The organism is Janthinobacterium rivuli, from assembly GCF_009208735.1.
GTDB lineage: Bacteria > Pseudomonadota > Gammaproteobacteria > Burkholderiales > Burkholderiaceae_D > Janthinobacterium.
On the sequence record NZ_WFLJ01000013.1, the window covers coordinates 115344 to 172366 of the forward strand.

The following is a 57023-nucleotide window of genomic DNA, read 5'->3' on the forward strand; positions in this document are numbered from 1 at the left end:
CGCGCCCGCCGCCAGCGCCTTTTGCCGCGCGGCCAGCGCCGCGCCGATGAAGAGGGCGATGGCCGAGGCGATCAAGCCACGTTCCAGTCCGGCGGGGCCGTCGGCGATCCAGCCGACGACGATGGGGCCGACGATCTGGCCCAGCGCGAATACCGTCGTGTAGGCGCTGATGCCGGCCGTCCAGGATTGCTGCGGCAGGTTATGCCGCACCAGGGCCGTGGTCGATGCCACGACCGACAGGAACACGGCGCCGAAGACCAGGCCGGAGAAGAACACGACGGGGACAAAGCTCGTCAGCGCGGGCAGGATGGTCGCCGCGCCCAGCACGCCATTCAATATCGCCAGCGATTCGCCGCCCTTGTAGCGGTCCAGCATGCGCGCCCAGATGCGCGACGACGCCACCACCGCCAGGCCCAATACCGCGTAGAACACCGTGATCAAGGCGGGCGGCATGCCTTGCTGCTTGAGCAGGGCGATGACGAAGGTCATGTAGCCGATGTAGCCGACGCCGAACATGAAGTAGCCGGCCAGGCTGGGCAAAAAGTCGCGCCAGGCGAAGCGCCGCGGCGTGTCGACGGCGCGCGGCGCTTCGCCGATCGCTTTTGCCGGCAAGGCCATGATGGCGGTGGCGAGCAGGCAGGCGATGCCCAGTGCCAGCCAGGGCCACTGCCAGGCATGCGCGGCGCCGTGCGCCTGGGCGGACGCCAGCGCGGTCGGCACCAGCAGGGCCGACAGCGCGATGCCGAATCCCGTACCGCCGTAATACAGACCGATGTAGAAGCCGGCGCGCTGGCTGTGCATGGAACCGAGCCGCGCCGCCAGCACGCCGCCGGCGATGAAGATGAAGGCGCTGGCCACGCCCGCGCACACGCGCTGCAGGAACAGGGTGGCCGTGTCGCTGACCAGGCCCGACATCAGCATGAAGATGCTGGCAAGCACGGAACCGATGATCAGCAGGCGCCACACGCCCAGGCGGCGCATCAGGGCCGGCGTGGCCAGGGCGCCGAGAAAATAGCCGAGTGCATTGAAGGTGTTCATGGCCCCGGCCAGCAGATAGGACCAGCCCAGGTCGGCGCGCATGGGCGGCAGCAGCAAGCCATAGGAAAAGCGCGACAGGCCAAGGGCGATGGCCGCGCCCAGCGAGAGCGCCAGCGCCGTGGTCAGCGGATGGGGCGGGGATTGATCGTGTGTCGGCATGGCCTTGAGGTCCATCCAGGTGAGGGGGGCAGTGGCGGACAAGGTTCTGTGGCCGGCAGTGGCATGCGGCGCTGACGGCGCACCGTTGCTTTTTTACTGCTAAGTTAATGAATCGGACCTGGGAAGTCAAGCAGGGCCGCGCCTGGACATGGTGCGTAACAATGCAATCTTCGCCATCGTTACTTTTGGAGAGAATTGTGAGACATGCAATCTCATATAATTGCATTTGGGAAATTAACTTGCCAAAATTCAATTTGGCAGCTTGCTCCTGATCCTCCATATCTTAAGGGCACTATGAACAAGAATACACCCGGCGCGTTGTTGATGGCAGCGCTGATTGGCGCGGCGTTGGCTGGCTGCGCTTCCGAATCCTCGCAAGCTTTGGCCGTCCCCACGGTTGCCAGCGCGGCCCGTCCCTACGTTGGACCACGCACCCTGATCGCTGTCGGCAAGTTCGACAACCGCTCCAACTTCATGCGCGGCATCTTTTCCGACGGCGTCGACCGCCTGGGCAGCCAGTCGAAGACGATCCTGATCGCGCACCTGCAGACCTCCAACCGTTTCAATGTGCTCGACCGCGACAACATGGCGGAACTCAAGCAGGAAGCCGACTTCAAGAAACAGGGCCAGAATATCAAGGGCGCCGATTTCGTCGTCACGGGCGACGTGACTGAATTTGGCCGCAAGGAAGTGGGCGACAAGCAACTGTTCGGCATCATGGGCCGTGGCAAGACGCAAGTGGCCTACGCCAAGGTCACCTTGAACGTCGTCAATATCGCCACCTCGGAAGTCGTGTATTCGGCTGGCGGCGCCGGCGAATACAGCCTGTCGAACCGCGAAGTGCTGGGCTTTGGCGGCACCGCCAGCTATGACGCCACCCTCAACGGCAAGGTGCTGGACCTGGCCATGCGCGAAGCGGTCGAGCGCCTGGTGGCTGGCGTCGAAGCGGGCGCATTGCGCAAACAATAAGGTATCCCATGAAACAGACAATGATGAACAAGGGCGCAGCCCTGCTGGCGCTGCTCGCCTGTGCCGCCCTGACCGGTTGCGCCACGCAATCGAAGACCCTGTACCAATGGGAAGGCTATCAGCCGCAAGTGTACGAATACCTGAAGGGTGAAAGCCCGGAACAGCAGATGGCTGCCATGGAAAAAGACTTGCAAGTGATCGCTGCGAAAGGCAATCACGCGCCGCCGGGCTTCCACGCCCACCTGGGCATGCTGTACTCGATCGCCGGCAAGCCGGAGCAGGTCGCCGCACAGTTCGAGGACGAGAAAAAACTGTTCCCGGAATCGACGCCGTACATGGACTTCCTGTTGGGTAAATTGAAAAAAGGCGAGAAATTATGATGTCGCGCATGTTGAAAATGGCCCTGTGCCTGGGTCCCGCCATCTTCATGGTCGGTTGCGCCACCAAGCAGGCGGGCTACGATTACACGGCCTTCAAGGCCGCCAAGCCCCGTTCCATCGTGGTCTTGCCGCCGCTGAACAACTCGCCGGAAGTCAATGCCGGCAACAGCGTCTACGCGCAAGTGACGTATCCGCTGGCCGAGGCGGGCTACTATGTGCTGCCGGTGGCCGTGGTCGGTGAAACCTTCAAGCAGAACGGCTTGACGAACGCGGCCGATATCCACGGCGTCGAGGCGAAAAAGCTCAACGAGATCTTCGGCGCCGATGCGGGCCTGTACGTGACGATTTCCAAGTACGGCACGACCTACGCCGTGATCGACAGCGTGACGGTGGTCTCGGTCGATGCCAAACTGGTCGACCTGAAGACGGGCGCCTTGCTGTGGCAGGGCGCGGCCAGCGCGTCCAGCAACGAAGGCAATAACAGCGGTGGCGGCGGCCTGGTCGGCATGCTGGTGACGGCGGCGGTCAAGCAGATCATCAACACCAGCACCGATGCCAGCCACCCGCTGGCTGGCACGGCGAATGCGCGCATGCTGTCGGCCGGTGTGCCGAATGGCTTGCTGTACGGTCCCCGTTCGGAACGCTACCTGGCGCAGTAAACGTTTGATGACGCCATGTCCGAGCCCTGCGCATTGCAGGGCTTGTCGCATGGCTGGCTGCGCCGGCGCCAGAACGGCGCCGCTGGCCAGCGCGTTTCCTGGCCATAGCAGTACGCCCGGTGGCGCTCGTACGCCGCGCCGATGGACGCCAGTTCCCCCCGGTAGTGTTGATAGGCCAGCAATTCTCCCCGCAGCGTGCGGTCGGCGGCCTCGGCGGCGGCCAGGCCCGTGTACAGGGCGTTGAAAATGCCTTGCGACGACAGCGGATCGAAGCTCAGGGCCGCATCGCCGACGGCGAACCAGCCTGGGCCGGCGCCGGCGTCCAGGCTGGCCGTATGGGCGGGCGTGGCCAGGGCGGGTGTATCGGCCGCGTAGCCTTGCTGTTCCAGCAATTCCCGCGTGGCCGGCAAGCGCCGCGCCGCCGCTTCCAGCCAGCCGGCATCGCGCAAGGCGTTGCTGTCGAGTAAGTCCGCATCCGTATGCAGGGCCAGCACGCGGCGCTGGCCGGGCAGGGGCGCGCTGTACCACCAGCCGTCTTCGCACGCCTCGATGTGGGCAAAGCCCCGCGCGGAGGACGCGCGATCCTGCCCGTATTGCCATACTGATACCAGCCGGTCGCCGCGCTGGCGCCGCGCTCCGATGCTGCGGGCCAGCCGGGCATTGCGTCCTGTGGCGTCGATGACGATGCGCGCCGCCGCGTCGCACGGACCGTGCTGCGTTGCCAGACGTACTTTCCAGCCGCCATCGTCCTGTGCGATGCCCACGATCTTGGCCGAGGCCAGCAGGGCGGCGCCGCGCCGGCGCGCTTCGTCGCGCAGCCACCGGTCGAAGGTGCCGCGCGCCAGGTGCCAGCCGTGCCCATCGGGATCGCTGAGGAAGTGGTGTTCCGTCCAGGCGCCATTCCACCAGGCGCGGTTGCCGTGGTAGGGCGCATGGCCCTGCCGCAGGAAGGCGTCCAGCAAGCCCATGTCCCGCAGCAGGCGCGCGGCGGCGGGCGGCAGCGATTCGCCGATGCGCGCCAGCGGCGTGGCCAGCCGGTCGACCAGCAAGACCCGGTGCCGCCCCGCCAGGTTCAAGGCGGCCGTGGCGCCGGCCGGACCGGCGCCGACGATCAGCACGTCGGCCTGCAGCACGGTCACAAGCGGTGCCGCTGCAGATGGCGCGCCTTCTCCGTGCCTTCCAGGTCGACGTCGACGAACTCGTCCGGTATGCCTGCGGCGGCGCGCAGCAGGTGCTTGCCGGCAGTGGGCGGCGGCAGGTTTTCCACCTGCAGGAACGCGGGGAAACCGGCCACGTCCGTGGGGCCGGGGCGCACCTCGACCACGCCCACTTGCGCCAGGTCGGCGATCATATTGTTGATCTGTTCTTCATAGCTGATGTTGCCCAGTGGCCGTATCCACGCGGCGCGCCGGGCGAAGGCGGCCAGGCGGTCGTCGACGGGAACTTCCCGGTTCATCACCGTGTCGTAGGCGAGCTTGCTCATCACCTGGTTCGGCACACGCGCGGGCCAGAAGGTGGGCACGTAGGGATCGTAGTCGGACTGGTAGCCGGAGCGGCAGCTGGCCGTGTCCGTTTGCCATGGCACGGCCATCCAGCGCGTCACGCCGCCGGCGATCTGCGCCGAGCAGGGGCTGGAGATATTGTCCGGCGTCAAGACGGCGCCGTAGTCCGGCTCCACCCAGCCGGGCGGCCGGTGCGCCAGACGGAACGGTGCGCTGTACATGCTGGCCTGGCGCATGGGCCAGGTCATTTCGCAGCCGGGGTGGAAGGCGTCGGCCAGGCAGAATTCCATGGCTGCGCGCAGCAGGGTGTCCGGTTGCAGGGCCACGTCCACGTCGGCCAGGCTTTGCGGCGGCGTCTTGCCGGGCGCATAGTCGGCCGTGAACTCGCCGGCCGCCCATTGCTTGAGGAAGCGCAACTGCAAATTGCTCAGCGCGCAATTCTGGCGCGGCGTGTCCGCCGGCGGGATGGCCATCGCATCGCCATACAGCCATGGCCATGGTGACGGCGCCCAGGCGTCGCGCTCGAACTGGCGGAACTGGTTGTAGATGACGTTGCGCCATTCCTTGCGCTTGTCGGACGGGCTGGCCAGGCGCGCCATCCATTCGTCGCGGCTGAACGGCGTGCTGCCATCCCAGCCAAAGGCTGCCGCGAAGCCGGCATTGACCCATTGCAGGTTGGACAGGCGCTCGAAAATGGGACGGATGTCGTCCTGGAACGAGGGAATGGCCGGCGCGGCAAGTTTCCCTTCCGAAACAAACAAGTCGCGCATCAAGTCCCACATGGTGCGCACGGACTTTTGCTGCGGCGCGTAGTCGGGCGGAGCGACGACGACCCAGGCCATGTCGACGGGCAAGGCCTCGCCCTGGTAGTGCACGGTGGCGCAGACGGGGCCGTCGGCCGTGTCGTCATACCAGCCCTCGTTGTTGGCGAAGGTGATGGCGCGCGCGCCATTCCACGAAGCCGACTTGCCATGTCCGCCCAGCACGATTAGCCGTCCCATGGCGTCCGTGCGCAATTCGCCCAGGTAGACGGGCGTGCCCATGAAGCTGCCGCTGTCGAAGGCGACGGCCGGCTGTTCGCTGCCGCTGATCTTGCGCTCGCCCGGCGTGATGGACAGTTGCGCGCGGTCGGTGACGGCCATGTTCCGCAGGAACGAGGGCTGGGTGACATTCGCCTCGGGAATGTCGAGCGCGATCTGGAACTGGTACCACGCCGCCTTGGTGTTGGCCAGCGTGACGGACCATGCGATGTCGGCATTGCTGGCGTTCAATTCGGCCACCGCCACGCCGGCGGCATTCAGGCCGAAGATGCGAAAGCCCGCCGCCTGGCGCTTGATGGCGCCTGAGGCATCGCGGTAATAGCCGGCCGGGCGCGGCGCCGGTTCCGGCACCTCCGGTCCCAGAAAGTATTCGCTGGGGCTGTTGCCCACGCGGGCGATGCCGATGGGCGGATAAATCGCCGCCTTGACGATGACGGTATCTTGGGTGGAATTGGACATGGCATGCCTTTCCAGATGCATGGAGGGAAGGAAAATATACCGCATAAAGAACGCGCCAAATGCGCACATAGTCACCGCATCGTGAATTCGCGCGCCGGGCGCCGGACACACGCCGCGGCGGCGGCCAAACCCGCTTTCCCCAGCCACGTTAAGATAGCGGTATTTTCAAGACTGCGAGGGGCCCGGGTGCGCGTATTGCTGGTGGAAGACGATCCGATGATCGGGGAAAGCCTGGTCGAGGGCTTGCGCGGCGAGTGCTATGCCGTGGACTGGGTGCGCGATGGCCACGATGCGGAGCTGGCGCTGGCCGGTTTCGCCTACGATTTGATGCTGCTGGACCTGGGCTTGCCCGGCAAGGAGGGCATGGAGGTGCTGCGCGCCATGCGCGCGCGGGGCGCCGAGCTGCCCGTGCTGATCATCACGGCGCGCGACGGCACGCCGGCCCGCGTGGAAGGGCTCGACAGCGGCGCCGACGATTACCTGGTCAAGCCGTTCGACCTCGACGAGCTGCTGGCGCGCATCCGCGCGCTGCTGCGCCGTCGCGTCAGCCGTTCGCGCTCCGTCATCGAACATGGCGCGCTGATCCTCGACCTGGCCAGCCACGACGTCACGTTCGAGGGGGAGCTGATCAAGCTGCCGCCGCGCGAGTTTTCCGTGCTGCGCGCCTTGCTCGACCATCCGGGCAAGGTGGTGTCGAAACGCCAGCTGAGCGAGAAGCTGTATGGCTGGGATTGCGAAGTGGAAAGCAATACCGTCGACGTGTACGTGTACCAGTTGCGCAAGAAGCTCGGTGCGGATTGCATCCAGACCGTGCGCGGCGTGGGCTACAAGATGCGGGTGGCATCTTGCTGACCATTCGCCGCCAGTTGCTGCTCGGTTTGCTGGTCGCCACCTTGCTGTGCGTGCTCGGCGCCGGCATTTCGCTGTTCCGCTCGCTGCTGGAAGAAACCAATGAACTGGCCGACTTGCAGTTGCGCCAGCTGGCCGTGGCCTTGCCCGACGAGTTCGAGCCGCAGACGGGCCTGGCCGCCGCGCAAGAGCCGGAAGAAGCGTTCGTGCTGCAGGCGTGGGACGAGGACGGTCAGCCCTTGCCCGTCCTGCAGGGCCAGCCGGCATTGCCGCGCTATGCGCTGGCCGGCTTCGCCGATGTCAGCTTGCACGGCGAGGACTGGCGCCTGTACGGCGAGACGCGGCGCGGCCGCTACGTGCAGGTGGCGCAGGCGCAGGCCGTGCGCGACCAGCTGGCCTGGCGGATGACCATGCGGGCCGGCGCGCCCCTGCTGGTGTTCGCGCTGATCCTGGCGCTGCTGATCGTCGCCGTGGTAGGGCGCGCGCTGGCGCCGCTGCACCGGCTGGCCGAATCGGTGGCGGGGCGTTCGCCGGACGCCCTGACGCCGCTGGCGGCCGACGACATGCCGCCCGAGCTGCGGCCCGTGGCGCTGGCCTTGAATGGTTTGATGGGGCAGTTCGAGGCGGCGCTGACGGCGCAGCGCACCTTTGTCGCCGATGCCGCGCATGAATTGCGCTCGCCGCTGACGGCGCTGAAACTGCAGCTGCAGGTGGCCGAGCGGGCCGGCAGCGAGGAAGAACGCCGCGTGGCGCTGGCGCGGCTGCACGAACGGCTGGACCGCAGCACGCACCTCGTGCGGCAACTGCTCAGCCTGGCGCGCCACGAAACGGCCTTGACTTCCAGCCAGCTGCGCACGGTGGATCTGGGTCAATTGCTGGAAGCGGCCGTGGCCGATCACAGCGCGCTGGCCGACAGCCGCGCGATCGACCTGGGCGTGGTGGATGCGCCGCCGGCCAAGGTATTGGTACAGGCCGATCCCGATGGCTTGCAAGTGTTGCTGAATAACCTGATCGACAACGCCTTGCGCTACACGCAGCAGGGCGGCAGGGTCGATTTGCAGGCGGCGCTGGAAGAGGGCCGGCCCCTGCTGCGCGTGTCCGACAACGGTCCCGGCGTGCCGCGCCAGCACCATGCGCGCCTGTTCGACCGCTTCTTCCGGCCCGACGGCAACGACGCCTGGGGCTGCGGCCTGGGCCTGTCCATCGTGCGCCACGTCGCCGAGCACCACCAGGCCGATATCGCGCTGGGCGAAGGGGGAGAGGGACGGGGTCTGCAGGTGACGGTGCGTTTTCCGCAGGCGGCTTGAATGGTCAAAAAAACGGATGTCGATCAGTATGACATCACTTCTCAACACGCTAAAAATGAAGTACCTGCTCTAGCCCCTAGCATTGTCCAGTGCGGTCTCTAGCCTTTTGCGGCTACTGGCTCGAACGTGATGCATACCAAGTCGTTTAGCCATCGCCATCACAGCATTGTCGCCAGAGCAACCTTCGCCGGCAATTAGTTGGGCGAGGGAGATCAATTCCGCCATGCAAATTTCGTCCACGCTGCGTCCGCCGTTCCCATTGTGGCTGAATATAATAGGACGCTCAGGTTCTCGGTCCCGTGCCCAGAAGAACATGCCGACGTCTTCCTCTGTGAATTTCAGACACGAAAGCGCTATCGAGGAGACGCGCTCCTGAATGCGTGCCCCGGTACGCTGCCAACCGTGCGCCCGTGCGATCCTGCGTGCCAGTACGGTGTCGCGTGATGGCCCATCGAGATCAACGATCTGCTCAATCATCTCTCGAAGATGGCCATCGTAGGATGCTTCAAAAAAGGCGTCGGCGTTCACGCCGCCTACCACTGCAGGGTCAGTCATTTCAAATTGCTGGCTGATCGGTGAGTCAATATTCTGACCGGCGACAGAGCGTGAGGCGTATTGGATATCAAGAGCGGGTCTTGTTAATTCGATCAGTTCTGTAGGCGCCATCGTTTCTGCTTGTGTCTTGGTTAGGATTTCCTTTGCTTCAGCCTCGGCTGCCTCGCGCTCCGCCACCTTGCTGCGCCTTTGCCGGCTGAACTCCAGCAAGCGCTCCAATGCAGCATGCGTCTTTTCAAGTGTACCTGCCCGATCTATCCACCAGTCAGTAGACCAGATACGCACGATTTCCCATCCTAAACCGCGCAATACCTGCTCACGTAACATGTCCCGGTCGCGCGCCGTTGCCGAGCGGTGGTAGGTGGCGCCGTCGCACTCGACTCCGCACAGGTAGATGCCAGGTGCATCGGGATGCACCACGCCCAAGTCCAGCCGGAAAGACGAAGCACCGATTTGGGTATGCACCTGCCAGCCGCGAGAGGCAAGTGCTGCGGCGACTGCTTCTTCAAATGGACTGTCGAAGCCACCCAAGCTACCTTTTGTCACCTCGGCCAGTGCGCGGGGGCCACGTTCGGCAAACTCCAGAAAGTGTTTGAGGTCTCGCACTCCAGCGGCCTGCGTGCGAGACAGGTCGAACTGCTCCGGCTTCAGACTAGAAAATACTCTCAACTCCTGGCGCGCGCGCGTGATCGCGACATTCAGCCGACGCTCGCCGCCATCGCGGTTCATCGGACCAAAGTTCATCGAAACAGCGCCCGCCAGGTCTGGACCATAGGTAATCGAGAAATAAATGATATCGCGCTCGTCACCCTGCACAGATTCCAGGTTTTTGATAAACAGCGGTTCGAGTTCCGTCTCCGAAAAATATGGTTCCAGAGATGGGTCCTTGCGGCGTTCTTCGTCAAGCAAGTCTTCGATCAGGTTCATCTGTTCGGTATTGAAGGTGACAACGCCGATTGTCAGTTTCGATTCCTGGAAGTTTGGCGTGCGCAGTTTTGCAACGATATCGGCCACCAGCTCCTTCGCTTCGCGTTTGTTGATCCGCGCGCCACCTTTCTCGTACACGCCATCTACGTGATGGAAGCTTACGGCACGGTCGTCGGCGACCGGCGATGGGAATGTTACCAGGCCACCGCCATAGTAATGATGGTTGGAAAATGCGATCAGGGATTCGTGGCGGCTGCGATAGTGCCAGGCCAGATTCATTGTCGGTAGGTTCGCCCCCATGCATTCGTCGAGAATACTCTCCAGGTCGCCTTCGACATCCGCGTCATCGTCCGACGATTCGGCGCGATCAAAAAACGCGGTCGGTGGCAACTGTTTGGGATCACCCACCATCACTACTTGCTTGCCGCGCGCCATGGCGCCTATCGCATCCCATACTGGAATCTGCGATGCTTCGTCGAACACCACCAGATCAAATGCACTGGCATCGGTTGCCAGATACTGGGCAATCGATAGCGGACTCATTAACAGACATGGCGCCAGCTTGCCCAGTACCGAGGGAATTTTTTGTATCAGCTCGCGCAACGGCATGTGCTGCTTCTTTTTGTTGATTTCATGACGTAAATCGCCCCATTCCGATTGGCGCGTAACTTCCTCGGAGCGCGGCATGCCGGCGCACAGCGAGGCGCGCACCCATGCGCGCGTGACGTCCGTAAATTGTCGGTCAAGTGCGCGGAAGTCACCGATCCGCTTTTCATGTTCGACAGAAACGAAGTTGCGGATGACGGTTTCGTTGTCGACAGCCTGATTGAGCCACCAGCGGCTGTAATTGGTTTCAAATGCGCGCAGTGCTTCTGCCGGTTGCACCGTGCCGGTCTCCATTGCGTCGACAAGCGATGCCAGCGACAATGACAGCGCTTCTGTGCGCACCTTGCGCCACGCGCACCATGCTTTCAGGCGTGGTTCTCCGGCAACGATCTGTTTGCAGCAGGTGATCAGCTCGTTTAATGGCAACTCGTTGAACTGCATGGCTACACCTTCGCTGAATGTGCCGACGGTGGCAAGATTGGCGAGTATGGGCTGCAGGGCGTCATGCGCTGCGCGATACTGAGCGCCAGCACTGGCTAGTACACTGGACGGTGCAAGGACTGCGTTGCCTTCAACCACCAATTGTTCAAATGCCTGACGTAGCACGCCAGCGTCTTCGATTGTCTCGGCCAGGTTGGCAATTGCTACTGTAAGTACCGAATAAAAGTTTGCTACGCTGTCGATGTCGTCTGCGCGTGTTTGCAGGCCAGCCCAAGTGCCGCCAGTTGAGGCGCGCAGATAATCAAAGGCGCGCAGCTTTTCTTCAAGGATGGCGCGCTGGCGCACATGTTGGTAATCGGTCGCCAGCGCCGGGCCACAGTCTGACGTCGCGACCTCCGCGTGCTCGCCTTGCAGTGCGCCAGCGTCCTGCACAGCGCGCAAGGCAAGCGCGAAGCGCATGGCTGCTGCCAGCAGATGTGGGCGTGTCACCTGGCCATTCCACAGTCCACCTGTCTCTGCGTTCAGCGGCTGCATGTCGGCGATCTCGGTATTGAGCGCGCGCAGTTGCCGCAAGCGCTCCAACTCCAGAGCAAGCAACTTGCCACATCGCCCGTTCTCGATGAGGTCAAATCCCTGGTCATCCCAAGCTTCCTGTCGGCGCGCCTGCCCCAGCACATGCTGCAAGCGCAGCGCTGCCTGAACAAATTCAGGGCGCGTCTTCAAGCCCGCCCAGACCCCTTCGCTTAACGGCCCCATTTCCACCTTGTCGATTGCGGACCGCAATTCGCGGATACGTACCAGCAAAGGCAGGTCGCGTGTGACATCGGCATTGCCGTCGCCGGTCACGCAGTCGGTCAGTACTTTGTAGATCCGGCGCTTGCGCATCCACGACAAGGGCCATGTACTGCGTTCTGCTTCGACCCAGCCACGTTGAAGCTGGTGCACGTTTAGTGCGTCCACCTGTTCGCCATACTGCACGGAAAGGCTGCTTGTACTCGCGGCCAGATCGTCGAGCAGTTTCAATCCTTTCTCTAACTCGGTCAGAATATCGTCAGACCAAGGTTGGCCCAGTAGTGACATCACGCGGTCACGCTCGTCGAGCAGCGCCAGCGCTTTTTTGCATCGTGCGACGACGGATTCGTTCCATGCAGGACGGATGCGCGCATTTAGTTCACGATGCTGGAGCAGCAGTTGGTGCCCTTCACGTAGATCAGCCAGAAGCTCGCGCGCCTCAGGCCGAAACACGAAGCCCCATTGACGGCCAAAGGCATCAGGCAGCGCCTGCGACAGATCTGCTACTGCCAGGCGCGCGCGACGGCCAGTCGGCAAGCCCGCAAGACTAGTTGCATTTTCAAAATTCGTGATGGCCAATTGTAGTTCTTCAGCTGCTGGCACCACCGCTCTGGTTGCGCTGATGAATGCCTGTTGCCAGGAAGGTGTCCACTCCGCTTGCCCGACTGCCATCAGCGGTCCCTTGAGTAATTCGCTGGCGCCAACCGCCTCGGCATTGACCTCCAGGCGGACGCTTAAATCGCGCATCGCCTCAAGCTGGGTATGGTCATGCGCATTGGGATTTGCCCAGGAAAGATCGAGTTTAGGTACATCTTCGCCATCGACCACTATGCCGATCGCCTTGTAAATTGTCAGGTCATTAGGATGTCGATGGTGCAGTCGAGCGACATATTGGTTCAATTCGTCGCGCAGTCGCTTCAACTTGACCGCCTGAGCGTTCCATTCTTCGGGATTGACTTCGCCTTGAGCCTCCCAAGCCTTTTGCAGCTGGGTGATCACATCGAGCTTGCGTGCCTTGTTCGAGTGCAGTTCTAGACAAAACTCACCCAAACCCACTTCGCGCAAGCGCCGGTACACAACGTCAAGCGCTGCGATCTTCTCCGATACAAACAACACTCGCTTTCCCTCGGCCAGACACTGGGCGATCAGGTTGGCAATGGTCTGGCTCTTGCCCGTACCAGGTGGTCCGATCAGTACAAAATTTTTGCCCTTGGCCCCAGCCATGACTGCAGAGAGTTGTGACGAGTCGGCAGGAAGCGGACAGAATGTCTTGTCAGGAGAGAATTGCGCATCGAGTTCTTTCGGCGGCGGAAACGCTACCGTGGACAGATAGGGTTCGCGCGGACTGTCGATCAAGTGGCGTACGACCGGGTTCTGGCGTAATTGATCCGTTCGCTGGGTTAGGTCAACCCACATCAGATATTTTGCGAACGAGAAAGACGCTAGTACCACTTCGTCTGATACTTCCCAGCCCTTGATGTCTCGCACGGCATGAGAAACGGTACGCCAGATCAGCGCGACATCAAGTCCAGCGGCATCCTGCGGCAACTTGCCATCCATGATACCGAGGTTGAGATGGAAGTCTTGCCGCAGCATCTCGATCAGCGTCGGATTAAAGCGCGGTTCGTCTTCATGCAGGCACAAGGTAAAGCCGGAGCGCGCGCTCTTGCGCTGCAGAGACACTGGAATAAGAATCAACGGCGCCTTGCACTTCTGTGCCGCTTTGTCATCGCGCGTCCAGTTCAAAAAGCCCAGTGCCAGGAACAGCGTGTTCGCTCCCCCCTCTTGCAATACCGTGCGGGCACTACGATAGAGATCGACGAGTCGGGTCTCCAGCTCCGGCTCGTTCACGTTGACGAATACCTCGCGCCGTTTCAGCGCATCGAGGGCGTGCTCGCGACGTACATCTTCACGTGCGCGCTGTTCGTGTACTGCTTGGTTACGTGGATCTTGCCCATCCATAAGGTCCGGTCTGGGTAGCAAGCGTATCGGCGCACCGTTGGACAGCACATCCTCCAGCACGCCTGGTTCCGGTGCGTCAATCCTGAGGGATTTTTTGCCGCTTTTGAAATTGAGAAGATTGTTCCGCAGCGATAGGTCAAGCAATTTGCGTTGCCATCGGGCCAGCCTGTCGTTCGGATCGAATCCTGGAGGCTCGGTCGTCACCCCGTAGTCCGGCAAATCAGGTGCACCATCGTCAAACGTGGTGGCGGTTGCTTTCATCGCACTATCGGTGGGTGGAAGGATGAGCTGGCTTGCACCGCTGGCAAGCGGTTTGATCCGTTGCATGCGGGCACGTCGGATATCAACCACCAGCTCGAATAGTTCTTCGACCTGTTCGGCGATCTGATTGGCTGCCAGATCGGTTGCATACGTAAAGGATGGCGCCGGCCGCGAGGTAATCAGTGTTGTTTCGAACAGGATCAGTTCTTTCAACCGGATGCGTTTGCGGATGGCCGTCACGTCATCGACAACTACTGTGGAAAATTCTTCCTGGCGTAGCCATACGCCAGCGAACGCGTGACCCTTCGTGAATACCACAATAGGATTCAAGCCCGCCTGCTCCAGCGCAGAGCAAAACATCAGCGTCAGGTCGAGGCAGGTGGCAATGCGGGCGTCCATCACCTGCGCCGCGCTGCGTACCTTCTGGCCTCGGTGCTCGAAACTGGCTGGCGGCAGTGCGTAGTCCAATCCCAGCCCTGCCACGGCTGTCCACAGAGCCGAGGTCAGCTCCCATGCCCGTTTTGCGCCCCCCTGATAGCCATCCAGCGCCGGGCTTTTTCCCGCCTGTCGCAATACCTCGGCGACTTGCTTGAGCAACCGGTCAATTGCCGGCTCATTTGGTTGCACGAATGCGGCTACGAGGTCGGGGAGGTGGGATAGTCCTCCCCACTGGTTACGCGGCAACAGCTCAACTTTGCGCTCTTCTGTCGCTAGCACCCGCTCCGGGGACGAGCCGGCCTTGCCAACCAGTGTCAATGTAATTGTCGAGGTCTCAGCTTCGGTCAATTTACCCAGTATGATGCCATCCAGCTGAACATCGCAGTCCCTGATGTCGTAGTTGGACTTCGCCTGACAGGCATCTATCAACCAGGTCTTCGATTTCAAAAACGGAGGAAATGATTCTAGGCGCAACCGCAAGTCGGTGATCTCTCCATTACCTTCATTGATAATGGCCAGTTCACGTAGCAGAGGAACGGAGTTCTGGAAGTCTGCTAGGTTCAGCTTGCTGGCATTTGAGATGCGAATTGCGTGCTCAGGTGCTGCTTTGACGGGCTGTTCCGCCAGGTCTTCTACTTGTTTCACTTACTTCCCCGTTAATGAATTCAATGAATTTTGTGTCTATTTTTGCAAATTAATTTGCTATAGAGATATTCATCGAACGACATTAACACATGGAAAGAGACAATTACTCACCAAATCTCACTTCAATGAGATTCGGATACGTTAGAGTATTCTTACAGCGACTTGTCCGCGCTGCGTGGCCAAGTTAATCAAGGGAGCGGGTGAGTCGCCATGAAAAAAGCGGATGCCGGTCAGGGCATCCGCTTTTCAGTCACGGGCGTGGCGCTTACGCCAGCTCGGTGATGAATTGCTCGCGCGCGGGGCGCACTTTTTTCAAGTCCACCAGCCAGTCGCCTTCGTCGGCGCGGTAGCCCAGCGGCAGCATGACGACGGAACGCAAGCCTTTTTCGCGCAGATTCAGGATCTCGTCGACCTTGGCCGGATCAAACCCTTCCATCGGCGTCGAATCGACCTGTTCCTGCGCCGCGGCGATCAGGGCCGTGCCCACGCCGATGTAGGCCTGGCGCGCCGCGTGCTGGTAGTTGGTTTCCGCGTCGCGCTGCGGATACGTGGCCAGGATCTGCTGGCGATACGCTTCCCAGCCTTCATTCTTGAAGCCGCGCACTTCGTTGACCAGGTCGAAGCGCTGGTTGATGCGTTCCACCGTGTAATTGTCCCAGGCGGCAAATACCAGCAGGTGCGAGGCATCCGTCACTTGCGACTGGTTCCATGCATGCGGCTTGATCTGCTCGCGCAGGGCCGGATTCGTCACGACGAAGACTTCATAAGGATGCAGCCCGCTGGAGCTGGCCGTCAGGCGTACGGCTTCCAGGATGCGCTCGACCTTGTCTTGCGGCACCACTTTACTTGGGTCCATCTTCTTGGTGGCGTAGCGCCATTGCAATGTTTCGAGCAGTGCGGACATGTAAATCCCTTTCATAATGAATAGTTCAGATTGGAAATGATAGCGGATTCAGCCATTTCAAGTGCAAAGGGCAAAAGAAGCTGTATTGCGTACGCAAGTTAGCGCACTCAAGCACGGCTGTCTACAGGCCAACCATGGCAAGTTCCACGTCCGGATAGCGCGCCCCTTGCACGGCGGCTGGCGCGATGGCGGCGCCGATGGCGGCCAGCTCGCTTGCGCTCAAGGCGATTTGCGCCGCGGCCACGTTCTCTTCCAGGTGCGCCAGGCTGCGGGCGCCGGGTATCGGTACGAGGTCGTCGCCTTGCGCCAGCAGCCAGGCCAGGGCCAGCTGGGCCGCCGTGACGCCGCGCGCCGCCGCCAGGCGCTGCAGTTCTGCCACCAGGTGCGCGTTGGCCGCCATCGCCTGCGGCTGGAAGCGGGGCAGGCTGTGGCGGTAGTCGTCGGGCGCCAGTGCCGCGCCGGACGTGAGCTGGCCCGTCAGGAAACCGCGGCCCAGTGGGCTGTAGGGGACGAAGCCGATGCCCAGTTCACGGCAGACGGGCAGCACTTCCGCTTCCACGTCGCGGCTCCACAGCGAGTATTCGGACTGCACGGCCGCGATCGGATGCACGGCATGGGCGCGGCGCACGGTGGCGGCCGACACTTCCGACAACCCCAGGTGGCGCACCTTGCCCGCGCGCACCAACTCGGCCATGACGCCCACCACCTCTTCGACGGGGACGGCGGGGTCCACGCGGTGCTGGTACAGCAAGTCGATGCAGTCGATACCGAGCCGTGACAGCGAGCCGTCCACCGCCTGGACGATATGTTCGGGGCGGCTGTCGACGCCCGCCATGCGCGCCACGCCCTGGCCATGGGGCAAGATATTGAAGCCGAACTTGGTGGCGATGTTGACCTTGCTGCGCAGCTGCTTCAGGGCGCGGCCCACCAATTCCTCGTTGGCGTAGGGGCCGTAGACTTCCGCCGTATCGATCAGGGTCACGCCCAGTTCCACGGCGCGCTGCAGCACGCGCAGCGAGGTGGCCTCGTCCGCGCCGCCGTAGGCAAAGCTCATGCCCATACAGCCCAGGCCGATGGGGGCGACGCGCAAGCCGGCGTTGCCCAGTGTTCTGTGTTCCATTCTCATTCCTTTTCAAAAAAAGATGCAAGGAGTATGGGCGAAGCGACTGCATGCGATAAGATGCCTAATCCTGCATGCATTACTGAAGATTTCTCATGAATGATGACTGAGCTGAATGAATTGACGGCCTTTGCCGCCGTCGCCCGCCTGCGCAGCTTCCGCAAGGCGGCGCTGGAACGGGGCGTGTCCGCTTCCGCCCTCAGCCATGCGTTGCGCGCGCTGGAGGAGCGCCTGGGCGTGCGCCTGCTGAACCGCACCACGCGCAGCGTCACGCCGACCGAGGCGGGGCAGCTGCTGCTGGCGCGCCTGGCGCCGGCCATGCGCGAAATCGACGATGCCCTGCAGGACTTGAGCGCCTTGCAGGATGTACCCGCAGGCAGGCTGCGCCTGAACGTGCCCCGTCCGGCCGCGCGGCTGCTGCTGGCGCCCATGCTGGCGCGTTTTGTCGCGCGCTATCCGCGCGTGCAGGTGGAACTGGTCACCGATGACGGCATGATCGATATCGTGCGCGACGGTTTTGACGCGGGCATCCGCTTCGGCGAGCAGGTGGCGGCCGACATGATCGCCGTGCCCGTGGGCGCGCCGCAACCGTTCGTCGTGGTGGCGTCGCCCGCCTACCTGGCGGCGCATGGGGCGCCAGGCACGCCGCGCGCGCTGCTGGCGCATGCCTGCATAGGCCGGCGTTTTCCCAGCGGACGCCAGTACGCGTGGGAGTTCGAGCTGGAAGGCGAAGCCGTCAGCATCGCCGTCGGCGGGCCGCTGGTGTTTGACGACGATGAACTGATGCTGCGCGCGGCCCGCGATGGCGCGGGGCTGGCGTATGTGTACGAGGCCGATGCGCGCGCCGATATCGCGGCGGGACGCCTGGCGTGCGTGCTGGATCGCTGCCTGCCGCCGCCGCCCCGTTACTACCTGTACTACCCGAGCCGGCGGCAGATGCCGGCCGTCCTGCGCGCCTTTGTCGACATGCTGCGCGCGCCGGCGGCATAGTCAGCCGGCGGGCGGCGGGGCCGTATGCTCGACCGGCCACTTGATGGTGAACAGGCTGCCGCCCGCCTTGGCGCGGGTGCAGGCGGCGCTGCCGCCGTGCGCGCGCGCGATGGCTTCGACCACGGCCAGGCCCAGGCCGCTGCCCGCGTTCAGGTCGGCCCTGGCGCAGTCGCCGCGGCGGAACGCCTCGAACACATGCGGCGCCAGTTCCTCCGCAATGCCGGGCCCCGCATCCTCGACGCTCAGGTAGTACTGGCCGGCCTGCACGCGCGTGCGCACGCGCAGCAGGCCCGGATGGGCATAGCGGCGCGCGTTGTCGAGCAGGGCCAGCACGATTTGCCGGATGCGCGCCGCGTCGCAGCAGACGGGATGGTCGGACAGGTGCAAGCGCAGGGTAAAACCGGCCGCTTCCATTTCCTGCGCCAGCAGGCGGCCCACTTCCTCGATTTCCAGAGTCAGGTCCGTCCAGGCCATGCGCAGTTGCATGTGGCCGCTGTCGGCCAGGCTCAGGGTGCGCAAGTCCTCGATCAGGCGGCCCAGGTCCTCGACTTGCGCCAGCAGGCTGGAAAACGGCACCTCCTCGGGCTTGAACACGCCATCGACGACGCCTTGCAAGGTGCCGCGCAGGATGGTCACGGGCGTGCGCAGTTCGTGCGCGATGGCCGCATTCCACGTCTCGCTTTCCTTGGCCCCCCGCTGCAGGCGCTCGGCCATGCTGTTGAAGTCGTCGACCAGCATGGCCGTCTCGCCCAGGCTGCGGTCGCCCGCGAAAGCGCGCGCGGACAGGTCGCCATGGGCCACGCGGCGCACGCTGTCCATCACGGAATTGATCGGTTTCAAGATGCGCGCGGCCAGTTTGATGGCGAAAAAGGCGGCCAGGCCCAGGCCGCAGATGGTGATGGCGAAGATCCACAGCCACTCGACGGTGCTGGGCGACCAGTCGTCCGGCTCGGACAGCATGCCGGGATCGATCTTGAAGGCGATGGCGAAGAATGCCCAGGAACCAACCCAGATGATCAGGATGCTGCACACCATCAGCACGGACATCGACAGCCCGATCTGCCGGTTCAAACCCGTGAGGCGCATCAGGCGTCGCTTTCCAGGCGATAGCCCACGCCGCGCAGGCTGGCCGGCATGTTCGTCACGCCCGCTTCCTCGAGCTTCTTGCGCAGCTTGCTGACGTGGCTGTCCACCGTGCGTTCCAGCGAATTGCTCTCGGGCATGCACGACTCCAGCAATTCCAGGCGGCTGCAGACGCGGCGCGGCGTGCGCGCCAGGTGGGCCAGCAGACGGAACTCCGTCAACGTCAGGCTCAAGGGCACGGGCGCACCGTCGCGCAGCACGCTGGCCATATACGTTTCCTGGTCGATCTCGATGGGGCCGCAGCGCAGGCGCTGGCCTCCCACCGGGTGGTGGCGCACGCGCGAGCGCCGCAGCACGGCGGCCACGCGCGCCACCACTTCGGCCGGATTAAAGGGTTTGATGATGTAGTCGTCGGCGCCAACGCGCAAGGCGGCAAGCTTGTCGGCATCCTGGTCGCGCGCCGTCAGCATGATGACGGGCGTCTCGCCGCGCCGCCGCACTTCGGCCAGCACGCCCCAGCCATCGACCCTGGGCATTTGCACGTCGAGCAGCAGCAGGTCCGGCGCCAGCGCCAGGTGCTGTTGCAGCGCCTCCTGGCCATCGTGGGCGAAGGCCGTGCGGTAGCCGTCGCGCTCCAGGTAACCGGCGAGGATGCGGGCGATTTGCGGTTCATCTTCGGCGATCAGGACGAGGGCGGAAGGGGGCGTGGTGGCAAGAAACGAGGGCTGGCTGGCGCTGTGATGATAGTTCATGCAAATAGTCTAGCATTCTTCGCGCTCTCCATCGAATCTCCACATTTCTTTGACGGAACATCCACGCAAGGCTTTTATCCTGCGTTTATCTGTCGACCGGACCGCCGGTTGGGATCCGCCATAGAGAAAAGTCATGCCAGTCAAGTACCTCACCAGGAAAAACATGTTGATCGCCGCGGCACTGCTCAGCCTTGCCGCCTGTTCCAAACCCGCGCCGGAAGAGGGCGCCGCGCCGCCCGCCGCCGTGACTGTGCTCAAGCTGCACGCGGCCCCCGTCGTCCTCAGCGACGAATTGCCGGGCAGGGTGGCCGCCTTCCGCACGGCCGACATCCGCCCGCAGGTGGGCGGCATCGTGCTGCGCCGCCAGTTCGAGCAGGGCGCCGACGTGAAGGCGGGGCAGAAGCTGTTCCAGCTGAACCCTGCGCCGTTTCAGGCGGAAGTCGATTCAGCCGCCGCCGCGCTGCAGCATGCGGTGGCCACGGCCAAGCGCGCCAGCAGCCAGGCCGACCGGTTGCAACCGCTGGTGGAGGCGGACGCCATCAGCCGCCAGGCGTATGACGACGCCGTGGCCCAGCGCGAGCAAGCCGTGGCCACCGTGGCGCAGGCGCGTGCCGCCCTGGCGCGCCGCCGCCTGGACCTGGCCTTCGCCAGCATCGAGGCGCCGATTGCCGGGCGTATCGGCTCCGAACTGGTGACGGAAGGCGCGCTCGTGGGCATGGCCGATGCAACGCCGATGGCGCGCATCCAGCAGATCGACAAGGTGTATGTCGACGTGCGCCAGCCGGCGGCCGCGCTGGCGGCGCTGCAGGCGGCGGGCGCGGATGGCAAAGGCGGCGCCGACAAGCTGCCCGTCACCATTTTGGGCGCCGACGGCCAGCCGCATCCCGTCACGGGCCGCATCCTGTTTTCCGGGATCAGCGTCGATGCGGGCACGGGCGACGCCGTCATCCGCGTGCTGGTCGACAATCCGCAGCGCCAGTTGCTGCCGGGCATGTTCGTGCGCGCCCGCATCGCCCGCGCCGTGCAGAAGCATGGCGTGCTGGTGCCGCAGCAAGCCGTGCTGCGCGCCAGCGATGGCCAGGCCCAGGCCTGGGTGCTCGATGCCAAGCACAAGGCCAGCCTGAAACCCGTCAGCGTGGGCGACGTGGTCGAGCACCAGTACGTGGTCAACGGCGGCTTGAAGGCCGGCGACACGGTCGTCGTCGAGGGCCAGGAACGTCTGCAGCCGGGCGTCACCGCCGCGCCGCAACCGTGGAAGCGCGCCGCCGCCGTGGCCGCCGCCCCTCCCGTCAGCGCCGTGCGCTGATCCGTATCTATTGAAAGTGGTTTAACTACATGCCTCAATTTTTCATCAACCGCCCCGTCTTTGCGTGGGTGGTGGCGGTCTTCATCGTCCTGTTCGGACTGATCGCCATACCGCAATTGCCGATTGCGCGCTTCCCTTCGGTGGCGCCGCCCAGCGTCAGCATCAGCGCCAACTATCCTGGCGCCACGCCGCAAACCATGAACGATTCCGTGGTGGGCCTGATCGAGCGCGAACTGTCGGGCGTCAAGCACCTGCTGTATTTCGAGTCGTCCACCGACACGTCGGGTTCGGCCTCGATCACCGTCACCTTCCAGCCCGGTACGAATCCGGAGCTGGCGCAGGTGGACGTGCAGAACCGCCTGAAAGCCATCGAGCCGCGCCTGCCGCAAGCCGTGCGGCAAAACGGCTTGACGGTGGAGTCGGCGTCGTCCGGCTTCCTGATGATCGTCAGCCTGATTTCCGAGAATGGCCAGCACGACGAAGTGGCGCTGGGCGACTACCTGGCGCGCAACGTGACGGAAGAGCTGCGCCGCATTCCCGGCGTGGGCAAGGTGCAGCTGTTCGGCTCCGAGCGGGCCATGCGCATCTGGGTCGATCCGGCCAAGCTGGTGTCGTACAACATCGCCATGGGCGAGCTGACGGCCGCCATCGCGCAGCAAAATGCGCAGATCGCGCCGGGCCGCCTGGGCGATTCGCCCGCCGTGCACGGCCAGCGCGTGACCATCCCGCTGACGGTGCAGGGCCAGCTGCAAACGCCGGCCGAATTTGCCGCCATTGTGCTGCGCGCGAATGCCGACGGCTCGAAAGTGACCATCGGCGACGTGGCGAAAGTGGCGCTGGGCGCGCAAAGCTTCAATTTCAGCATCCGCGAAAACGGCCAGGCCGCGTCGGGCGCCGCCATCATGCTGTCGCCGGGCGCCAATGCCGTGCAGACGGCGGCCGCCGTGCGCGCGCGCATGGCCGAACTGGCGCACACCATGCCGGCCGGGATCAAGTATTCGGTGCCGTTCGACACGGCGCCGTTCGTGAAGATCTCGATCGAGAAGGTCATCGTCACCTTGCTGGAAGCGATGGTGCTGGTGTTCCTCGTCATGTATCTGTTCCTGCAAAAGATACGCTACACCCTGATTCCCGCCATCGTCGCGCCGATCGCCCTGATGGGGACGTTTACGGTGATGCTGCTGGCCGGCTATTCCGTCAACGTGCTGACCATGTTCGGCATGGTGCTGGCCATCGGCATCATCGTCGATGACGCCATCGTGGTGGTCGAAGCCGTCGAGCGCCTGATGGCCACCGAGGGCCTGTCGCCGAAGGAGGCGACCTCGAAAGCCATGCGCGAAATCACTGGCGCCGTCGTCGGCATCACCTTGGTGCTGACGGCCGTGTTCATTCCGATGGCGCTGGCCAGCGGTTCCGTGGGCGCCATCTACCGCCAGTTCACCCTGGCCATGGCCGTGTCGATCCTGTTCTCGGCCTTCCTGGCCTTGAGCCTGACGCCGGCCCTGTGCGCCACGATGTTGAAACCGATCGGCCCGCACGACCACGACAAGAAGGGCTTTTTCCTGTGGTTCGACCGCCAGTTTGACCGTATGACGGCGCGCTACGAGCAGGGCGTGGTGGCGATGCTGAAACGCGCCGGCCGTTCGATGGTGCTGTACGGCGCCATCGTCGCGGCGCTGGGCGTGGCCTTCATGCAGCTGCCGTCGGCCTTCCTGCCCGAGGAAGACCAAGGCTATTTCATCACCTCGATCCAGCTGCCGTCCGACGCCACCATGGAGCGCACGCTCGACGTCGTCAAATTGTACGAGCAGCACGTGGCCACGCGGCCCGGCATCGAAGTGAATCAATCGATCCTCGGCTTCAGTTTTTCCGGCGCGGGGCCGAATGCGGGCCTGGCGTTCACCATGCTGAAGGACTGGAAGGAGCGCAACGGCGCCACGGCGCAGGAAGAAGTGGCGCTGGCGCAGGCGGCCATGGCGCAGGCGAAGGAGGGCGTCATCATGAGCCTGATGCCGCCCGCCATCGATGAACTGGGCAACTCGTCCGGTTTTTCGCTGCGCCTGCAAGACCGCGCCAATCAGGGTGTCGCTGCCCTGCAGGCGGCGCAGAACCAGTTGCTGGGCCTGGCCGCGCAAAGCGCCAAGGTGGCGGGCGTGTATCCGGACGGCTTGCCGCCCGGCGCCAGCGTGCGCCTCGATATCGACCGCACCAAGGCCGAGGCGCTCGGCGTGTCATTTGGCGCCATCGCCGATATGCTGACGGCGGCCATGGGGTCGACCTATGTCAACGATTTCCCGAATGCGGGCCGCATGCAGCAAGTGATCATCCAGGCCGATGCGCCGTCGCGCATGCAGTTGAACAATGTACTGGCCTTGCGCATCCGCAACAACGCGGGCGGCATGGTCGCCTTGGGCGAGCTGGTGCGACCCGTGTGGAGCGAGTCGCCGCTGCAACTGGTGCGCTACCAGGGTTATCCGGCGGCGCGCATTTCGGGCAGCGCGGCGCCCGGCGTGTCCAGCGGCGACGCCATGCTGGAAATGGAACGCCTGGTGAAACAGCTGCCGCCCGGCTTCGCGCTGGCGTGGACGGGGCAGTCGCTGCAAGAGAAGGAATCGGCCTCGCAGGCGCCCATGCTGATGGCGCTGTCGATGCTCGTGGTGTTCCTCGTGCTGGCGGCCCTGTATGAAAGCTGGTCGATTCCCGTCGCGGTGATGCTGGTGGTGCCGCTGGGCTTGCTGGGCGCCGTGCTGGCCGTGATGTTGCGCGGCATGCCGAACGACGTGTTCTTCAAGGTGGGCATGATCACGATCATTGGTCTTTCCGCGAAGAACGCCATCCTGATCGTCGAATATGCGCGCCAGCTGCAGGCGCAGGGCAAGGGATTGGTCGAGGCGACGGTGGAAGCGGCCAGGTTGCGCTTGCGCCCGATTTTGATGACGTCGCTGGCGTTCGCGCTGGGCGTGGTGCCGCTGATGCTGGCCACGGGCGCCAGCGCCGAGACGCAGCACGCGATCGGCACGGGCGTGTTCGGCGGCATGATCACCGCCACCGTGCTGGCCGTGTTTTTCGTGCCCGTGTTCTTTGTCGTGGTGCTGGGCGCCGTCGACAGGATGGACCGCTACTTCAATCAACGCGGTCATCGCATCGCCGTCAAGACGGCGGAAGGAGAGTTGTAATGCGTTTGATTTTTATCACGCCCCTGGCCGCGCTGGCCTTGTCGGCCTGTTCCCTGACGCCGCCGCTGGTGAAGCCGGCGCCGCCGATTCCCGCCGCCTATGCCGAGGTCGCCGCGGCAGGCGTTGGCGATACTGCCGCCGGCCTGGGCTGGCGCCAGATGCTGCTCGACGCGCGCCTGCAGCGCCTGGTCGACATCGCGCTGGAAAACAACCGCGACTTGCGCGTGGCGTCGCTCAACGTGGAAGCCGTGCGGGCCCAGTACCAGATCCAGGATGCGGGCCGCTACCCGGCCATAGCCGCGAATGGGGGCGGCGTGCGCCAGCGCGGCGCCGATGCCAAGGTTCAAAACACGTTCACGGCCGGCATCGCCATGAGCGCCTTCGAGGTCGACCTGTTCGGCCGTTTGCGCTCGCTGTCGGACGCGGCCTTTGCCCGCTATCTGGCCACGCAGCAGGGCCAGCGCGCCGCGCACATGGCCCTGATCGGGGCCGTGGCCGACGCGTATCTGGAGCAGCGCCTGGCCGAGGAGCAGCTGGCGCTGGCGCGGCAAACCTTGCTCGATTGGCGCCAGGCCCTGATCCTGACGCAGCGCCTGCACGGCGCGCAGCAGGGCAGCGGCCTGGACGTGGCACAAGCGCAAGGGCAGGCGGCCACGGCCGAAGCGGACGTGCAGGCGCGCGAGCGGGCCAGCGCCTTGGCGCGCAACAATCTGGAATTGCTGCTGGGCGCGCCGCTGCCCGCCGATTTGCCGGCGGGCCGGCCGCTCGACGGCCAGCCCGTGCTGACGCGGCTGCCGCCCGGCCTGCCGTCGGACTTGCTGGCGCGCCGTCCCGACATCCTGCAGGCGGAATACGCGCTGGTGGCGGCGAACGCGGAAATCGGCGCCGCCCGCGCCGCCTTCTTCCCGCGCCTGTCGCTGACGGCGCAGCTGGGCCTGGCCAGCCCGGAGCTCGGTGACCTGTTCCGCGGCAGCGCGCGCAGCTGGTCGTTCGCGCCGCAAGTGACGCAGCCGCTGTTCCAGGGCGGCCAGCTGCGCGCGGAATTGCAACTGTCGCGCCTGCGCAAGGACGTGGCCGTGCTGCAATATGAGCAAGCCATCCAGGCAGCCTTCCGCGACGTGCGCGATGGCCTGGCGGGCAGCGCCACGTATGCGCAGCAGATCGACGCCCAGCAGCGCGTGGCGGCGGCCGCCGAACAGCGGCGCAAGCTGTCGGCCTTGCGCTATGGCGCGGGCCAGGACAGCCGCCTGGAATTGCTCGACGCGCAGCGCCAGTCGTATGCGGCGCAGCAAACCCTGCTCGACTTGCGGCGCGACCAGTTCAAGTCGGCCGTGGCCCTGTACAAGGCGCTGGGGGGAGGGTTGGCGGAGTAGGGGGAAAGCTCAGGCGCCGCCGTGCGCCAGGCAGTCCTTGAGCCGGTGTGGCCGGGGCCAGCCCGCCTCACTGGCGTGCTCGACAAAACAGATGGTCAGCTGCGCAAAGCCTGGCCAAATTGCTTAAAGACAATCAAAAACGGCAGAGGCAACACTTTTTTTGCGTGGCTGCATCCAAATGCGCGCATGGCGGGTAGTACAGGGGTGCGCTCGCCGCGACAGCGGCCTGGGCGTCACTTCCCTACACTCACTTACCGGAGTCACGCTCATGTCCACGCTGCCATCCCTGCCATTTGCCAAGCTGCTGCTCGTTTCCGCCGTCGCCATGTCGCTCTCCGCCTGCGGGGGAGGCGGCGGCCATGATGACGTCGTCGTTACGCCACCGCCGCCGACCGTCGTCACGGGCGATGTCTTCGTGCTGACGGCCAGCAACAAACTGCTGTCGTTCGACCGCGCCACACCCGGCACCATCCGCAGCACGGCCACCATCACCGGCTTGCAGGCGGGGGAAAACCTGCTGGGCATCGATTTCCGGCCCGCCGACGGGCAGTTGTACGGCATTGGCAGCACGGGGCGCCTCTATACCCTGAACGGCGGCACGGGCGCGGCCACCGTCAAGGCCAGCCTGGCGGCCGACGCGGCCGACACCACGGCGCCATTCACGGCGCTGGCCGGCACGCAGTTCGGCGTCGATTTCAACCCCGTCGCCGACCGCCTGCGCATCGTCAGCAACACGGGGCAAAGCTTGCGTATCAATGTCGATACGGGCGCCACCACGACGGATGGCGACATCAACGGCGGCGCGGCGGGCGCCGCCATCACGGCCGCCGCCTATACCAACGGTTTTGCCGGCACGGCCAGCACCACCTTGTTTGTCATCGACGGGGCCAACGCCACGCTGTACACGCAAAATCCGCCCAACAACGGCAACCTGGCCGGCGCCGTGCCGCTGGGCGTGGCCGCGACCAGCGTGGCCGGCTTCGACATCGATGCGCGCACGAACACGGGTTACGCCGTCATGACGGTGGCCGGCGCGCGCAATCTGTACAGCGTCAACCTGGCGGCGGCCAGCGCCCCGGCGACCCTGGTGGCGGCCATCGGCGTGACGGAAGAGTTGCGCGGCATCGCCTTGAAAACGCCGGCGGCGCCCGTCGCCTATGGCTTGACGGACGATGGCCGCATCGTCACCTTCAAGACGGCCACGCCAAACATGCTCGATGCCAACGTGGCCGTCACGGGCCTGGCGGCGGGCGAGCGCCTGCTGGGCTTTGACATCCGTCCCAAGGATGGCTTGCTGTACGGCATTTCCTCGGCGGCGCGCATCGTCACCATCGACCCGGCCACGGGCGCGGCCACCCTCAAGGCGACGCTGGCGGCCGACGCGGCGGACGTCAGCGCGCCGTACACGGCCATCGTCGGCACGGCCTTCGGCGTGGATTTCAACCCCGTCGCCGATCGGCTGCGCGTGATCGGCAACACGGGGCAAAGCCTGCGCATCAATGTCGACACGGGCGCCACCACCACCGACGGCGCCATCAACCGTGCCGGCGCCTCACCCGTCGTCACGGCGGCGGCCTATACCAACAGCTTTGCGGGCACGGCGGCGACCATGCTGTTCGATATCGACACGGCCAGCGCCAGTCTCGCCCTGCAAAATCCACCGAATGACGGCACCCTGGCCAATGTGGGCCTGCTGGGCGTGGCGGTGGCGGGCGACGCGGGCTTCGATATCGCGGGCGGCGCCAACGGGCTGGTGCTGGCTGCGCTGCGCACGGCGGCCGGCGGCCCCAGCTCCCTGTACCGCATCGACCTGGCGACGGGCGCGGCGGTGCCGAGCGGCGGCGCGGCCACGCTGGCCGCCTCCGCCATCGGCAATGGCACGGTGGGATTGAGCGATATCGCCATCGTCCTGAAATAAGGCAGTTGCGGCGCGGCCTTTGCATTCATTCAATCATTTCACTATTATGGAATGATTGTTGACATGCACAGGCTGCGGCGCATGGTGCCCGCGAGCCGCACCGCACGGGACATTCGCCGCATGGTGACCGCTTTCCCCATCTTTCTCGCCACCTTAATCCGCGTCACCAGCCTGCTGCTGGACACTGCATGGCAAGACGGGTGTATTGGTGTTCAAAAAATAATTTCAAAATAATAAGATTGCCGCGTTTTGGTGTTATTATTAAAATAACATCACTATTCCTCATTTCACGATGCTGGTCTAGTGTCTTTCCTGGTTCACATTTCAAGAGGAGCATGCATGCGTCAGTCCCACGTCGCGCTGTTGTTATCGGTTTGTATGGGGGGAGCGCACGCCGCGCCCGCAATCCTGGCATTCGATGCCGACCACCTGAAGGTGGTTGAGGGCCAGCCGGTGCGCCTGCACTGGGAGGTGAGCGGGGCCGCCACGGTCATGCTGAATGGCGTGCCGGTCAGCGGCAACAGCCAGATTGTCAGGTATGTGGCCGGCGACGCCGCCACCTTGCGCCATACCTTGACGGCCAGCACGCCTGGCGAGGGGGAAACCGCCACGCGCACCATCGAACTGTCTGCCGGGGTCGTGCTGGACAAGGACTATATTCCCGAAGCGTACGCGGCCGGCTGCAAACCCGTGCAGGAGCGCGATTTTGTCCTCAGCCATGAGTATGCGCGCATCGAGCCGCGCGACTGCACCTCCGTGAAGGTGCGCAACCCCGTGTTTGTCTGGCCGGAGATTTATAACGTCACGCAGATGGTCTTGACGGTCAATTTCCCCAGCGGAAAGAGTCCATTGCAGATACCCACGACGCGCACGTCGCTGATCCTGCCGGAACTGTTGAGTGAAACCGGGCTGTACACGTGGCAGGTGCAGTATCGCCTGCCGAACGGCCAGAGCAGGTCCGGCGAGGTCCGGCGCTTTCATTTCGACGGCAATGCCGTCGACAATCTGCCCGACCTGCCCACCGCCGCCGAAGTCATGGCCAGGATAGGACCGCGCTTGCATCCGCGTATCGTTCCGCTGGCCGCCGATGGCCAGGTCATGCAAGCCTCGGCCATCCACGCCGCCGTGCAGGCCAGCCCCCTGGCCGCGTCCTACAAAACGTATCTGGACGAGGCGGAGCAGGTACTGGCCAATGCACTGTACCCCATGCCCGCGGAGCCCATCGGCCTGGCGGCAGCCACTATCGCCGATGCAGCGTTCAGGGCGGCCCAGGGGATAGAGCGGCTGTCCGTGGCGGCGCTGCTCAAGGGCGACCAGCGCTATCACGCACTGGCCATCGCCCGCCTGCTGCAACTGGCCAGCTGGGCACCCGACGGCGATACCGGCGAATGCCGGCAGGACCAGGCCAACAGGCAGATCATGGTCACCCTGGCCCAGGGGCTGGACATGTTTTACAACAACATGACCAGGGAGGACCGCTATGTGCTGATGAATGTGATCAACCAACGGCTCAACCCGCTGATGTACAAGATGGAGGCGGGCTTGCGCGCCAATCCGTATGACTCCCATGTGCTGGCCGCCGCCTACTATGCGGTGCAAACCCTGATGCTGTCGGCCGGTGCCGTCGGCCAGGGACCGGCCGGCGACGTGACGTTTGAACAGGGAGCCCAATTTGGTATGGCCTGCAATGCAAAAGACAAGCCGCTGGCGCCGGTTGACCGTTTCTCCGTGGCCTGGGAAACGCTGATCACGAGTTCCGGCACCTGGGGCGGCGGCACGGACAGCGCGTTTGGCAATGGTGTAAGTTACGCGTGGAACACGCTCAATGCCTATGCGCCGGCCTTGGCCTCGTATCTGCTGATGGCCAACGTGGATCTCAGCCGTATCCCCGCGCTGCGGCAGTTCGGCGACAATTTCCACGCGCAGACGGTGCGGGGCCGCTGGAGCAAGGTGCGCGGCGCCTTCGGCGACGGCAGCAACCTGACGGGAAACTATGAATCCTATGCCTGGAACTCCTACCGCCTGTTCGCCCAGATATCGCAAGATCCTGTCGACGAATGGTATTACAGGGACAATATTGCGCAGACCCAGAAGCTGGCCTTGCCTTTCCATCATTATTTTCTGACGGCAGTCAGGCCACCCGTTGAACCCGCCGTGCTCCCCGCATTGAAACGGACGTATCTGTTCGAGGATGCGGGTGTGGTCGCCATGCATTCCAATACGGCCGATCCGCAGCGTTCCAGCCTGTTTTTCCGTTCCAGCCGTCTCGGCTCCATCAACCACAGCCATGCGGATAACAATGCGTTTACCTTTGTGTCAAAAGGGAAGAGTATTTTCATTTCGGGCGGCACCTATAATGAATTCGGCAGTCTGCCGGAGCAGCGGATCAGACGCGCCACGCGCTACAAGAATGCGCTGACGTTCGACGCGGGCGAGGGATATGAGGACGCCGGCCTGGGCCAGGCGGAGCCGGCGGCCAGCCCCGTCGCGCCGGGAGCGCCGCTGTTTTATATGCAGCCACATGGCAGGCTGATCAATTTTCATGCGGCCGAGGCGAGCGACTGGTCGGTCGCCACCGGGGATGCCACGCACGCCTACCGCAGCCGCGACATAAAAACGTCGGTCTGGAATCCCTTGCTGCAAGGGGCGGTGCGCACCGTCGCCTATAACCCGAAGGCAGGCGTGGCCCTGATCTACGATTGGGCGCAGAGTGCGACCAAGCGCCGCTGGCAGATGAATTACCAGACGCTGGTGGCGCCGGTGGACATCGGCGCGCGTGACTTCAAGGTCGACGCGGGCGACGGCGTCAGCGTCTGCGTCAGCTATCACGGCTATGACGGAACGTATGCGGCGCCGGAAAAGATGTCCGAGGCGGCCCTGCATGCGGGTCTGGCATGGCCGACAGGTGAGCCGGAGCAATATCACACCGCGTACAAGACCAATATACGCAGCAATTCCATGGCCAGCCTGATCGTCCTGAAGGAAGACTGCAATGCCGTTCCCGTGACGGCCGAGTATTTGTCGGCGACCAAGCTGCTCGTGAAGGTCGATACGAGCTGGTTCATCTTCGACAAGAAGGCGGTGCAGCTGTCCGAGTAACTGGAGGGAATGCCTGGCCGGTGAATCATTGCTTTGATTCCATTTGATATTTCCAGTATTATGGAATCATTGCATTCATTCACCGGCCTCGGCGCGATTGCGCGCCTTGCCGCCTTCTCCGGAACCTCGCCGCATGCTGACCGCTTTCCTGATCTTTCTCGCCACCTTAATTCTCGTCATCTGGCAGCCGCGCGGCCTGGGCATCGGCTGGAGCGCCGTCATCGGCGCCGGCGTCGCCTTGCTGGCCGGCGTGATCCACTGGGGCGACATCCCCGTCGTCTGGCATATTGTGTGGAACGCCACCGGCACTTTCGTTGCCGTGATCATCATCAGCCTGCTGCTGGACGCGGCCGGCTTCTTCGAATGGGCCGCGCTGCACGTGGCGCGCTGGGGCGGGGGCAGCGGCAGAAAACTGTTCGTGCTGCTGATCTTGCTGGGCGCCCTGGTTTCCGCCGTGTTCGCCAATGACGGCGCCGCGCTGATCCTGACGCCCATCGTCATCGCCATGCTGCGCGCGCTGAAGTTTTCCACCAGGGCCACGCTGGCCTACGTGATGGCGGCCGGCTTCATCGCCGACACGGCCAGCCTGCCGCTGGTGGTGTCGAACCTGGTGAATATCGTCTCGGCCGATTTCTTCAAGATCGGTTTTGCCGAGTACGCTTCCGTGATGGTGCCCGTCAACGTCGTCGCCGTGCTGGCAACGTTGGGCGCCTTGCTGCTCTTTTTCCGCGATGATATCCCGCGCGACTACGATGCCTCGCAGCTGAAACGCCCGGACGCCGCCATCCGCGACTTGCCTACCTTCCGCGCCGGCTGGCTGGTGCTGGCGCTGCTGCTCGTAGGTTTTTTCTCGCAAGAAAGCCTGGGCGTGCCCATCAGTTTGATCGCCGCCGTGGGCGCCGCGCTGCTGCTGGGCGTGGCGGGCAAGGGCCACGTGATTTCCACGCGCCACGTGCTGCGCCATGCGCCATGGCAGATCGTCGTCTTTTCGCTGGGCATGTACCTCGTCGTGTACGGCTTGCGCAATGCGGGCTTGACGGCTTACCTGACGGGCATGCTGAACCACTTTGCGCAGTACGGCGTGTGGGGCGCGGCCATGGGCACGGGCGTGCTGACGGCCTTATTGTCGTCCGTGATGAACAACCTGCCGACCGTGCTGGTGGGCGCGCTGGCCATCGACCCGACGACGGCGCAGGGCGCCGTGCGCGAAGCGATGATCTATGCGAACGTCATCGGCAGCGACCTGGGGCCGAAGATCACGCCCATCGGCAGCCTGGCCACCTTGCTGTGGTTGCACGTGCTCGACAGCAAGAATATCCACATTTCCTGGGGATACTATTTCCGCGTCGGCATCGTGCTGACCTTGCCCGTGCTGTTGCTGACCCTGGCCGCGCTGGCGCTGCGCCTGTCCTGAGTTCCGTGTATGGTGGTGGCTGTGAGCAACTTTATACTGGGAAACGATGAAACTATTGCTCGTTGGCGCTACCGGTCTCGTCGGCAGCGAAGTGCTGCGCCTGGCGTTGATGGATGCGCGCGTCAGCCGGGTCGTCGCGCCCGTGCGCAAGGCCTTGCCGGCGCACCCGAAGCTGGATGCGCCCCTCGTCGATTTCGACCGCTTGCCGTCCGGCGCGCCCTGGTGGCAGGCGGACGCCGTCATCTGCACCCTGGGCACGACCATGAAGCTGGCGGGCACGCGTCAGATATTTTCGCGCGTGGACCATGACTATCCGCTGGCCGTGGCGCGCCTGGCGCTGGCGGCCGGCACGCGCACGTATGCGCTCAATTCCGCCGCCAGCGCCAACGCCGCTTCGCGCTTCTTCTACAACCGCGTCAAGGGCGAACTGGAGCGCGACCTGGAAGCGCTGGGTTTCAGATCGCTCACGCTCGTGCGACCGGGCCTGATCGGCGGCCGGCGCGCCGTGGCGCGGGCGGGCGAGGGCGCCGCCTTGCGCATCCTGCGCGTGCTGGCTCCCGTGCTGCCGCGCCGCTGGCGCATCAATCCCGCGCCGCGCATCGCCAGCGCCTTGCTGGAAGCGGCGCTGGCCGGCGCGCCGGGCGTGCACGTGGTCAGCCCGGAGCAGCTGGTCTGAAGACGCACCCCTTATAATTACCTGTCATGTTTTTTTGAGCACGCAAAATGCAAACAGTACGCCCTTACCAGGCCGGCGACCGCGACGCCTGCCTGGCGCTGTTCGACGGCAATACGCCGCGCTTTTTCGACCCGTCCGAGCGCGCCGACTTCGCCGCCTGGCTCGATACCTCGACGCATCCGTACCTGGTCATTCTGCGCGACGGCCGCATCGTCGCCTGCGGCGGCCACGCCATCGAGGCGGATGGCACTGCGGCCAGCCTGTGCTGGGGCATGGTGGCGCAGGATGCGCACGGCCAGGGACTGGGCCGCGCACTGACGCAGGCGCGACTGGACGCCATCCGTGCCGTGCCGGGAGTCGCCCGCGTGAGGATGAATACCAGCCAGCACACGCAGGGCTTTTATGCGGGCTACGGTTTTGAGGCCGTCAAGGTGACGCCGCACGGTTTCGGGCCGGGCATCGAGCAGTGGGACATGGTGTTGCAGCTAGGGGCGTTTCAGCCTTGATCAGTCGAGCGCGATGACCCGGTCGTTTGCGCCGGGCACGCAGCCGTCGGCGATCGGCTCCCAGCCCCGGTGCACCACCACCTGCTTGCCGTCGTGGCAGATTTCCACGCGTTCGCTGGCGGGCAGGCGCTGGCGCGCGAACGCTTCCAGGCTGGCCGGCAGGCTCACCGCCAGCCGCATCGTGCCGATGGCTTCCGGCGGATGGTCGTCCATATGCACGAGGGGCACGAAGATCGAACCGAGCATCAGCCAGCGCGCGCCCACGTCGACGGGGGCGGGTGCATATGAGGCGGCGCGCAGCCAGTCCTGGGCGCGGGCGCGCAAGTCGCCGCCTGCGGCCAGCTCGCCCCAGGCGGCGGCCAGCATTTCCGCCACCCACTGATTGCAATTCTGGTATTTCAGGCTGAACGCATACGCGTTGGCGCTGTAGCGGCCCGCCAGCAACTGCTGCACGCGCACGGGGTCGAGCAGGGCGCGGCGCAGGGGCGGCACGGTTTCCGCCGGCAGTTTCACGACAGAGATGTAGCCGAGCGACGGATTGTCCGTGCCCATGGCGAAACCGGCCGTGCCCTGGTCGAAGATGCGCGGACGGCCTTCGTCGCAGGCGTAGTACAGCTGGCGCGCGGACCAGCCATTGTCATTGTCGTGGCGCCAGGCCAGCGCCGCGTGCGAATAGCGGATGCCGAAGCGCGCCAGGTCCAGGCCCGAGCGGCTGATCAGGGCCACGCTGCCTACACTGGCGGCCAGTTCCTCGCGCACGACGGCGGCAAAGCGCAACAGACGGTCCTGTTCCGTGGCCGTGAGTTCCTGCGCGCGGTCGCAAAAGCGCGCGGAGGCGAGCGAGGTGCCTGCCTGGGCCGCGCCGACACTGAAGAGGGCGCAAATGGCCAGCAGCAGCGCCGGGCGGCGCGGGAGAAAACGAATCAAAGGCTGACGGGACGCGTGGCCAGTTCGCCGTACCAGTCGTCGGCCAGCACGAGGAAGAAGGCGGCGCGCGTGTCGTTGCGCGAGAATTCAATGCCGTAGGCGCGGTTTTGCGCATGCACCACGTCGCCTTGCGCCAGCTGCTGCTTGTCGAGCGCCGCCTGCGGCAAGTCCAGCACCAGCGGCGTTGCCGTGGCGTCGGCCTGCATGGTCAAACGCGTCATGCCGTCGCGGCCCGGCACGGCGGCCACGTCGATGATGCGGTAAGGGCCATTGGCCACCTTGTTGTCGCGCGAGGAGCTGTTGCTCGAACCGTTGAGCGAATCGGAAATGCTGCCGCTCGACTGGGAACCGGCGCTGGAGGCCGAGGAAACGAAGCTGTCGGCGTTGGCGTTGCACGCCATGGTCAGAGCTGCGGCCAGGCCGAGCATGCGTAAGGAGGTAGTCAAGGCAGTTTTCCAGTGGGCGTCAATGAAAGCGGACCGGGTCCATCCCGGCCCGCGCCATCATAGCAGATCGGCCATCAGCTGAGCAGTACCTCGATCAGGCCCTGCGCCTCGGCCGACGGCTGCGTGCGCAGCGCCTGCAGCACGGGATCGTGTTCCAGATAGGCTTGCAGCGGCGCGCTGACGGTGACGCTGGCCTGCGGCAGCGGCGAAGGGACGGGCGAGAGCGCCTTGGCCAGCAGCAGGGTGTCGCGCAAGCCTTCGGGCGGCAGCATGATGGTCGAGCCGGGCAAGGCGTTGACGGCGTCGGCCACCGCCTGCGGCACGCCCAGCTGGCGCATCAGCGCGCGGCCGATCACTTCCAGCGTGGACGCCATCTGCGTTTCCAGCTGGGCGTACAGGCCCGGGGTCTTGTCGGCCTGGGCCAGCATATAAAAGCCGGCCACTTCATGCACGATGCCGGCGAACAGGGCCGTATCGGCATCCGTCTGCGTGACGGCGCCGGCTAGCGCATGCGCCAGCGCCGCCACATGCACGGTGTGCGCCCACAGCTGGGTAGCGCGGGCGCGCAAGGCTTCGTCGCGGATGCCCGCGTTCAGCTGGCGGATCACGGCCGCCGTCGCCAGCGCATACAGGTTGCGGTGGCCCAGCCGCTCGACGGCGGCGCGCACGCTGGTGATGGCGGGCGCCTGGCCCGGCGCGAACAGGGCCGAATTGGCCAGCGCCACGGCGCGTGCCGACAAGGTCGGTTCGCACAGCAGCAGCCGGCTGATGTCGGCCGAGTGGCAATCCGGATTGGCCAGTTCCTTTTGCAGGAGCAGGGCTGTATTGATGCTGGTGGGAAAGGCCAGGGTTTCCGTTTCGGCGCTGGCCAGGAGTTGCGCCAGGCTGCTGAGCGTGTTGACGTGCATGGATAGGGGAGCGAGAAGTAGCAATGCCCCCATATTATCAGGCAATCCGGCCCGCATGGCGTCCGCCAGCCTTTCCTGTGAGTCACGCCGCGCATCGGCCGCGCATCGGCCTGATTCATCAGCCCAGCTTATAGGCCCTAGCGGGTTTGCGCCGCTAATCAGCGCGGGCCAGCGCTGTTAAGCTCGGATTTCGGGACAGGCGCCGCCGGCTGCCCGTGGAATTTGTCATACCGGCAAGAAAGGAAGTCAGCCATGCATCGATACGCCGCGGCACTCTTGCCGCTTTGCCTGCCCGCCGGGGCCGGCGCCATCGTCACGTTTGCGCCCGGCGCGCGCACGGCCTGGCATACGCATCCCCTGGGCCAGACCCTGATCGTCACGCAAGGCCAGGGCTGGGTGCAGCACTGGCAGGGGCCGCTGCAAGCGCTGGCCGTGGGCGACGTGGCGTGGATACCGCCCGGCGTCAAGCACTGGCATGGCGCCACGGCCACGTCCGCCATGCAGCATGTCGTCATTGCAGAGGCGCAAGATGGCACGGCCGTCAGCTGGCTGGAACAGGTGACGGACGACAGTTATCCGCGCTAAGGCGCTGGTCGGGCAGCTTAGGGTAGCAGCAGCGCATGCTGGCTGGCCGTGTGGAAATCGCGCCAGACGCGGTTGATGGTGCTGTCTTCGCGGGCCGCGTACAGGCCGCAGTACGGATACAAGCCGTCGACGGCTGCGCGCGCGACGGCCACCAGGGCCAGCGAACTGTCCTGCACGGCTTGCATGCCTTCCGTGTCGAGCGCCGCCCCCCCGGCAACTTTTGCCCAGCTGTCGTCCAGCACGGCGTAGAAACGCGTCCGGGCGCTGGCAAGCGCGTCTTTCCTGCCTTGCAGCATGGCGGCCACTTCCGGCACGTCCAGCAGCGGCAAGCCGGCACGCGCATGGCGGCGGTGGCGCATGCCTTCCTCGGCCAGCCGCATGAAATGCGCAGCCATGCCGGCCACGTTGGCGGCCAGGGTCACGTAGGCCAGCGAATAGAACGGGTAGCGGTACAGGGGGCCATCGGCCGTCGCGGCGGAGGGATCGATGGTGAAACCATATTCTTTGGCAAGCCAAGCGCCGTCGATGCGGTAGCTGTGCGAGGCGCTGGCGCGCATGCCGATGCTGTTCCATGAGGGCACCAGCTGCACCAGGGCGGCGGGCACGAGGAAGGCGCGGATGCGCGGCTTGCCTTCGTCATCGAGCAGGGGCTGGCCGGCGCGCCGCAGCCGCGCGTTCAGGGTGAAGTGGGTGGCCATGGGCGCGCCGCTGGCGTAATCCCAGCTGCCCGTGATGCGGTAGCCGTCGCCTTCCTCGTCCGCGTAGCCGGTGGCCGCGCCGCTGCCGCCCAGGCAGACGCGCGGCGTGCCGATGATGGCCCGCGCCACGTCGGGCGCCAGGAAGCCGGCGAACCAGCCCGCGCCCGCGCACAGGGTCAGCACCCAGCCCATGCTGCCATCGACGGCGGCCACGGCTTCTTCCAGGCGCACCACCTGCGGCAAGGGCAGCTCGGCGCCGCCCGCGCCGCGCGGCGCCAGCATCGTCAGCCAGCCGCGCCGGTGCAGCAGGGCTTGCTGGGCCGGATGCAGGAAGCGGGCGGCGTCGGCCGCCGGGGCGTGGCGGGCGATGCGGCGCGCGTCGGATGCGGAAAGGGTAGCGATGGCAGCGTGCGGCATGGGCAGAATCCGGCAATGGCGAAGGCGGGCATTTTCGCACAGTGTGGGGCGCGGGAGCCAGCTATTGCCGTCCATGCCGGCAGTGGTGGCCGGGAAGGCATTTTTGCCGCATCATGGAGGCGGCATGTGCCATCCACCCGGGACCGTCACCATGAGCGCATCGGCTGCGACGCAAATGAACCGTTGGCAAGATGCCAGCGCCGGCCTGTCGATCGCCGGCCTGCTGCTGCCGGAGGCGGTGGCGTATGCCAGCATCGGCAACCTGGCGCCCCAGGCGGGCATCCTGGCTCTGTTTGCGGGCTTGCTGTGCTATGGCGTGCTGGGCACGAGCCGCTTTGCCATCGTTTCGGCCACCTCGTCCTCGGCCGCCGTGCTGGCCGCCGCCATGGCGTCCATGCCGGGCGGCACGGCGGGGCACCGGCTGATGCTGATGGCGGGACTGGTGATGTTGACGGGGGCATTTTTCCTGCTGGCCTGGCTGGCCAGGCTGGGCAGCATCACGGAATTCATCGCCAAGCCCGTGCTGCGGGGCTTTTCCTTCGGCCTGGCCATCGTCATCATCGTGAAACAGCTGCCTGGCGTGCTGGGCGTGCAGCCGGCGCACGGCGACGTGCCGCATCTGCTGGCGGGTCTGCTGGCTGGCGCTGGGCAGTGGAACGGGAGCGGCGCCGGCCTGTGCGCGGCGGCGCTGCTGTCGCTGTTCCTGCTGCGGCGGCTGCAGCGCTGGCCCGCCGGCCTGATCGTCATCGCGCTGGGCATCGCCGCCGGGCAGTGGCTGGACTTGCCGCGCCACGGCGTGGCCCTGGTGGGCGCCATCGATGTCCGCCTGGCCATGCCGGTCTTGCCGCGCCTGACGCAGGGGGAATGGACGCGCCTGGCCGAGCTGGCGTTTGCGCTGGCGCTGATCCTGTATGCGGAATCGTATGGCGCCATCCGCAGTTTTGCCTTGAAGCATGGCGATGGCGTGGCGCCCGAGCGCGACTTGCTGGCGCTGGGCGCGGCGAACGTGGTGGCGGGCCTGTTCCAGGCCATGCCGGTGGGCGCCGGCTATTCGGCCACCTCCGCCAACGAGGCGGCCGGCGCCACCTCGCGCCTGGCCGGGCTGGTGGCGGCCGCCGTCGTGGGCGTCATCGTGCTGACCCTGCTGCCGCTGGTGGCCCTGATCCCCGTGCCCGTGCTGGCCGCCGTGGTCATCCATGCCGTCAGCCATACCCTGAACCCAGTTTCCTTGCGTCCCTATTTCACCTGGCGCCGCGACCGCCTGCTGGTGCTGGCGGCGATTGCCGGCGTGCTGCTGTTCGGCGTGCTCGACGGTTTGCTGGCGGCCATCGCCATGAGCCTGCTGCTGATGCTGCGCCGCCTGTCGCGGCCGGGCCTGTCCGTGCTGGGGCGGCTGGGCGACAGCCACGATTACGTGAAGCTGACCCTGTACCCGGCGGCCCGCGCGCGGCCCGACCTGCTGATCCTGCGCCTCGATGAACCCTTGTTCTTCGTCAATGCCGAGCGCAGCCTGCGTCTGGCGCGCGCCATGCTGGAGGAGCGGGCCGGTCCACTGTGCAAGGTGATCCTCAGCCTGGAAGAGTCGCCCGACCTCGACGGCAGCAGCGTCGAAGCCTTGCGCGATTTTGCCGCGTTTGCGCGCCAGCGGGGGCTGGCCCTGGCGCTGGCGCGGCTGAAGGAGCCGGCATGCGCCGTGCTGCAACTGGCGCTGCGCGACATGCTGGCCGTCCAGGCGGGGCCGGCGCTGCTGCTCAGCGAATTGAGCGTGGCCGAAGCGGTGCGCCTGCTGGACGGCGCCGCGCCTGAAAAGTAGCGGCGACTATGCTACGCTGGCGGCCAGGCGATGCATCCCGGGAGTTGGCATGACAAGCGTGAAACCGCAACTGGTCAAGGCAAGGCTGAACAAGCTGCTGCCCACGCAAATCACGGTGGGCATGGCGGAGGTGGCGCTCAAGCGCGCGCATTGGGCCAGCCTGGGCCGGAAGGCGAGGGCGGCGGCGCTGGCCGATCACTGGTTTCCCAGCATCATCGGCCCGGAAGGGCGCCACTACATCGTCGACCACCACCATTTCGGCCTGGCGCTGCATCAGGAAGGCGTCAAGAGCGTCAGGCTGATGATCCTCAAGGATCTGTCCTGGCTGGAGCCGCTGCACTTCTGGCATGTGATGGATCACCACCAGTGGGTGCATCCGTACGACAGCGAAGGCTTGCGCCGCGATTTTTCCGCCATCCCCAGGCACCTGAGCGGCTTGCACGACGATCCCTACCGCAGCCTGGCCGGAGAATTGCGCAGCGCCGGCGGCTACGCCAAGGACGTGACGCCGTTCAGCGAATTCCTGTGGGCCGATTTCTTGCGCAGCCGCATCGCGCCGGCCAGCCTGCAAAAGAATTTCCCGAAAGCATTGGAGCAGGCCATGATGCTGGCGCGCAGCCAGCAGGCGCGCTATTTGCCGGGCTGGAGCGGCATCGTGCCGCCCGCCTGACGGCCGCTACAGCAGGAAGGCGCTGGCCGCCGCCAGTATGCCGGCCGCCGCCGCGCCCACGGAACCCCACAGCAGCCAACGGCGCCGCGTCAGCACGGTGATGGCGGCCAGCGCCACGGCGATCTGGATGAAGGTCAAGGCCATGGCCAGCCGTTCGTGCGGACGCAGCTTGGCTTCCGACGCCTCGCCCAGTGTTTTCGACTGTTCTTCCAGCTGGCGCGCACCTCGGGCACCGTGGCCAGCGCGGCCGTCGCTTCGGCGATGTGTCCCTTCGTCGTCAAGCGCCTTTGGCGAGGCCTTCCGCCGCCAGCGCCGCCTTGACGCTGTCGCGCTGGGCTACGCGGGCCAGGAAGGCTTGCACATTTGCCAGGCCCGACAAATCCACGCCCACGCCTGGCGCCCAGCCCGTGATGACGAACAGGTAGGCGTCGGCGACGGTAAACGTGTCGCCCGTCAGGTAGGCCTGGCCTTCCAGGCGGCTGTCGATCCACTTGTATTTCTTGCCCAGTTGCTGGACGAACAAGGCCTTGGTGGCGGCGTCGATGCGGGGGTCGAACAGGGGACTGAACGATTTGTGCAACTCGGAGGTGATGTAGTTCTGCCATTCCAGCACCTTGTAGCGGGCAAGACTGCCCACGGGCGGCAGCAGGTCCTGCCGGCCCGCCTGTTCGGCGACGTACTGGGCGATGACGGGGCCTTCGCTCAAGGTCGTGCCATCATCGAGGGCCAGCAGCGGCACCTGGCCTTTCGGGTTGAGGTCATAGTAATTGCCGCCATCCTGCGTCTGGTGCTGGCCCAGGTCGACCTTGGCCAGGGTGAACGGCGTGCCCGTTTCGCGCAGGATGATGTGCGGCGCCTGCGAGCAGGCGCCCGGCGAGTAAAAGAGTTTCATGGCGATCCTTGAACAGGTGGGAAAGCAGTCACTATAGTCCTGTGCCGCCGCACGGTAAACGCATGTTCGTTTGGCGACTGCCCACGTCCGGTGGACGATTGCGCTGGCTCATACCCCGCGATAGCGCAAGGTGTCGAGCAGCAAGGTAAACGCGGGCGACGGGTGGCGCCGGCTCGGGTAATATAGCTTGTAGCCCGCATACGCGGGGCACCACTCGTCCAGCACGCGGATCAGCCGGCCATCGGCCACGTAGGGCAGCACGACGTCTTCCGCCATGCAGGCCAGGCCCAGGCCGTCCAGCGCCGACTGCAGGCGCATGGCCATGTTGTTGTAGATCATCTGTCCTTCCACCCGCACTTTCAGCTCCTGTCCATCCTTGGAAAATTCCCAGGCGTACAGGCCGCCAAGAGTGGGCAGGCGCATGTTGATGCAGTTGTGCGCCATCAAGTCCTGCGGCGTGACGGGCGGCGGAGTCCGGCTGAAATACGCTGGCGAGGCAACGATGGCCATGCGGAAATCCGGACCGATGGGCATGGCGATCATGTCCTTGGCCACTTGCTCGCCCAGGCGCACGCCCGCGTCGCAGCGCGCGGCCACGATATCGGTCATGCCGTTGTCGACGACGACTTCGATGTGGATGTCGGGATAGTTCGGCAGCAAGCGGGCGATGGCCGGCTGCAGGACGGTGAGCGCCGCGTGTTCTCCCGCGCTGATGCGGATGTTTCCGGCCGGTTTGTCGCGCCGCTCGCTGAGCAGGGCCAGTTCCGCCTCGATCTCGTCGAAGCGGGGCGCCACCGTGCACAGCAGCTGTTCACCCGCTTCCGTGGGCGAGACGCTGCGCGTGGTGCGCACCAGCAGGCGCAGGTCGAGCCGCGCTTCCAGGGTGCGCACGGTCTGGCTCAGCGCCGATTGCGACACGCCCAGCTTGCCCGCCGCCCGGGTAAAGCTGCCTTCGCGGGCCACGGCCACGAAGGCGAGGATGTCTTTCCAATTCATTAGCTCTGCTAATAAGTTCATGCAAACTTTAGCATCTATTCATGGCAATGCGCCAGCTGTACAGTGTTGGCATGAACAATCTTCCTGCCAGTTCCGCCGCGCCGCACAAGGCGGCCATCCTCGCCATCATCCTCGTCAGTTACGTGATGATCGTGCTCGACACGTCCATCGTGCTGACGGGATTGCCAAAAATCCACCAGGAACTGGGCTTTACGGATACGGGCCTGGCCTGGGTGCAAAGCGCCTACACCTTGACGTTTGGCGGCTTGCTGCTGCTGGCCGCGCGCGCCGGCGACGTGCTTGGCCGGCGCCGCCTGCTGCAGCTGGGCCTGGCGCTGTTCACGCTGGCGTCGCTGGCCATCGGCCTGGCGCGCTCGCCGGCCATGCTGGTTGCCGCGCGCGCCATCCAGGGCGTGGGCGCGGCCATTCTGGCGCCTTCGACCCTGGCCCTGCTGCAAACCACGTTTGCGGAGGGGCGCGAACGCACGCGGGCCATCGCCCTGTACAGCGCGGTGGCGGGCATCGCCGCCAGCGTGGGCCTGGTGCTGGGCGGCGTGCTGGCCGAGTGGCTATCGTGGCGCGTGGGTTTCTTCATCAACCTTCCCATCGGTGCCGCCATGCTGGTGGCCGCGCGCCGCTATATCGCCGACAGTGAAACCACTCGGGGCCGCTTCGACGTGGCCGGCGCGGCCAGTTCCACCCTCGGCATGTCGGCCCTCGTGTATGGCTTGATCCGCTCGGCCGGCGCCGGCTGGGGGGATGCCTTGACGCAAGCTGCGCTGGTAGTGGGCGTGTTGTTGCTGGCCGCTTTCATCCTCATCGAACGGCGCGCCGCGCAGCCCATCCTGCCGCTGCGCCTGTTTGCCGATCGGCAGCGCAATGGCGCGTATGGGGCCAGGGTATTGTTCATGGGCGCCATGATCGGGTTTTTCTTTTTCACCACGCAATTGCTGCAAGTGGTGCTCGGTTATCCGCCCTCGCTGACGGGCCTCGCTTTCCTGCCCATGACCCTGGTCAACTTCGGCGTGGCCCTGTGCGTGCCGCGGTTGACGCGCCGGCTCGGCAATGCGCGCCTGCTGGCGATGGGACTGGGCTTGACCATGCTGGGCATGGCCTGGCTGAGCCGTGTCGACGCGGGCACGGCGTACTGGCTGGGCGTGGCCCTGCCCATGGTGCTGATCGGCGCGGGGCAGGGCATGGCCTTGAGTCCCCTGACGGCGGCCGGCGTGGCCGGCGTGCCGGCGCAGGATGCGGGCGCCGCCTCGGGCGTCGTCAACGTGGCGCACCAGCTGGGCAGTTCGCTGGGGCTGGCGGCGCTGGTGGCGATCTCGGCCTTTGGCGCGCACCAGTTCGCCGGCGTGGCGCTGCTGGCGCACCGCGTGACGCTGGCCCTGGGCAGCGCGGCCGCTATGCTGGCACTGGCCTTGCTGCTGGTGCTGTCAAGCCGCCGCGGCGGCTGACCACTCGCGCAGCAATTGTCCGAACGCGTCGGCCGCCGCCGTGCTGCCGGCGGCGCGCCACAGCAGCTGGAACGCAGCGGCGGGCAGGGCGGGCAAGCCGTGCCGGCCATCGATGACCACCATGCCCGGCTCCAGGTCGCCTTGCGGCAGGGCCGTGACGGCCAGCCCAGCCAGTACGGCGGCGCGCAAGCCCTGCTGGCTGGGCGAGGTGAACGCCACGCGCCAGTCGAGGCCGGCGCCATCGAGGGCGTCGACGCCCACTTGCCGGTGCATGCAGGGCGCCGGCGAAAACGCCAGCGGCAGCGGCGCCTGACCGTCGTGCCGGAAATCGTGCGCCGCGGCCCAGACGAAGCGCGTGCGGCGCAGCACGGCCGCCTCATCCTGGCCATCGGCCAGGGCCATGACGACGGCCAGGTCCAGCGCATCGGCGGCGACCATTTTCTGCAAGTCAAGATAGGTGCCGACCGTCACATCCAGGCGCACGGCGGGGAACAGGTGCGCGAACTGCGCCAGCAGGGCGGGCAGGCGCGCGCCCATGAAATTTTCCGGCACCCCGAAGCGCACGGCGCCCGCGATCGCGGAACGCTGGAAGCGCCGCGACAGGGCATCCTGCGCGGCGAGGATCTGCCGCGCGTGGCGCAGGAAATCCTCGCCATCTTCCGTCAGGCGCAGGCTGCGCGTCGTGCGCACCAGCAGCGTCGTGCCCGCCTGTTCTTCCAGGCGGCGGATCTGGTGGCTGACGGCGGACTGGCTCAGGTGCAGCCGTTCGGCGGCGCGCGTAAAGCCGCCCGTGTCCGCAACGGCGACCAGGGCGCGCAGCAGGGCGGTATCGAAGTCCATGGGGTTCCCGTGATTCATGATGAAAATGAATGAATTGTACAAAATTTTATCATTTCCCTCATGAGTTCAGGCTTTCTAGAATGGCGGCTCGCAGTGCGCCGCCTCTACGCGCCCCTCCATGACCACCGACATCAAGGCTTCGATGCACCTGACTACTTCACAACAAAACTCGCTGACCCTGGCCGCCGTGTGCCTGGCCTCGCTCATGTTCGGCCTGGAAATTTCCAGCGTGCCCGTCATTCTGCCCACTCTGGAAACCGTGCTGCATGGCGACTTCAAGGACTTGCAGTGGATCATGAACGCCTACACCCTGGCGTGCACCACCGTGCTGATGGCCACGGGCACCCTGGCCGACCGCTATGGCCGCAAGCGCCTGCTGCTCGCCAGCTTGGCGCTGTTCGGCGTCAGCTCCCTCGCATGCGGCTGGGCCGGCGGCACCGGCGTGCTGATCGCCGCGCGCGCGCTGCAGGGTGCGGCCGGCGGCGCCATGCTGATTTGCCAGGTGGCCGTGCTGTCGCAGCAGTTCCCGGCGGGCGCCGCGCGGGGCAGGGCGTTCGGCGCCTGGGGCATCGTGTTTGGCCTGGGCCTGGGCTTTGGCCCCATCATCGGCGCGGCCATCGTCGCGCTGTCGAACTGGCAATGGGTATTTCTCGTGCACGGACCGCTGGCCGTCGTCGCGCTGCTGCTGGCGGCCCTGGGCGTGAGCGAATCGCGCGATCCGCAGCGGCGCAAGCTGGATGTGGCGGGCATCGTCACCCTGTCGCTGGCCGTGTTCAGCCTGGCATGGTGCATCACGCAGGGGCCGGCGCTGGGTTTCACGGACCCGCGTACGCTGGCCAGCCTGGCCGTGGCGCTGGTCAGTCTGATGCTGTTTGTCATGATCGAGAAGCGCCAGGCGGCACCGATGGTCGATTTTTCCGTGTTTCGCATCCGCCGCTTCTCGGGTGCGCTGCTCGGTTCGGCGGGCATGAACTGCAGTTTCTGGCCGCTCATGATCTATCTGCCCCTGTATGTGCAACATGGCCTCGGCTACGGCAGCCTGGCCACGGGCCTGACCTTGCTGGCCTACACCTTGCCCACCTTGCTCGTGCCGCCGCTGGCCGAGCGGCTGGCGCTGCGCTACCGGGCCGATGCGGTGATTCCCGCCGGCTTGCTGGCCATCGGCACGGGCTTGCTGCTGATGTGCTGGGGCAGCCGCGCGGACGCCGCCAGCTGGCTGACGATCCTGCCCGGCTGCCTGCTGGCCGGCACGGGGCTGGGCTTGACCAACACGCCCGTCACCAACACGACGACGGGCGCCGTGCCGGGCGAACGGGCCGGCATGGCGTCCAGCATCGACATCAGCGCGCGCATGGTCAGCCTGTCGATCAATATTGCGCTGATGGGCTTTATCCTCATCAACGCCATCGAGTCCGTCTCGCGGCCGCATCTGCCCGGCGGCCTGGACGGGGCCGCCTTGCGCGCCTTGGCGGAGGATTTGTCGGCTGGCAAGGGTGCCGGCGCGCTGCCGGCCGGCGTGGCGAAGCTGGCATTGGCGCAAGGCTTTGGCGCCGTGATGCTGTACGGCGGCGTGGCCGCCTGCCTGTTCGCCGTGGCCAGCTGGCTCGTGTTTGGCGTCGGACGGACGGGTACCTTCAGGCTTGGGAAGCTATAATCTGCGCACGTTGACAAGTGTAGCTCAACGTTATTACGAGGCCGCCCATGCATAAATTGATTTCCGAACTCACCCGTTTATATCTGTTCGAGGAACGCCAGCATTATGTCGATGCGGACGGCGGCGCGCAGCCTTTGATGCCGGCCGTGCTGGCGCGCCACTTGGCGGGAGAGCAGACGGTGGCCGTGCAACTCGTGAGCGAGGGCGGCCTGACGCGCGCGCTGGTGCTGGAGTTTGGCGGCAAGGGCGGCGGCGAGGCGCACTGGAGCGCGCTGTGCACGATCGCCAATGCCGTGCAGCACGAGCTGGACTTGCCGGCGCCCGCTGTCAGCATTTCCGGCACGGCGTTCCAGCTGTGGCTGTCGTTGGCCACGCCCGTGCCCGCCGCCCAGGCGCGCCAGTTCGTGCAGCTGCTGCGTTCCACTTTTTTGCCTGCCTCGACCGACATTCTCGCCGTGGCGCCGCCCGCTTACGTGGAGCAGGTGGCGCTGCCGCCAAGCCTGCAGCCGTCCGGCAAGTGGGCCGCCTTCATCCACCCCAGCATGGGCGCCGCCTTTGTCGACGAGCCGGGCCTGGACATGCCGCCGCCGCCCGCCGCCCAGCTGGGCTTTCTGGAGGGCTTGCGCAGCATTAACCCGGCCCAGTTCGCGCAGGCGCTGGCGAAATTGCAGGGACATGCGAGGCTGGCGGATGCCGCACCCGCGCCTGTCCCCATGGCCGCCCCTCCTGCGGCACCGTCCGCCACCGCGCCTGGCTTGCTGCTGCAGGACGCCACCCTGGAAGACATCGTGCGCTGGCTGCATGCGCGCAATATTGAGCCGACCTTTCGGCATCGGCTGCCCTGATCGTCCGGCTTGCTGCCGGCAGCCTTGAACAATTGTTGTGGAAATGCAACCAGCGAAATAAATCACCCGCGCGTGGCATTTGGAGATTGTCTTTCTGGTATGGCGGCAGGAAGATGCAAACTCTTCAATTCCAAAAACGGGGATGGCCATGCAACGTACACGCCTTTTTGCCGCAACGCTGATCTTGTCGTTCCAGTGCTCCACTGCCTTTGCTGTCGTCTCCGTCAAGAGCCTGACGGCCAATATACAGAAGGAAAAGAATGCCGTTGACCTCGGCAACGAGCTGAATAGCTTTTTCAAGAATGGCGGCTGTGTCTTGCCCAAGGAGTTGACGAAAAAGCTGGACAAGAAGGACAAGGCCTACATTCCTGGCGAGCTGAAGAGCATACTGGCCAGCGACCTGGTGGCGGAAGTCGACAAGTATTCGGGCCAGAGCGTGTTGCGTGTACTGAATACGGCCATCTTCGTCGATACGAAATCGAGTGCCCGGCAGGTGACATTGACCGGTGCGGAAACCTATACGGGCTACGACCCGCTGCGCAATATGGATACGCAGACGAATAATTTTGCCTATGCGATGGATTGCTCGGGCTTCCTCAATTCGTCCATCAGCGTTGCCGGCGGCATTTCCGGCAATGACGGCGCCATCGCCGCAAAGAATGCGCTGGAGACAAAAAAATCCATGCTGGCGGTCAAGGCCTCCGTCTTTTCCCCGATTGCGCTGGCGCTGGCGCCCGATATCGGCGGCAACCTGACCCGCCGCCAGCGCATCAGCGTGCTGTACTCGCTGTCGCGGGAAATCCGCGGCGCGGACCCCGCCGCGCCCGACAGCACCAAGGTGTCGTCGGGCAGGATGTTTCCCGCCGTGTGGATTTCCAGCGCGGGCGCATCGTCGTTCCAGGGCCAGACCACGCTGTCTGGCAATGCCGGTGCGGGGATCGGCGTGCTATCGGCCTCCGCGAATACGGCTGGGAACGCGACTTTCTCCAAGAGCATTTCGTTCAGCCAGTTTGATACCTATATCATCAACTCGCAGGAAATTTCTACGGTGGAAACCGATTTGAAGACCATACACGAGACGGTCGTCCAACTGGTCAACGCCACGCCCAATGCCACGCGCCTGGTGCAGGTGGATCAATCGTTCCAGGTGGCTTTCGACTTGCCGCGCCTGATCTGCCAGAAAAACTGGACGATCCGCAGTGCCAGGACGCCAGCAGTGTCGCTGCCGGGCACGGTACAGATCGCCGATGGGCAGTCCCGCTGCGAAATGACGATCAGTCCCGCAGCGCCATTGGCCAATGATGAAACCGGCCTGGTCCTGGAAGCGGCAAGCGACTTGACGCCGGAACTCAAGTTCGTGCTCAAGGCGCCGCTGCGCTAGCCTGGCCCGCGCCGCCGTCGCCCGCCCTTGCGCGAGCAATGTCCCGGGCGCGACATCGTGCTATGGGGCGGCGACGCCAGCGCGACGGCTGGCGGCACAATAAATCAGGCCGCCATTTCCCCAAGCAGCGTGGAGATCAACTGCGCGGCCGGCATGGCCCGCGCCAGCGGCGCCCCTTGGCCGGCCCAGTACGCGCCAAACTCACTGTTGCCGTGCTGGCTGGCCAGCGCGTTCAATCGTTTGGCGGCATCGTAGGCGACGGGATAGTCGGCCGGCGCCGGGCTGCCCGGCGCTTCGGCGTACTCGATGAAGCGGTTGTCGATGCCGCGCGCCAGGCGGCCGGACAAGGTCGCCGTCAAGCGCGTGCTTGCCGCCCGTTCGCTGTGCAGCTTGGCCCGGTAACCCGCATTGGCCGCCGATTCCGGGCACAGCACGAACGCCGTGCCCAGCTGCGCGGCCGCGGCGCCCAGGTCCAGCGCGGCGCGGATGCCTTGTCCATCCATGATGCCGCCGGCGGCGATCAGGGGGAGCGCGGTGCGACCCGCCAGCAGGCGCAGCAGGACGCCGGTGCTGTGGCGCTCGTCCGGCGCTTGCGGATCGAAGACGCCGCGATGCCCGCCCGCTTCCACGCCCTGCGCCACGATGGCGTCGACCCCCGCCTGTTCGATCAGGATTGCTTCGCGCACGCTGGTGGCCGTGGCCAGCGTGTAGATGCCGGCCTGGCGCAGGGCGGCGATCTTTTCCGTCGACGGCAAGCCGAAATGAAAACTGACGACGGCGGGACGCAGTTCCAGCAACAGCTCGAACGCCGCCTCGTCGCCGAGAAACGTTGGATAGATCTCGTCGAGCGCCACCGGCACGGCCGCGCCCAGCTCGGCAAACAGGGGCGCCAGATGGGCCAGCCAGGCCGCTTCCCTGTGCACATCCCGGACGGCAGGCGCATGGCAGAACACATTGATATTGAAGGGCTTGTCCGTCAGCGCGCGCGTGTCGACGATCATCTGGCGCGCCTGCGCCACCGTGCCGGCGCCGATCGCCAGCGAACCGAGGCCGCCCGCATGCGAGACGGCGGCGGCCATGCGCGGCGTGGAGACGCCCGCCATCGGCGCCTGGATGATGGGGAACCGCAGGCCGAGGCGGTCGAGGAAGCGTTCGATTGAAGTCATGATGTGTCCTTCATGAAGTTGAGATTACCGTATTCGATTCTTAGTTTGAGAATATAATAGCACAATCATTTTCAAAAAGAGAATACGATGGATTTGGAATCATTGCGGATTTTTTGCTCGGTCGCCAGTGAACTGAGCGTCACCCAGGCCGCAGCCAGGCTGGCTCGGGCGCCGTCCAGCGTCACCACGCGCATCCAGCAGCTGGAAGCCGACATCGGCGCCGCACTGTTCGTGCGCACGAATAAACGCATGGCTCTGACGGCGGCGGGCGAACGCTTTCTCGAGTATGCGCAGCGCCTGCTGGCGCTGGCGGAAGAGGCCAGGCACGTCGTCACGGGCGGGCGCGAGGGCGGCACCTTGCGCGTCGGCAGCATGGAAAGCACGGCGGCCAGCCGCCTGCCGGCGCTGCTGGCCGCGTATCACGCCCGCTATCCGGCGACGCGCCTGGCGCTGGGCACGGGGCCGTCGCGCCCCCTGATCGAGCAAGTGCGCACGGGCTTGCTCGACTGCGCCTTTGTCGCCTTGCCGCCGGCGTTCGGCGGCGCCGCCGCCCTGGCGGAGCTGGGCCTGGCATCGACGGCCGTGTGGCGCGAGGAGCTGTGCCTGCTGCTGCCGGCCAGCGAAGCGCAGGCGCGCCGCGCCGTGGATGTGCGCACGCGCTCGCTGGCGGCGTTTCAGCAGGGCTGCACCTATCGCGGCATCGCTGAGGACTTGCTGGGATTGGCCGGCAGCACGCAGTGGCGGGTGCAGGAAATGAGTTCGTATCACTGCATGATCGCCTGCGTGGCGGCCGGCGCCTGCGTGACCCTGCTGCCCGCCAGCGTGCTGGCGCTGTCGGACGCGCCGGCCACCTTGACAACCCTGCCTGCCGGGCAGATTGACACCTTGCTGGTGTGGCGCGCGGGATTCGACGTGCCCGCCTTTCAACACTTGCTGGCGCAGCTCGGCGAGGCGGCGCCGTGAGCGCGCCGGCCCGGCTGCGCGAAGCCGTCGCGGCGGCGGCCATCCTCGCCATCGGCATGGGTTTCGGCCGCTTCGCCTTCACGGCCATCTACCCGCACATGCTGGGGGAGGGCGTGTTGACCTTGCGCGACTGCAGCCTGGCCGCCTCGGCCAACTATGCGGGCTATCTGCTGGGCGCCATCCTGGCCATGCGCGCGCGGGCGCCCGGCGCGCACCGGCTGTGCCTATGGTCGGTGGCCGGCACGGCGCTGTGCCTGGGCGTGCTGGCCTTGACTATGCCGGTCTGGCTTTTCGTGACGGTGCGGGGCGTGGCGGGCGTCTTCAGCGCCCTGGCCATGGTGGCCGCCTCGCTGTGGCTGCTGGTGCAGCGCCGGCAGGCGCGCGGCGCGCCGCTGCTGTACGCGGGCGTGGGCGCCGGCATCGCCGTCTCGGCCGAGTTGCTGGTGCTGGCGTCGCACCTGGGCTGGCGCAGCACCGGCATGTGGCTGCTGCTGGCCGGCGTCACCGTGCTGCTGGGGCTGGCGGCCGTGCCCGTCATTGCCTCCGGCGGCCAGGCGACGCCCGATGCGTCGCCGCCAGCCGCCGCGCCGGCGCTGGCGCCCGTCGCGCCCTGGCCGCTGGTGCTGATCTACGGGCTGGCGGGACTCGGCTACATCGTCACGGCCACGTATCTGCCCGTGCTGGTCAGGACGGCCTTGCCCGATCTCGATTCCGCCCACGTGTGGGCGGTGTTCGGCCTGGGCGCGGCGCCCTCGTGTTTCCTGTGGCACCGGCTGCACGAGCGCCTCGGCACGCGCCAGGCGCTGCGGCTGAATCTGGCGCTGCAGGCGCTGGGCGTGGCCTTGCCCGTGCTGGCGCCCTCGGCCGCCGGTTACTTGCTCAGCGGGCGGTACGTTTGTCGGCACCGTGACCATCGCCATGCCGGCCGCGCAGCGGGCGGCGCTCAAGGCGGGCGCCAACATGATGGCCATCATGACGGTGGTCTACAGCGTGGGGCAGATCATCGGCCCCGTGCTGGCAGGCAGCCTGCAGGCGCAGTTCCACAGTTTCAGCGGTGCGCTGCTGGCCGCCGCCGGCGCGCTGCTGCTGGCGATGATCGTGAGCCTGCGGCTGTAAAACTCAGAGGCCGAATGCGCAACGCATGAAGTCGCCCCGCAACGCGTTGACCCTGGCGGAATCGCGCGTGTAGTACAGTTTATTGGTCAGCAGCACGGCATAGCGGCCGCGCCGGGGGCTCAGCCACATGGCCGTGCCGGTGAACCCCTGGTGGCACCAGACGTCGTCTTCCGGCCCGGTGCCCGCCGCCGGGTGCCAGAACAGGCCGCGCGCGGGATTTAAGGAACCCGTCTGTACCGTCAGCGAGGCGCGCACCCAGTCCGCATCGAACACCTCGCCGTGGCGGCCCGCTTGCGGCACCAGCATCGCCCGCAGGAAGCGCTGCAGGTCGGGCACGTTGGAAAACAGCCCGGCGATGCCGCATACGCCGCCCAGCAGCCGGGTCGAGAAATCATGCACCACGCCGGCAAGGTGGGCGCCCGCCTGCTCGCAATATTCGGTCGGCGCGACCAGCTGGCCGGGCCGTGGCGTCACCGGGCCGTAGCCCGTGGCGGCCATGCCCAGCGGCCGCAGGACATGCTCGGCCAGGGCCTGGTCCAGGGGCATGTCCAGCAGCCGCTCGATGACCAGGCCGAGGATCAGTGCCGCGCGGTCCGTGTATTCGACAGCCTGGCCCGGCGTGCCTTCCAGCGGTTCGCGCAGCACGCCGCGCACGATATCGTCGTACACCTCGCCATAGCTGGCGCGCAGGCGGGCGCGCAGCGGCAAGCCGGCCGTATGCGTCAGCAGCTGGAAAATGGTGATGGGCGCCAGCGCATGGCCCTGCGTGCCGGGCAGCACATCGGCCAGGCGGTCGTCCAGGCGCAGACGTTTTTGCGTCACCAGCCTGCCCGTCAGCGCCCAGACGCTGACGATCTTGGTCAGCGACGCGATGTCGAACAAGGTCTCCACTTGCATCGCGGCACTGGCGGGCGCGGGCGTGAGCCGCCCGGCGGCGCCCGCCATACTGTCGTCGAGGGTACCCATGGCCCAGGCTGCGCCTGGAAAAATCCGTTCCTGCACGCCGGCTTGCACCAGTTCCGCCAGTTGCTCTCTTTGCTCGCTTATCTGCATGATGATTGTACTGTCGTTGTCCTGTCATGGTCCGTCACTTCCCCCCCAGCCAGCGCGCCACCGATTGCGCCACCCATTCTCCCTCGTCGAGCGGCAAGTCGTGGCCCGCGTCGCCGTGGATCAGGCAATCGGCCTGCCAGGCGCGCGCCAGACGCTGCGAGCAGCGGTGGTCGACCAGCCGGTCTTGCGCGCCGGCCATCACCAGCACGGGCATGGCCGGGCGGCTTGCAGGTGCGCGGTAGCGGGCGGCCGACAGCAGCTGGCGCAGCGCGTTGGGCCGGCTGACCGGGTATTCCTGCTGGTAACTGAGCCAGTCGGCCAGCAGCGCGGGGTTGCCATGGGCATTCCTGCTGCTCGTCAGGCGCAATATCAATGCTTCCTGGCTGGCGGCATCACCCAGCAGCAGCTGGCGCAGCAGGGAGCCGTAGTTTTGCCAGCGCAGGCGCCGGTAAAACGGGCTATGCGGGCGCATGCTGGTGTTGAGCAGCACGCAGCGGGCGATTTCCTGCGGATAGCGGTGGGCCCACTCGACGGCCACCATGCCGCCCAGGGACAGAGCCAGCAGATGGTAGGGCGGGGCGATGGCGCGCGCCAGCAAGTCCGCGCGGCAGCTTTCCACCATGGCGGCCACGCGGGTGGCGCTGGCCTCCTCGTGGCGCGTGCCGTTGCCGGGCAAGTCCGGCGTGACGATGCCGGCGCCGGGCAGGGCGCGCGCCAGGGTGGCGGGGAAGCTGCCCCAGTGGCGCTGTTCGCGCATCAGGCCGCGCAGCAAGACCCAGGTGGACGATCCGCTCATGATTCGTACCATTGCGCCAGCGCGCGCCGCCGCTGCGCCTTGCGCAGCAAGCCTTCCGGCATCCAGCGGCCGTGGCTGCTGGCGGCGCGCATGAGGAAATCGAACCACACGAGGTGCCGGCGCAGCACGCGCTGCAGGCGGTGCGCGGCCGTGGGGTTGAAGATGCTGACCCGGTTGAACAGCTGGCGCGGATTTTTCTTGACCCACAGCCACGAGCCCATTTCCAGGGTCAGCGGCAGGAACACGCGCCCGGTGTAGCTGGTGCCGTTCAGGTACAGATAGTCCCACAGATCGCCATGCGTGCGGTATTGCCGGCTTTGCGGCTCGAACACATAGTTGTGGTTGGGGTAGCTCTCGCTGAACAGCTCTTCCAGCGCGCCGATCTCGGCCAGGTGTTCGATCGGCACCTTGGTATGCGCATGGGGGAACCAGATGCGGTCGCGCAAACCGAAACCGGAATGGCAATCGAGGGCGATGCTGAACTGGCGCGACAGCAATTCGCGCTCGACGAGGTCGCAGACGGCGGCGCTTTCCAGCTCCATCGGCGCGTCTGGCGCGCCGCGGTACCAGGGCAGGCGGGCGCTGTAGCGCTGTCCACCGAGCATGAACGGCACTTTTTCGCGCGCGCTCAACGGCGCATTGCGCATCAAGTCTACGCCGCGCGGATTGCAGCGCGTGGCTTGCCACATGCCGCCCGGATTGACCAGCGGCATGAACACGAGGCGCATGCGTTCCAGCTGCTGGTGCAGGGTGGCGTCCCAGCGCAGGCGCGCGACCAGGCTTTCCAGGAAGGACAGCAGCACTTGCGTGCCGATGCGCTCGAGGCCGTGGATGCCGCCGAAAAAGCCCAGCACGGGCACGTCGGGGGCCGGATTGCCCAGCGCAATCGTGTACACGGGGAACTCGCGCCCATCCATGGCGATGCTGCAGGGCGCGGCCACCTCCAGGTGGCTGCCGCCCTCGTCGATGAGGCGCTTCAGCATGACCAGCTCGGGCAGATTCTTTTCGATCATCAGGCGTCTGAAAGGGAAAGTGACAGCCAGTGTAGCCGAAATAGTTGCCGCGCCGGCCGTACCGCATGGCGAAATGTGTGCACGCTGTGCATGTCACGAAGCCGTCATTTTTGATGTGTAGGCTATTGCAGTTGAAGCAAGAATTGTTACTTGGCAATGCCTTGTTTCCACGTGCTTCCACCCTCACACGATAGCGACTCGATAGCGATATGACAGGCAGCCCGGCATCCGTCCATGTGCTTGCGCTGGCGGGATACCTGGTACTGCTGGGTTTCCTGGCCGCGGTGGGGCCCGTGCGGGCGCAGCCGGCCGACGGCCCCGTGCTGCAGTTCGATATCGCCGCGCAACACCTCGGCGACGCGCTGGACCTGTACAGCCGCCGCACGGGCATCGCCGTGCTGATGGACCAGCGTTACGCGCAGCGCCAGTCGGCCGCCGTGCGCGGCGCGTATGCGGCTGGCGCGGCCCTGCAAGCCTTGCTGGAGGGTACTGGGCTGCAATCGCGGCTCTCCGACGCGCAAGCCGTCATCGTGTATGCCCCGGCCGCCGCCGCGGACTTGCCGCCGGCGGCCGTCGTGGCCGCCGCCGACATTCCGGGCGCCACGCAGGGCGGCGGCGACCATGCGGCCTATGTCAGCCGGCTGCAGCACGTGTTGCTGGGGCTGCTGTGCCGCGCGGCGCAGACGCGTCCCGGCGGCTACCGGCTGGCCTTGCAACTGTACCTGAACCGCGCCGGCGTGGTGGAGCGCGTGCACCTGCTCGACAGCACGGGCTTGCGCGCGCGCGACACGGCCATCGCGCGCCTGGTGCTGGGCATGCGCGTCGGCGCGGCGCCGCTGCCGTCGATGCCGCAGCCCGTCTCCATCCTGCTGCTGCCGCAAGGACCGGGCAGCGAAGTCGATTGCGCCCCGGGCGCGCCGGCAGGGGCCGCGCCATGAGCATGCCCGACCTGCGCACCAGGCTGAAACGCCACCTCAGTTCGCGCTACACCGTGCTGCGCTGGCGCCTGGAGCGGGTGGTCGGCTGCAAGCATCACGCGGCCGATGCGCTGCAGGAAACCTGGCTGCGCCTGGAAGCGATGGTGGCGCCAGGCCCGACTGCCGCGCCCGTCCACAATCCCGACGCCTACCTGCTGCGCATGGCGGCCAATATCGCCACCGATGCCTACCGCCGCGACCGCATCATCGTCACCGAGCGCGAACGCGAAGAGCTGATGCACCTGGCCGACGAGGCGGGCGACGACATCAGCGACCCGGCGCGCATCGTCGCGGCGCGGCTCGACGTGCAAGCGCTCGACGCGGCGCTGGCGGGCCTGTCGCCGCGCCGCCGCGCCATCCTGACGGCGGCGCGCATCGACGGCATGCTCAACGCGGACATCGCCGAGCGCTTCGGCATTTCCGTGGCGATGGTGAAGAAAGAATTGCAGGCCGCCATGCAACACTGTAAAACGTGCATGGCCGACGCCGAGGCCGCCCAGCGCGGCGATGTGTCGGGCCGCCGTAAATATTGATGAATCCCATGACTGCTCCTGACCGCGATCCACGCGACCCTTCCAATGCCGCCGACGGCGATGCCGACATCGGCCGGCAAGCGGCCGCCTGGTGGGCGCGGCTGCGCTCCGACGATTTCACGCAGACCGACGCCGCCGCCTTGCGCGCCTGGTGCGCGCGCAGCCCCGAGCATGCGCGCGCCTGGCGCGAACTCCAGCACGTGTGGCAGGCGCTGGCCCCCGCGTTGGAGCGTGCCGCCGCCGCACCGCCCCAGGCGAACGTGCTGGCCTTCCCGGCGCGCCCCGGGCGCCGGGCATTTCTCGGCGGCGCGCTGGCGGCCGGCGTGGCCGTGCTGGCCTTGCGTCCGCCGCTGGGGGCCTGGCCATCGCTGCAGGAGTGGAGCGCCGACTACCGCACGGGCACGGGCGAGCAGCGGCAAGTGAGCGTGTCGCAGCAGATGACGGTGCAGATGAATACGCAGACGCGCATCGACGTGCGGGCGCCGGAAGCGATCGAATTGCTGGGCGGCGAGGCGGAAATCCTCGCCAGCGGCGCGCGCCTGCCCGTGTCGGTGGTGGCGGGAGCGGGGCGCCTGCTGGCGCAGTCGGCCCGCTTCAACGTGCGCCACACGGACGACACCGTGTGCGTCACCTGCCTGACGGGCGCCGTGCAAGTGCAGTGGCAACAGCACCGCCAGACCCTCGATGCGGGTCAGCAACTGGTGTATGACGAGCGGGGCGTGCAGGCGGTCACGCCCGCGCCGGCGCAGGAGGCCAGCGCGTGGCGCACGGGGGCGCTGTCGTTCGTCGGCAAGCCGCTGGCCGAGGTCGTCGATGAAATCAACCGCTACCGGCCCGGCCGGGTGCTGCTACGCAATGCCGAGCTGGGCCGCCGCCTCGTGCGCATGCGCTTTTCCATCGCGCAAACCGATGGCGCGCTGGCGATGATACGCGACCTGTACGGCGCACAAATGACCAGTCTGCCAGGCGGCATCGTGCTGCTCAGCTGATCCCGTGTTTCCCTTGGGCTGGCTTATTTAAAAATATTTTTCAAAAAACATTATCCCTTCCGCCGCCCAGCTACGTCATGGAGGCATGGACGCCTGCGCTATCGCCAGGCTCCGTTCCCTTCTCTCTAGCCAGGAAACCATTGCCATGACCAAGTTTCACACTGCCCAGCGCCCAGTCCAAAACGACGACACGGGCGCGCAGCGGTCCTCCACGCTGGGCAGCCGCTTGCGGCTCACGCCGCTCGCTTACGCGCTGACCACCATGCTGATGGCGGGCGCCTTCACCACGCCGGCGCGCGCGCAGCAGGCGTTCAGCGGCGGCTGGTTCGCGGCCAAGGGCGCGGCGCAAAACACGGCGGCCAGCTCGGGCCGCCTGCCGAATGGCCAGCCGCTGCCCTTGGGCAGCCGCCCCGAGGGCCAGCAACTGCAGGCGAACCAGCAGTTGCAACGCTCGCTCAACAACTTGAACCTGGCCGCGCGCGCCATCGCCGCGCAGCAATCGGCCCAGGCGCAGGCGCGCCAGGCGGCGGCCGGCGGCGCCAGCGTGCCGAATGGGCTGGCGCAGGGCGGCTTGCAGGT

46 protein-coding genes and 1 pseudogene (2 of these 47 cut by a window edge) are annotated in these 57023 nt (G+C 65.9%); 27 read left to right on the forward strand and 20 right to left on the reverse strand.

The genetic code is table 11. The features are described 5' to 3' along the window. Positions 1-1197: the 5' portion of a YbfB/YjiJ family MFS transporter gene (locus tag GCN78_RS18500; protein WP_152252999.1), read on the reverse strand. It extends 3 nt beyond the left edge of the window; only the first 1197 of its 1200 coding nucleotides appear in the window; the start codon lies at positions 1195-1197; its stop codon lies beyond the left edge, outside the window. Positions 1198-1491: 294 nt separating this feature from the next. Between GCN78_RS18500 and GCN78_RS18505 the strand changes: the two genes are divergently transcribed. The 3 genes from GCN78_RS18505 to GCN78_RS18515 are packed head-to-tail and all read left to right on the forward strand — an operon-like array spanning position 1492 to position 3205. Then, positions 1492-2166, forward strand: coding sequence for a CsgG/HfaB family protein (locus tag GCN78_RS18505; RefSeq protein ID WP_152253000.1), 675 nt, complete (start codon positions 1492-1494; stop codon positions 2164-2166). 8 nt (positions 2167-2174) lie between these two features. After that, entirely contained in the window at positions 2175-2546 is a 372-nt protein-coding gene (locus GCN78_RS18510; RefSeq protein WP_226939710.1) for a DUF4810 domain-containing protein, read from the forward strand. After that, positions 2543-3205: a DUF799 domain-containing protein gene (locus GCN78_RS18515; protein WP_152253001.1), complete on the forward strand. Its 663-nt coding sequence runs from the start codon at positions 2543-2545 to the stop codon at positions 3203-3205. The genes GCN78_RS18510 and GCN78_RS18515 overlap by 4 nt, the downstream gene beginning before the upstream one ends. On the opposite strand, the gene GCN78_RS18520 is transcribed toward GCN78_RS18515, so the two are convergent. Then, positions 3190-4344 (reverse strand): tryptophan 7-halogenase, encoded by a 1155-nt coding sequence (locus GCN78_RS18520; protein WP_152253002.1) that lies wholly within the window; start codon positions 4342-4344, stop codon positions 3190-3192. The two genes, GCN78_RS18515 and GCN78_RS18520, sit on opposite strands and share 16 nt — an antisense overlap. Further along, on the reverse strand, positions 4341-6206 hold the full coding sequence (locus GCN78_RS18525; RefSeq protein WP_152253003.1) for a LodA/GoxA family CTQ-dependent oxidase: 1866 nt from the start codon (positions 6204-6206) through the stop codon (positions 4341-4343). The genes GCN78_RS18520 and GCN78_RS18525 overlap by 4 nt, the downstream gene beginning before the upstream one ends. A 186-nt stretch (positions 6207-6392) precedes the next feature. Between GCN78_RS18525 and GCN78_RS29395 the strand changes: the two genes are divergently transcribed. After that, a complete protein-coding gene (locus GCN78_RS29395; RefSeq protein ID WP_193316785.1) occupies positions 6393-7058 on the forward strand; it encodes a response regulator transcription factor in 666 nt (221 codons plus the stop codon). Then, a complete protein-coding gene (locus GCN78_RS18530; protein ID WP_193316786.1) occupies positions 7052-8362 on the forward strand; it encodes an ATP-binding protein in 1311 nt (436 codons plus the stop codon). Before GCN78_RS29395 ends, GCN78_RS18530 begins: the two co-directional genes overlap by 7 nt. Before the next feature lie 69 nt (positions 8363-8431). Here GCN78_RS18530 and GCN78_RS18535 read toward each other — a convergent pair whose 3' ends face one another. The 3 genes from GCN78_RS18535 to GCN78_RS18545 all read right to left on the reverse strand — a co-directional run bounded on the left by GCN78_RS18535 (position 8432) and on the right by GCN78_RS18545 (position 17013). Next, on the reverse strand, positions 8432-14989 hold the full coding sequence (locus tag GCN78_RS18535; protein WP_226939711.1) for a DUF3320 domain-containing protein: 6558 nt from the start codon (positions 14987-14989) through the stop codon (positions 8432-8434). A 265-nt stretch (positions 14990-15254) separates the two neighbouring features. Beyond that, on the reverse strand, positions 15255-15893 hold the full coding sequence (locus GCN78_RS18540) for an NAD(P)H-dependent oxidoreductase (RefSeq protein WP_152253005.1): 639 nt from the start codon (positions 15891-15893) through the stop codon (positions 15255-15257). A gap of 121 nt (positions 15894-16014) precedes the next feature. Further along, on the reverse strand, positions 16015-17013 hold the full coding sequence (locus GCN78_RS18545; RefSeq protein WP_152253006.1) for an aldo/keto reductase: 999 nt from the start codon (positions 17011-17013) through the stop codon (positions 16015-16017). 99 nt (positions 17014-17112) lie between these two features. Between GCN78_RS18545 and GCN78_RS18550 the strand changes: the two genes are divergently transcribed. Beyond that, positions 17113-18003, forward strand: a complete 891-nt coding sequence (locus tag GCN78_RS18550) for a LysR family transcriptional regulator (protein WP_319633141.1) — start codon at positions 17113-17115, stop codon at positions 18001-18003. Here GCN78_RS18550 and GCN78_RS18555 read toward each other — a convergent pair whose 3' ends face one another. Continuing rightward, entirely contained in the window at positions 18004-19089 is a 1086-nt protein-coding gene (locus GCN78_RS18555; protein ID WP_152253007.1) for an ATP-binding protein, read from the reverse strand. After that, the gene (locus tag GCN78_RS18560; RefSeq protein ID WP_152253008.1) at positions 19089-19838 is read right to left on the reverse strand and encodes a response regulator; all 750 of its coding nucleotides are present in this window, start codon (positions 19836-19838) and stop codon (positions 19089-19091) included. The genes GCN78_RS18555 and GCN78_RS18560 overlap by 1 nt, the downstream gene beginning before the upstream one ends. Before the next feature lie 163 nt (positions 19839-20001). Here GCN78_RS18560 and GCN78_RS18565 point away from each other — a divergent pair, with 163 nt between their 5' ends. The 8 genes from GCN78_RS18565 (at position 20002) to GCN78_RS18600 (ending at position 33306) form a co-directional block, all read left to right on the forward strand. Next, entirely contained in the window at positions 20002-21144 is a 1143-nt protein-coding gene (locus GCN78_RS18565) for an efflux RND transporter periplasmic adaptor subunit (RefSeq protein ID WP_152253009.1), read from the forward strand. A 29-nt stretch (positions 21145-21173) separates the two neighbouring features. Next, positions 21174-24320, forward strand: a complete 3147-nt coding sequence (locus GCN78_RS18570; RefSeq protein WP_152253010.1) for an efflux RND transporter permease subunit — start codon at positions 21174-21176, stop codon at positions 24318-24320. Beyond that, positions 24320-25693, forward strand: a complete 1374-nt coding sequence (locus GCN78_RS18575) for an efflux transporter outer membrane subunit (protein WP_152253011.1) — start codon at positions 24320-24322, stop codon at positions 25691-25693. The genes GCN78_RS18570 and GCN78_RS18575 overlap by 1 nt, the downstream gene beginning before the upstream one ends. Before the next feature lie 268 nt (positions 25694-25961). Next, positions 25962-27611 carry a DUF4394 domain-containing protein gene (locus tag GCN78_RS18580; RefSeq protein ID WP_226939712.1) on the forward strand — a complete coding sequence of 550 codons (1650 nt, stop codon included), beginning with the start codon at positions 25962-25964 and terminating at the stop codon, positions 27609-27611. Positions 27612-27950: 339 nt separating this feature from the next. After that, complete coding sequence (locus tag GCN78_RS18585) at positions 27951-30710, forward strand: DUF4962 domain-containing protein (protein ID WP_152253012.1); 2760 nt, start codon at positions 27951-27953, stop codon at positions 30708-30710. Positions 30711-30843: 133 nt separating this feature from the next. Further along, entirely contained in the window at positions 30844-32124 is a 1281-nt protein-coding gene (locus tag GCN78_RS18590; RefSeq protein WP_152253013.1) for an arsenic transporter, read from the forward strand. A 46-nt stretch (positions 32125-32170) separates the two neighbouring features. Then, positions 32171-32800 carry a Rossmann-fold NAD(P)-binding domain-containing protein gene (locus GCN78_RS18595; protein WP_152253014.1) on the forward strand — a complete coding sequence of 210 codons (630 nt, stop codon included), beginning with the start codon at positions 32171-32173 and terminating at the stop codon, positions 32798-32800. A gap of 47 nt (positions 32801-32847) precedes the next feature. Then, entirely contained in the window at positions 32848-33306 is a 459-nt protein-coding gene (locus GCN78_RS18600; protein WP_152253015.1) for a GNAT family N-acetyltransferase, read from the forward strand. On the opposite strand, the gene GCN78_RS18605 is transcribed toward GCN78_RS18600, so the two are convergent. From GCN78_RS18605 to GCN78_RS18615, 3 genes are all read right to left on the reverse strand, one after another. Then, on the reverse strand, positions 33307-34233 hold the full coding sequence (locus tag GCN78_RS18605; RefSeq protein ID WP_152253016.1) for a DUF2145 domain-containing protein: 927 nt from the start codon (positions 34231-34233) through the stop codon (positions 33307-33309). Further along, the gene (locus tag GCN78_RS18610) at positions 34230-34661 is read right to left on the reverse strand and encodes a hypothetical protein (RefSeq protein ID WP_152253062.1); all 432 of its coding nucleotides are present in this window, start codon (positions 34659-34661) and stop codon (positions 34230-34232) included. Before GCN78_RS18610 ends, GCN78_RS18605 begins: the two co-directional genes overlap by 4 nt. Positions 34662-34753: 92 nt before the next feature. After that, positions 34754-35587, reverse strand: coding sequence for an HDOD domain-containing protein (locus tag GCN78_RS18615; RefSeq protein WP_226939713.1), 834 nt, complete (start codon positions 35585-35587; stop codon positions 34754-34756). Positions 35588-35839: 252 nt separating this feature from the next. On the opposite strand from GCN78_RS18615, the gene GCN78_RS18620 reads away from it, so the two are divergent. Further along, entirely contained in the window at positions 35840-36172 is a 333-nt protein-coding gene (locus GCN78_RS18620; RefSeq protein WP_152253017.1) for a (R)-mandelonitrile lyase, read from the forward strand. Between the two features lie 17 nt (positions 36173-36189). On the opposite strand, the gene GCN78_RS18625 is transcribed toward GCN78_RS18620, so the two are convergent. Further along, positions 36190-37287: an acyl-CoA dehydrogenase family protein gene (locus GCN78_RS18625; protein WP_152253018.1), complete on the reverse strand. Its 1098-nt coding sequence runs from the start codon at positions 37285-37287 to the stop codon at positions 36190-36192. Between the two features lie 151 nt (positions 37288-37438). Here GCN78_RS18625 and GCN78_RS18630 point away from each other — a divergent pair, with 151 nt between their 5' ends. After that, positions 37439-39100: a SulP family inorganic anion transporter gene (locus GCN78_RS18630; RefSeq protein WP_152253019.1), complete on the forward strand. Its 1662-nt coding sequence runs from the start codon at positions 37439-37441 to the stop codon at positions 39098-39100. 49 nt (positions 39101-39149) lie between these two features. Next, on the forward strand, positions 39150-39770 hold the full coding sequence (locus tag GCN78_RS18635; protein ID WP_152253020.1) for a ParB-like protein: 621 nt from the start codon (positions 39150-39152) through the stop codon (positions 39768-39770). A gap of 6 nt (positions 39771-39776) precedes the next feature. Here the strand turns inward: GCN78_RS18635 and GCN78_RS18640 are convergent. The 3 genes and pseudogenes from GCN78_RS18640 to GCN78_RS18650 all read right to left on the reverse strand — a co-directional run. After that, positions 39777-39986: pseudogene (locus GCN78_RS18640) on the reverse strand (DUF4337 family protein); the annotation flags it as partial. Between the two features lie 61 nt (positions 39987-40047). Continuing rightward, positions 40048-40662 (reverse strand): glutathione transferase GstA, encoded by a 615-nt coding sequence (gene gstA / locus GCN78_RS18645; protein ID WP_152253022.1) that lies wholly within the window; start codon positions 40660-40662, stop codon positions 40048-40050. Between the two features lie 108 nt (positions 40663-40770). Then, entirely contained in the window at positions 40771-41658 is an 888-nt protein-coding gene (locus tag GCN78_RS18650; protein WP_226939714.1) for a LysR family transcriptional regulator, read from the reverse strand. Positions 41659-41729: 71 nt separating this feature from the next. Between GCN78_RS18650 and GCN78_RS18655 the strand changes: the two genes are divergently transcribed. Then, on the forward strand, positions 41730-43118 hold the full coding sequence (locus tag GCN78_RS18655) for an MFS transporter (protein ID WP_152253024.1): 1389 nt from the start codon (positions 41730-41732) through the stop codon (positions 43116-43118). On the opposite strand, the gene GCN78_RS18660 is transcribed toward GCN78_RS18655, so the two are convergent. Further along, positions 43098-43958: a LysR substrate-binding domain-containing protein gene (locus GCN78_RS18660; RefSeq protein ID WP_152253025.1), complete on the reverse strand. Its 861-nt coding sequence runs from the start codon at positions 43956-43958 to the stop codon at positions 43098-43100. The genes GCN78_RS18655 and GCN78_RS18660 overlap by 21 nt on opposite strands. 118 nt (positions 43959-44076) lie before the next feature. Between GCN78_RS18660 and GCN78_RS18665 the strand changes: the two genes are divergently transcribed. From GCN78_RS18665 to GCN78_RS18675, 3 genes are all read left to right on the forward strand, one after another. Beyond that, positions 44077-45612 carry an MFS transporter gene (locus GCN78_RS18665; protein ID WP_226939715.1) on the forward strand — a complete coding sequence of 512 codons (1536 nt, stop codon included), beginning with the start codon at positions 44077-44079 and terminating at the stop codon, positions 45610-45612. A 47-nt stretch (positions 45613-45659) separates the two neighbouring features. Further along, on the forward strand, positions 45660-46457 hold the full coding sequence (locus GCN78_RS18670; RefSeq protein WP_152253026.1) for a TOTE conflict system archaeo-eukaryotic primase domain-containing protein: 798 nt from the start codon (positions 45660-45662) through the stop codon (positions 46455-46457). Between the two features lie 148 nt (positions 46458-46605). Next, positions 46606-47838: a hypothetical protein gene (locus GCN78_RS18675; protein WP_152253027.1), complete on the forward strand. Its 1233-nt coding sequence runs from the start codon at positions 46606-46608 to the stop codon at positions 47836-47838. 104 nt (positions 47839-47942) lie between these two features. On the opposite strand, the gene GCN78_RS18680 is transcribed toward GCN78_RS18675, so the two are convergent. Then, on the reverse strand, positions 47943-49004 hold the full coding sequence (locus GCN78_RS18680) for an NAD(P)H-dependent flavin oxidoreductase (RefSeq protein ID WP_152253028.1): 1062 nt from the start codon (positions 49002-49004) through the stop codon (positions 47943-47945). A gap of 87 nt (positions 49005-49091) precedes the next feature. Between GCN78_RS18680 and GCN78_RS18685 the strand changes: the two genes are divergently transcribed. After that, positions 49092-49967, forward strand: a complete 876-nt coding sequence (locus GCN78_RS18685; protein ID WP_152253029.1) for a LysR substrate-binding domain-containing protein — start codon at positions 49092-49094, stop codon at positions 49965-49967. Continuing rightward, entirely contained in the window at positions 49964-51112 is a 1149-nt protein-coding gene (locus tag GCN78_RS18690; RefSeq protein ID WP_461419041.1) for a YbfB/YjiJ family MFS transporter, read from the forward strand. The genes GCN78_RS18685 and GCN78_RS18690 overlap by 4 nt, the downstream gene beginning before the upstream one ends. On the opposite strand, the gene GCN78_RS18695 is transcribed toward GCN78_RS18690, so the two are convergent. Genes GCN78_RS18695 through GCN78_RS18705 form a run of 3 tightly spaced genes read right to left on the reverse strand, consistent with a single transcriptional unit; the run spans position 51087 to position 53945 of the window. Next, complete coding sequence (locus GCN78_RS18695) at positions 51087-52136, reverse strand: serine hydrolase domain-containing protein (RefSeq protein WP_152253030.1); 1050 nt, start codon at positions 52134-52136, stop codon at positions 51087-51089. The two genes, GCN78_RS18690 and GCN78_RS18695, sit on opposite strands and share 26 nt — an antisense overlap. A 34-nt stretch (positions 52137-52170) precedes the next feature. After that, the gene (locus tag GCN78_RS18700; protein ID WP_152253031.1) at positions 52171-52932 is read right to left on the reverse strand and encodes an alpha/beta fold hydrolase; all 762 of its coding nucleotides are present in this window, start codon (positions 52930-52932) and stop codon (positions 52171-52173) included. Next, a complete protein-coding gene (locus GCN78_RS18705) occupies positions 52929-53945 on the reverse strand; it encodes a M14 family zinc carboxypeptidase (RefSeq protein WP_152253032.1) in 1017 nt (338 codons plus the stop codon). Before GCN78_RS18705 ends, GCN78_RS18700 begins: the two co-directional genes overlap by 4 nt. 209 nt (positions 53946-54154) lie before the next feature. Here GCN78_RS18705 and GCN78_RS18710 point away from each other — a divergent pair, with 209 nt between their 5' ends. The 4 genes from GCN78_RS18710 to GCN78_RS18725 form a co-directional block, all read left to right on the forward strand. After that, entirely contained in the window at positions 54155-54883 is a 729-nt protein-coding gene (locus GCN78_RS18710; protein ID WP_152253033.1) for a hypothetical protein, read from the forward strand. Beyond that, positions 54880-55455: an RNA polymerase sigma factor gene (locus GCN78_RS18715; protein WP_152253034.1), complete on the forward strand. Its 576-nt coding sequence runs from the start codon at positions 54880-54882 to the stop codon at positions 55453-55455. The genes GCN78_RS18710 and GCN78_RS18715 overlap by 4 nt, the downstream gene beginning before the upstream one ends. Before the next feature lie 8 nt (positions 55456-55463). Beyond that, a complete protein-coding gene (locus GCN78_RS18720; RefSeq protein WP_152253035.1) occupies positions 55464-56444 on the forward strand; it encodes a FecR family protein in 981 nt (326 codons plus the stop codon). Between the two features lie 145 nt (positions 56445-56589). Next, positions 56590-57023, forward strand: partial view of a filamentous haemagglutinin family protein gene (locus GCN78_RS18725; RefSeq protein ID WP_152253036.1) — the start only. The gene runs 12163 nt beyond the window's last position; only the first 434 of its 12597 coding nucleotides appear in the window; it begins with the start codon at positions 56590-56592; the stop codon falls past the right edge of the window.

What these genes read in the sequence shown, in the direction of transcription:
- GCN78_RS18545 (WP_152253006.1), bottom strand. Translation starts at nt 17,013, where the DNA reads ATGGAACACAGAACACTGGGCAACGCCGGCTTGCGCGTCGCCCCCATC.
- GCN78_RS18700 (WP_152253031.1), bottom strand. Translation starts at nt 52,932, where the DNA reads ATGAGCGGATCGTCCACCTGGGTCTTGCTGCGCGGCCTGATGCGCGAA.
- GCN78_RS18595 (WP_152253014.1), top strand. Translation starts at nt 32,171, where the DNA reads ATGAAACTATTGCTCGTTGGCGCTACCGGTCTCGTCGGCAGCGAAGTG.
- GCN78_RS18580 (WP_226939712.1), top strand. Translation starts at nt 25,962, where the DNA reads ATGTCCACGCTGCCATCCCTGCCATTTGCCAAGCTGCTGCTCGTTTCC.
- GCN78_RS18710 (WP_152253033.1), top strand. Translation starts at nt 54,155, where the DNA reads ATGACAGGCAGCCCGGCATCCGTCCATGTGCTTGCGCTGGCGGGATAC.
- GCN78_RS18510 (WP_226939710.1), top strand. Translation starts at nt 2,175, where the DNA reads ATGAAACAGACAATGATGAACAAGGGCGCAGCCCTGCTGGCGCTGCTC.
- GCN78_RS18550 (WP_319633141.1), top strand. Translation starts at nt 17,113, where the DNA reads ATGATGACTGAGCTGAATGAATTGACGGCCTTTGCCGCCGTCGCCCGC.
- GCN78_RS18625 (WP_152253018.1), bottom strand. Translation starts at nt 37,287, where the DNA reads ATGCCGCACGCTGCCATCGCTACCCTTTCCGCATCCGACGCGCGCCGC.
- GCN78_RS18515 (WP_152253001.1), top strand. Translation starts at nt 2,543, where the DNA reads ATGATGTCGCGCATGTTGAAAATGGCCCTGTGCCTGGGTCCCGCCATC.
- GCN78_RS18670 (WP_152253026.1), top strand. Translation starts at nt 45,660, where the DNA reads ATGCATAAATTGATTTCCGAACTCACCCGTTTATATCTGTTCGAGGAA.
- GCN78_RS18505 (WP_152253000.1), top strand. Translation starts at nt 1,492, where the DNA reads ATGAACAAGAATACACCCGGCGCGTTGTTGATGGCAGCGCTGATTGGC.
- GCN78_RS18715 (WP_152253034.1), top strand. Translation starts at nt 54,880, where the DNA reads ATGAGCATGCCCGACCTGCGCACCAGGCTGAAACGCCACCTCAGTTCG.
- GCN78_RS18680 (WP_152253028.1), bottom strand. Translation starts at nt 49,004, where the DNA reads ATGACTTCAATCGAACGCTTCCTCGACCGCCTCGGCCTGCGGTTCCCC.
- GCN78_RS18555 (WP_152253007.1), bottom strand. Translation starts at nt 19,089, where the DNA reads ATGCGCCTCACGGGTTTGAACCGGCAGATCGGGCTGTCGATGTCCGTG.
- GCN78_RS18570 (WP_152253010.1), top strand. Translation starts at nt 21,174, where the DNA reads ATGCCTCAATTTTTCATCAACCGCCCCGTCTTTGCGTGGGTGGTGGCG.
- GCN78_RS18620 (WP_152253017.1), top strand. Translation starts at nt 35,840, where the DNA reads ATGCATCGATACGCCGCGGCACTCTTGCCGCTTTGCCTGCCCGCCGGG.
- GCN78_RS18525 (WP_152253003.1), bottom strand. Translation starts at nt 6,206, where the DNA reads ATGTCCAATTCCACCCAAGATACCGTCATCGTCAAGGCGGCGATTTAT.
- GCN78_RS18560 (WP_152253008.1), bottom strand. Translation starts at nt 19,838, where the DNA reads ATGAACTATCATCACAGCGCCAGCCAGCCCTCGTTTCTTGCCACCACG.
- GCN78_RS18565 (WP_152253009.1), top strand. Translation starts at nt 20,002, where the DNA reads ATGTTGATCGCCGCGGCACTGCTCAGCCTTGCCGCCTGTTCCAAACCC.
- GCN78_RS18705 (WP_152253032.1), bottom strand. Translation starts at nt 53,945, where the DNA reads ATGATCGAAAAGAATCTGCCCGAGCTGGTCATGCTGAAGCGCCTCATC.
- gstA (WP_152253022.1), bottom strand. Translation starts at nt 40,662, where the DNA reads ATGAAACTCTTTTACTCGCCGGGCGCCTGCTCGCAGGCGCCGCACATC.
- GCN78_RS18685 (WP_152253029.1), top strand. Translation starts at nt 49,092, where the DNA reads ATGGATTTGGAATCATTGCGGATTTTTTGCTCGGTCGCCAGTGAACTG.
- GCN78_RS18665 (WP_226939715.1), top strand. Translation starts at nt 44,077, where the DNA reads ATGACCACCGACATCAAGGCTTCGATGCACCTGACTACTTCACAACAA.
- GCN78_RS18590 (WP_152253013.1), top strand. Translation starts at nt 30,844, where the DNA reads ATGCTGACCGCTTTCCTGATCTTTCTCGCCACCTTAATTCTCGTCATC.
- GCN78_RS18540 (WP_152253005.1), bottom strand. Translation starts at nt 15,893, where the DNA reads ATGTCCGCACTGCTCGAAACATTGCAATGGCGCTACGCCACCAAGAAG.
- GCN78_RS18635 (WP_152253020.1), top strand. Translation starts at nt 39,150, where the DNA reads ATGACAAGCGTGAAACCGCAACTGGTCAAGGCAAGGCTGAACAAGCTG.
- GCN78_RS18615 (WP_226939713.1), bottom strand. Translation starts at nt 35,587, where the DNA reads ATGCACGTCAACACGCTCAGCAGCCTGGCGCAACTCCTGGCCAGCGCC.
- GCN78_RS18600 (WP_152253015.1), top strand. Translation starts at nt 32,848, where the DNA reads ATGCAAACAGTACGCCCTTACCAGGCCGGCGACCGCGACGCCTGCCTG.
- GCN78_RS18575 (WP_152253011.1), top strand. Translation starts at nt 24,320, where the DNA reads ATGCGTTTGATTTTTATCACGCCCCTGGCCGCGCTGGCCTTGTCGGCC.
- GCN78_RS18655 (WP_152253024.1), top strand. Translation starts at nt 41,730, where the DNA reads ATGAACAATCTTCCTGCCAGTTCCGCCGCGCCGCACAAGGCGGCCATC.
- GCN78_RS18720 (WP_152253035.1), top strand. Translation starts at nt 55,464, where the DNA reads ATGACTGCTCCTGACCGCGATCCACGCGACCCTTCCAATGCCGCCGAC.
- GCN78_RS18660 (WP_152253025.1), bottom strand. Translation starts at nt 43,958, where the DNA reads ATGGACTTCGATACCGCCCTGCTGCGCGCCCTGGTCGCCGTTGCGGAC.
- GCN78_RS18630 (WP_152253019.1), top strand. Translation starts at nt 37,439, where the DNA reads ATGAGCGCATCGGCTGCGACGCAAATGAACCGTTGGCAAGATGCCAGC.
- GCN78_RS18675 (WP_152253027.1), top strand. Translation starts at nt 46,606, where the DNA reads ATGCAACGTACACGCCTTTTTGCCGCAACGCTGATCTTGTCGTTCCAG.
- GCN78_RS18585 (WP_152253012.1), top strand. Translation starts at nt 27,951, where the DNA reads ATGCGTCAGTCCCACGTCGCGCTGTTGTTATCGGTTTGTATGGGGGGA.
- GCN78_RS18695 (WP_152253030.1), bottom strand. Translation starts at nt 52,136, where the DNA reads ATGCAGATAAGCGAGCAAAGAGAGCAACTGGCGGAACTGGTGCAAGCC.
- GCN78_RS18610 (WP_152253062.1), bottom strand. Translation starts at nt 34,661, where the DNA reads ATGCTCGGCCTGGCCGCAGCTCTGACCATGGCGTGCAACGCCAACGCC.
- GCN78_RS18650 (WP_226939714.1), bottom strand. Translation starts at nt 41,658, where the DNA reads ATGAATTGGAAAGACATCCTCGCCTTCGTGGCCGTGGCCCGCGAAGGC.